The sequence below is a fragment of the Streptomyces sp. NPDC086549 genome, assembly GCF_044746205.1.
Taxonomy (GTDB): Bacteria; Actinomycetota; Actinomycetes; order Streptomycetales; family Streptomycetaceae; genus Streptomyces.
Genome location: NZ_JBIVBS010000013.1, coordinates 283,858 through 341,528, shown reverse-complemented (window position 1 = coordinate 341,528; position 57,671 = coordinate 283,858). Strand labels below are relative to the sequence as shown.

Annotated in this window: 51 protein-coding genes and 1 riboswitch (2 of these 52 only partly in view); of the genes, 38 read left to right on the top strand and 13 right to left on the bottom strand. The window is 71.0% G+C overall.

Features of this window, described 5'->3' with window-relative positions; genetic code table 11:
• On the bottom strand, positions 1-358 hold the beginning of the coding sequence (locus ACIPSA_RS34920; protein ID WP_402642014.1) for an ABC transporter ATP-binding protein. Its footprint begins 1,430 nt before the window's first position; 358 of the gene's 1,788 nt are visible here — the first part of the coding sequence; its start codon is at positions 356-358; its stop codon lies off the left edge, out of view.
• 126 nt (positions 359-484) lie between these two features.
• Complete coding sequence (gene glgX, locus ACIPSA_RS34915; protein ID WP_402642011.1) at positions 485-2,731, bottom strand: glycogen debranching protein GlgX; 2,247 nt, start codon at positions 2,729-2,731, stop codon at positions 485-487.
• A 227-nt stretch (positions 2,732-2,958) separates the two neighbouring features.
• Here glgX and ACIPSA_RS34910 point away from each other — a divergent pair, with 227 nt between their 5' ends.
• The 6 genes from ACIPSA_RS34910 (at position 2,959) to ACIPSA_RS34885 (ending at position 9,353) form a co-directional block, all read left to right on the top strand.
• Complete coding sequence (locus tag ACIPSA_RS34910) at positions 2,959-4,191, top strand: Ig-like domain-containing protein (protein ID WP_402642010.1); 1,233 nt, start codon at positions 2,959-2,961, stop codon at positions 4,189-4,191.
• A 164-nt stretch (positions 4,192-4,355) separates the two neighbouring features.
• The gene (locus ACIPSA_RS34905) at positions 4,356-5,600 is read left to right on the top strand and encodes an Ig-like domain-containing protein (protein ID WP_402642008.1); all 1,245 of its coding nucleotides are present in this window, start codon (positions 4,356-4,358) and stop codon (positions 5,598-5,600) included.
• 117 nt (positions 5,601-5,717) lie between these two features.
• Entirely contained in the window at positions 5,718-6,485 is a 768-nt protein-coding gene (locus ACIPSA_RS34900; protein WP_402642005.1) for an enoyl-CoA hydratase/isomerase family protein, read from the top strand.
• 305 nt (positions 6,486-6,790) lie between these two features.
• Positions 6,791-7,294, top strand: coding sequence for an ATP-binding protein (locus ACIPSA_RS34895; RefSeq protein ID WP_402642003.1), 504 nt, complete (start codon positions 6,791-6,793; stop codon positions 7,292-7,294).
• Positions 7,295-7,374: 80 nt separating this feature from the next.
• Positions 7,375-8,172 (top strand): polysaccharide deacetylase family protein, encoded by a 798-nt coding sequence (locus ACIPSA_RS34890; RefSeq protein ID WP_402642002.1) that lies wholly within the window; start codon positions 7,375-7,377, stop codon positions 8,170-8,172.
• Entirely contained in the window at positions 8,172-9,353 is a 1,182-nt protein-coding gene (locus ACIPSA_RS34885; RefSeq protein ID WP_402642000.1) for a YncE family protein, read from the top strand. The genes ACIPSA_RS34890 and ACIPSA_RS34885 overlap by 1 nt, the downstream gene beginning before the upstream one ends.
• Positions 9,354-9,388: 35 nt before the next feature.
• On the opposite strand, the gene ACIPSA_RS34880 is transcribed toward ACIPSA_RS34885, so the two are convergent.
• Positions 9,389-10,030 carry a GNAT family N-acetyltransferase gene (locus ACIPSA_RS34880; RefSeq protein ID WP_402641997.1) on the bottom strand — a complete coding sequence of 214 codons (642 nt, stop codon included), beginning with the start codon at positions 10,028-10,030 and terminating at the stop codon, positions 9,389-9,391.
• A 48-nt stretch (positions 10,031-10,078) separates the two neighbouring features.
• Between ACIPSA_RS34880 and ACIPSA_RS34875 the strand changes: the two genes are divergently transcribed.
• Positions 10,079-10,990: a MerR family transcriptional regulator gene (locus ACIPSA_RS34875; protein WP_402641995.1), complete on the top strand. Its 912-nt coding sequence runs from the start codon at positions 10,079-10,081 to the stop codon at positions 10,988-10,990.
• A 59-nt stretch (positions 10,991-11,049) separates the two neighbouring features.
• Entirely contained in the window at positions 11,050-11,262 is a 213-nt protein-coding gene (locus tag ACIPSA_RS34870) for an EF-hand domain-containing protein (protein ID WP_402641992.1), read from the top strand.
• Between the two features lie 40 nt (positions 11,263-11,302).
• On the opposite strand, the gene ACIPSA_RS34865 is transcribed toward ACIPSA_RS34870, so the two are convergent.
• Entirely contained in the window at positions 11,303-12,280 is a 978-nt protein-coding gene (locus ACIPSA_RS34865) for an AraC family transcriptional regulator (RefSeq protein WP_402641990.1), read from the bottom strand.
• A 102-nt stretch (positions 12,281-12,382) separates the two neighbouring features.
• On the opposite strand from ACIPSA_RS34865, the gene ACIPSA_RS34860 reads away from it, so the two are divergent.
• On the top strand, positions 12,383-13,375 hold the full coding sequence (locus ACIPSA_RS34860; RefSeq protein ID WP_402641987.1) for a zinc-dependent alcohol dehydrogenase family protein: 993 nt from the start codon (positions 12,383-12,385) through the stop codon (positions 13,373-13,375).
• Between the two features lie 6 nt (positions 13,376-13,381).
• On the opposite strand, the gene ACIPSA_RS34855 is transcribed toward ACIPSA_RS34860, so the two are convergent.
• Together ACIPSA_RS34855 and ACIPSA_RS34850 are read right to left on the bottom strand one after the other, a co-directional pair.
• A complete protein-coding gene (locus tag ACIPSA_RS34855) occupies positions 13,382-13,978 on the bottom strand; it encodes a GH25 family lysozyme (protein WP_402641985.1) in 597 nt (198 codons plus the stop codon).
• Positions 13,979-14,068: 90 nt separating this feature from the next.
• Positions 14,069-15,109, bottom strand: coding sequence for a phosphatidylinositol-specific phospholipase C domain-containing protein (locus tag ACIPSA_RS34850; RefSeq protein ID WP_402641983.1), 1,041 nt, complete (start codon positions 15,107-15,109; stop codon positions 14,069-14,071).
• 179 nt (positions 15,110-15,288) lie between these two features.
• Between ACIPSA_RS34850 and ACIPSA_RS34845 the strand changes: the two genes are divergently transcribed.
• Genes ACIPSA_RS34845 through ACIPSA_RS34795 form a run of 11 tightly spaced genes read left to right on the top strand, consistent with a single transcriptional unit; the run spans position 15,289 to position 30,001 of the window.
• A complete protein-coding gene (locus ACIPSA_RS34845) occupies positions 15,289-15,579 on the top strand; it encodes a hypothetical protein (RefSeq protein ID WP_402641980.1) in 291 nt (96 codons plus the stop codon).
• Positions 15,576-16,346 carry a hypothetical protein gene (locus ACIPSA_RS34840; protein WP_402641977.1) on the top strand — a complete coding sequence of 257 codons (771 nt, stop codon included), beginning with the start codon at positions 15,576-15,578 and terminating at the stop codon, positions 16,344-16,346. The genes ACIPSA_RS34845 and ACIPSA_RS34840 overlap by 4 nt, the downstream gene beginning before the upstream one ends.
• Positions 16,343-17,161: a protein phosphatase 2C domain-containing protein gene (locus tag ACIPSA_RS34835; protein ID WP_402641975.1), complete on the top strand. Its 819-nt coding sequence runs from the start codon at positions 16,343-16,345 to the stop codon at positions 17,159-17,161. The genes ACIPSA_RS34840 and ACIPSA_RS34835 overlap by 4 nt, the downstream gene beginning before the upstream one ends.
• 2 nt (positions 17,162-17,163) lie before the next feature.
• Positions 17,164-18,495, top strand: coding sequence for a hypothetical protein (locus tag ACIPSA_RS34830; protein ID WP_402641973.1), 1,332 nt, complete (start codon positions 17,164-17,166; stop codon positions 18,493-18,495).
• Positions 18,492-19,136, top strand: a complete 645-nt coding sequence (locus ACIPSA_RS34825; RefSeq protein WP_402641971.1) for a 4Fe-4S single cluster domain-containing protein — start codon at positions 18,492-18,494, stop codon at positions 19,134-19,136. Before ACIPSA_RS34830 ends, ACIPSA_RS34825 begins: the two co-directional genes overlap by 4 nt.
• Positions 19,133-20,587: a hypothetical protein gene (locus tag ACIPSA_RS34820; protein ID WP_402641968.1), complete on the top strand. Its 1,455-nt coding sequence runs from the start codon at positions 19,133-19,135 to the stop codon at positions 20,585-20,587. Before ACIPSA_RS34825 ends, ACIPSA_RS34820 begins: the two co-directional genes overlap by 4 nt.
• On the top strand, positions 20,584-22,758 hold the full coding sequence (locus ACIPSA_RS34815) for an AAA family ATPase (RefSeq protein WP_402641966.1): 2,175 nt from the start codon (positions 20,584-20,586) through the stop codon (positions 22,756-22,758). The genes ACIPSA_RS34820 and ACIPSA_RS34815 overlap by 4 nt, the downstream gene beginning before the upstream one ends.
• Before the next feature lie 2 nt (positions 22,759-22,760).
• Entirely contained in the window at positions 22,761-24,779 is a 2,019-nt protein-coding gene (locus ACIPSA_RS34810; RefSeq protein WP_402642071.1) for an Hsp70 family protein, read from the top strand.
• Positions 24,780-25,970 (top strand): hypothetical protein, encoded by a 1,191-nt coding sequence (locus tag ACIPSA_RS34805; protein ID WP_402641963.1) that lies wholly within the window; start codon positions 24,780-24,782, stop codon positions 25,968-25,970.
• On the top strand, positions 25,967-28,444 hold the full coding sequence (locus ACIPSA_RS34800; protein ID WP_402641960.1) for a GTPase-associated protein 1-related protein: 2,478 nt from the start codon (positions 25,967-25,969) through the stop codon (positions 28,442-28,444). Before ACIPSA_RS34805 ends, ACIPSA_RS34800 begins: the two co-directional genes overlap by 4 nt.
• Before the next feature lie 6 nt (positions 28,445-28,450).
• Positions 28,451-30,001: a hypothetical protein gene (locus tag ACIPSA_RS34795; protein WP_402641958.1), complete on the top strand. Its 1,551-nt coding sequence runs from the start codon at positions 28,451-28,453 to the stop codon at positions 29,999-30,001.
• A 343-nt stretch (positions 30,002-30,344) separates the two neighbouring features.
• On the opposite strand, the gene ACIPSA_RS34790 is transcribed toward ACIPSA_RS34795, so the two are convergent.
• Positions 30,345-31,244 (bottom strand): dihydrodipicolinate synthase family protein, encoded by a 900-nt coding sequence (locus ACIPSA_RS34790; protein ID WP_402641955.1) that lies wholly within the window; start codon positions 31,242-31,244, stop codon positions 30,345-30,347.
• Between the two features lie 71 nt (positions 31,245-31,315).
• On the opposite strand from ACIPSA_RS34790, the gene ACIPSA_RS34785 reads away from it, so the two are divergent.
• The 7 genes from ACIPSA_RS34785 to ACIPSA_RS34755 all read left to right on the top strand — a co-directional run bounded on the left by ACIPSA_RS34785 (position 31,316) and on the right by ACIPSA_RS34755 (position 38,833).
• A complete protein-coding gene (locus ACIPSA_RS34785) occupies positions 31,316-32,239 on the top strand; it encodes a LysR family transcriptional regulator (RefSeq protein WP_402641952.1) in 924 nt (307 codons plus the stop codon).
• 448 nt (positions 32,240-32,687) lie between these two features.
• Complete coding sequence (locus ACIPSA_RS34780; protein WP_402641950.1) at positions 32,688-33,161, top strand: VOC family protein; 474 nt, start codon at positions 32,688-32,690, stop codon at positions 33,159-33,161.
• On the top strand, positions 33,158-34,042 hold the full coding sequence (locus ACIPSA_RS34775; RefSeq protein ID WP_402641947.1) for an NAD(P)-dependent oxidoreductase: 885 nt from the start codon (positions 33,158-33,160) through the stop codon (positions 34,040-34,042). The genes ACIPSA_RS34780 and ACIPSA_RS34775 overlap by 4 nt, the downstream gene beginning before the upstream one ends.
• A complete protein-coding gene (locus ACIPSA_RS34770) occupies positions 34,039-34,932 on the top strand; it encodes a hypothetical protein (protein WP_402641945.1) in 894 nt (297 codons plus the stop codon). Before ACIPSA_RS34775 ends, ACIPSA_RS34770 begins: the two co-directional genes overlap by 4 nt.
• A gap of 30 nt (positions 34,933-34,962) precedes the next feature.
• Positions 34,963-36,249, top strand: a complete 1,287-nt coding sequence (locus ACIPSA_RS34765) for an ATP-grasp domain-containing protein (RefSeq protein ID WP_402641943.1) — start codon at positions 34,963-34,965, stop codon at positions 36,247-36,249.
• A 3-nt stretch (positions 36,250-36,252) separates the two neighbouring features.
• Positions 36,253-37,506 carry a hypothetical protein gene (locus ACIPSA_RS34760; RefSeq protein ID WP_402641940.1) on the top strand — a complete coding sequence of 418 codons (1,254 nt, stop codon included), beginning with the start codon at positions 36,253-36,255 and terminating at the stop codon, positions 37,504-37,506.
• A 7-nt stretch (positions 37,507-37,513) separates the two neighbouring features.
• Positions 37,514-38,833, top strand: coding sequence for an MFS transporter (locus ACIPSA_RS34755; protein WP_402641938.1), 1,320 nt, complete (start codon positions 37,514-37,516; stop codon positions 38,831-38,833).
• An 84-nt stretch (positions 38,834-38,917) separates the two neighbouring features.
• On the opposite strand, the gene ACIPSA_RS34750 is transcribed toward ACIPSA_RS34755, so the two are convergent.
• The 4 genes from ACIPSA_RS34750 to gcvT all read right to left on the bottom strand — a co-directional run bounded on the left by ACIPSA_RS34750 (position 38,918) and on the right by gcvT (position 43,285).
• Positions 38,918-40,285, bottom strand: a complete 1,368-nt coding sequence (locus ACIPSA_RS34750; RefSeq protein ID WP_402641935.1) for an L-serine ammonia-lyase — start codon at positions 40,283-40,285, stop codon at positions 38,918-38,920.
• A 102-nt stretch (positions 40,286-40,387) separates the two neighbouring features.
• Complete coding sequence (glyA, locus tag ACIPSA_RS34745) at positions 40,388-41,650, bottom strand: serine hydroxymethyltransferase (RefSeq protein ID WP_402641933.1); 1,263 nt, start codon at positions 41,648-41,650, stop codon at positions 40,388-40,390.
• Between the two features lie 14 nt (positions 41,651-41,664).
• Entirely contained in the window at positions 41,665-42,042 is a 378-nt protein-coding gene (gene gcvH / locus ACIPSA_RS34740) for a glycine cleavage system protein GcvH (RefSeq protein WP_402641931.1), read from the bottom strand.
• 124 nt (positions 42,043-42,166) lie between these two features.
• The gene (gcvT, locus tag ACIPSA_RS34735; RefSeq protein ID WP_402641929.1) at positions 42,167-43,285 is read right to left on the bottom strand and encodes a glycine cleavage system aminomethyltransferase GcvT; all 1,119 of its coding nucleotides are present in this window, start codon (positions 43,283-43,285) and stop codon (positions 42,167-42,169) included.
• Between the two features lie 155 nt (positions 43,286-43,440).
• Positions 43,441-43,534, bottom strand: a riboswitch (glycine riboswitch).
• Positions 43,535-43,712: 178 nt separating this feature from the next.
• Between gcvT and ACIPSA_RS34730 the strand changes: the two genes are divergently transcribed.
• From ACIPSA_RS34730 to ACIPSA_RS34685, 10 genes are all read left to right on the top strand, one after another.
• A complete protein-coding gene (locus ACIPSA_RS34730) occupies positions 43,713-44,381 on the top strand; it encodes an AAA family ATPase (RefSeq protein WP_402642069.1) in 669 nt (222 codons plus the stop codon).
• 65 nt (positions 44,382-44,446) lie between these two features.
• A complete protein-coding gene (locus ACIPSA_RS34725) occupies positions 44,447-45,238 on the top strand; it encodes an enhanced serine sensitivity protein SseB (RefSeq protein WP_402641928.1) in 792 nt (263 codons plus the stop codon).
• 211 nt (positions 45,239-45,449) lie between these two features.
• The gene (locus ACIPSA_RS34720) at positions 45,450-46,202 is read left to right on the top strand and encodes an enhanced serine sensitivity protein SseB C-terminal domain-containing protein (protein ID WP_402642066.1); all 753 of its coding nucleotides are present in this window, start codon (positions 45,450-45,452) and stop codon (positions 46,200-46,202) included.
• 704 nt (positions 46,203-46,906) lie between these two features.
• A complete protein-coding gene (locus ACIPSA_RS34715) occupies positions 46,907-47,905 on the top strand; it encodes an ABC transporter permease (RefSeq protein ID WP_402642063.1) in 999 nt (332 codons plus the stop codon).
• Between the two features lie 27 nt (positions 47,906-47,932).
• On the top strand, positions 47,933-49,681 hold the full coding sequence (locus ACIPSA_RS34710; protein WP_402641926.1) for an ABC transporter substrate-binding protein: 1,749 nt from the start codon (positions 47,933-47,935) through the stop codon (positions 49,679-49,681).
• A 90-nt stretch (positions 49,682-49,771) separates the two neighbouring features.
• The gene (locus ACIPSA_RS34705; RefSeq protein WP_402641923.1) at positions 49,772-50,782 is read left to right on the top strand and encodes an ABC transporter permease; all 1,011 of its coding nucleotides are present in this window, start codon (positions 49,772-49,774) and stop codon (positions 50,780-50,782) included.
• Entirely contained in the window at positions 50,779-51,867 is a 1,089-nt protein-coding gene (locus ACIPSA_RS34700) for an ABC transporter ATP-binding protein (protein WP_402641920.1), read from the top strand. Before ACIPSA_RS34705 ends, ACIPSA_RS34700 begins: the two co-directional genes overlap by 4 nt.
• Positions 51,864-53,237, top strand: a complete 1,374-nt coding sequence (locus ACIPSA_RS34695; RefSeq protein WP_402641918.1) for an ABC transporter ATP-binding protein — start codon at positions 51,864-51,866, stop codon at positions 53,235-53,237. Before ACIPSA_RS34700 ends, ACIPSA_RS34695 begins: the two co-directional genes overlap by 4 nt.
• A gap of 100 nt (positions 53,238-53,337) precedes the next feature.
• Positions 53,338-54,738 (top strand): M1 family metallopeptidase, encoded by a 1,401-nt coding sequence (locus tag ACIPSA_RS34690; protein ID WP_402641916.1) that lies wholly within the window; start codon positions 53,338-53,340, stop codon positions 54,736-54,738.
• A gap of 47 nt (positions 54,739-54,785) precedes the next feature.
• Positions 54,786-55,442 carry a trimeric intracellular cation channel family protein gene (locus ACIPSA_RS34685; RefSeq protein ID WP_402641913.1) on the top strand — a complete coding sequence of 219 codons (657 nt, stop codon included), beginning with the start codon at positions 54,786-54,788 and terminating at the stop codon, positions 55,440-55,442.
• Here ACIPSA_RS34685 and ACIPSA_RS34680 read toward each other — a convergent pair.
• Positions 55,351-56,583 (bottom strand): alpha/beta hydrolase, encoded by a 1,233-nt coding sequence (locus tag ACIPSA_RS34680; protein WP_402641912.1) that lies wholly within the window; start codon positions 56,581-56,583, stop codon positions 55,351-55,353. The two genes, ACIPSA_RS34685 and ACIPSA_RS34680, sit on opposite strands and share 92 nt — an antisense overlap.
• Before the next feature lie 188 nt (positions 56,584-56,771).
• Here ACIPSA_RS34680 and ACIPSA_RS34675 point away from each other — a divergent pair, with 188 nt between their 5' ends.
• Positions 56,772-57,668, top strand: coding sequence for a thioesterase family protein (locus ACIPSA_RS34675; RefSeq protein WP_402641909.1), 897 nt, complete (start codon positions 56,772-56,774; stop codon positions 57,666-57,668).
• On the opposite strand, the gene ACIPSA_RS34670 is transcribed toward ACIPSA_RS34675, so the two are convergent.
• Positions 57,655-57,671: the 3' portion of a TIGR03086 family metal-binding protein gene (locus ACIPSA_RS34670; RefSeq protein WP_402641907.1), read on the bottom strand. 586 nt of this gene lie beyond the right edge of the window; 17 of the gene's 603 nt are visible here — the last part of the coding sequence; its start codon lies beyond the right edge, outside the window — the gene reads right to left on this strand; its stop codon occupies positions 57,655-57,657. The two genes, ACIPSA_RS34675 and ACIPSA_RS34670, sit on opposite strands and share 14 nt — an antisense overlap.

Sequence of the window (57,671 nt, the reverse complement as noted above, 5' to 3'; positions counted from 1 at the left end):
GGAAGGCGACCGGCAGCCGTTGCAGATGCCGGTACAGCTTCGCCCGCATCTCCGCCTCGACGTGCGAGAGCGGCCGAGCGACCAGCCACCGCCGCAGCCCGAACAGCAGCGCCTCGGCGATCCCGAGCAGCAGCAGATACAACGCGCCGAGCCACACCCCGCCCGGATCCCGGTCCGCCACCGGCCCGTCCACCATCCACTTCAGGACGAGCGGGATCACCAGCCCCAGACAGGAGGCGACGACCGCGACGAACGCGGCGGTGAACAGCCGCGCCCGCGCCGGCCGGACGTACGGCCACAGGCGCAGGAGGATGCGTACGGTGGAACGGTCGCTGGCGGTTGCACGTGTCGTGGGCATCACCAGCGAGCCTACGGACCGGCACTGACAACGCCCACCGAGTTTTGGCCGGACCCGGATCCGACGGCGGTCCTACGACCTGCGCGTTCGAGGTGGCGTACAGAGGGGCCGGCAGGCGGGCCGGTGTCACCCCACCTTCAGCAGGAGCACCGACCGCCCCTCCACCACCAGCGCCGCCCCCGCCTGATGTACCACCCCAGGTGTGTCCCCCTGTTCCTCCTGCGCCGTGTCGACCACGACCTCGTACCGCTCCGCCCACGGCGGTCCGGGCAGGACGAAGCTCGCCGGGCGGTCCCCGGCGTGCAGGACCGCGAGGAAGCTGTCGTCGGCGATCGGCGCGCCCTGCTCGTCGCGGCCCGGTATGTCCCGGCCGGAGAGGTACATGCCGAGCGTGGCGGCGGGGGCGTACCAGTCGCCCTCGGTCATCTCCTCGCCGCGTGCCGTGAACCAGGCCAGGTCCCGCAGGCCGTCCGCCGAGTGGGCGCGGCCGGAGAAGAAGGCGCGGCGGCGCAGGACCGGATGGCGGTGGCGCAGGGCGATGAGACGGGAGGTCAGGTCGAACAGGGGGCTCCAGTCCGGGTCGTCCAGCAGGGTCCAGTCCAGCCAGCTGATCTCGTTGTCCTGGCAGTACGCGTTGTTGTTGCCGCGTTGCGTACGGCCCAGTTCGTCGCCCGCCACCAGCATCGGCACGCCGGTCGAGAGCAGCAGCGTGGTCAGCAGGTTGCGCAACTGGCGGCGGCGCAGCGCACGTACCCGCTCCTCACCCGTCTCCCCTTCCGCCCCGCAGTTCCAGGAGCGGTTGTCGCCCGAGCCGTCCCGGTTGTTCTCGCCGTTCGCCTCGTTGTGCTTGCCCTCGTAGGAGACCAGGTCGCGCAGGGTGAAACCGTCGTGGGCCGTGATGAAGTTGACCGAGGCATAGGGGCGGCGGCCGCCCCAGGCGTACAGGTCGCTGGAGCCGGAGAGGCGGTAGCCGAGGTCCCGCACGTCCGGGAGCGCGCCGCGCCAGAAGTCGCGGATCGCGTTGCGGTAGCGGTCGTTCCACTCCGTCCAGAGCGGGGGGAACGCCCCCACCTGGTAGCCGCCCGAGCCGATGTCCCAGGGCTCGGCGATCAGCTTCACCCGGCGCAGCACCGGGTCCTGGGCGATCGCCGCGAGGAACGGGGAGAGCATGTCGACGTCGTGCATGGAGCGGGCCAGTGCCGCCGCGAGGTCGAAGCGGAAGCCGTCCACGCCCATCTCCGTCACCCAGTAGCGGAGCGAGTCGGTGATCAGACGGAGGACCTGCGGCTGGACGACGTGCAGGGTGTTGCCGCAGCCGGTGTAGTCGGCGTAGCGGCGGGCGTCGTCCTGGAGGCGGTAGTAGCCGCGGTTGTCTATGCCCTTGAGGGAGAGGGCCGGGCCCAGCTCGCCCGCCTCCGCCGTGTGGTTGTAGACCACGTCGAGGATGACCTCGATGCCCGCCGCGTGCAGGGCGCGGACCATGCGCTTGAACTCGCCGACCTGCTGGCCCGTCGTACCGGAGGCCGCGTAGGCCGCGTGCGGGGCGAAGTACCCGATGGAGTTGTAGCCCCAGTAGTTCTTCAGGCCGCGGCGCAGCAGGTGGTCCTCGTGGGCGAACTGGTGCACGGGGAGCAGCTCGACCGCCGTCACGCCCAGCTTCACCAGGTGCTCGACCGCCGCCGGGTGCGCCAGGCCCGCGTAGGTGCCGCGCAGCTCCGGCGGGATGTCCGGGTGCAGCTTCGTGAAGCCGCGTACATGGAGCTCGTAGATGACCGAGTCGGCCCACGGGGTCTTGGGGCGGCGGTCGTCGGCCCAGTCGTCGTCATCGTGGACCACGACGCCCTTGGGGACGTACGGCGCCGAGTCCCGGTCGTCGCGCACGGTGTCCGCGACGTGCTGCTCCGGCCAGTCGCGGACGTGGCCGTAGACCTCCGGCGGCAGGCTGAACTCACCGTCCACCGCACGCGCGTACGGGTCGAGGAGCAGCTTCGCCGGGTTCCAGCGGGCGCCGATCCACGGGTCCCAGCGGCCGTCCACCCGGTAGCCGTAGCGCTGCCCCGGCATCACGCCCGGCACGAAGCCGTGCCAGATCTCGTGCGTCAGTTCGGTCAGCCGCACCCGGGTCTCCCGGCCCCGCTCGTCGAACAGGCACAGCTGGACCGCCTCCGCCCCGGCCGCCCACAACGCGAAGTTGGTTCCCGCCACCCCGTCCGGGCCCGTCCGGAAGCGCGCGCCGAGCGGTGTGGGCGCACCCGGCCAGACGGGTGGGGCGGGCGGAGCCGGGCGCTGGGCGCCGTTCACCGCGGAGGCCGGGCGGCCGCCCTCGACGGCCCGCTCCTGAGCCACTGTCTGCTGCTCCGCTGTGCTCGTCACCTTGCGGCCCCTTTGTGTCGGCTCGGTCGCCTTCGGAGCGCTCTCAGCCCGTGCCGGGGCGGCCGTCCGCGCCCGGCCCCGCGGGCCCGCTGCGCGCACGACCTCCCGGCGCCGGCGTCCCCGCGGCTCACGGGCGCGGCTCCCCATCACGTCGTCCTCCCACTGTTCTGCCCAGTGCTTGCGTCGCACTCACGTTTCCCCAGGGCGGGCCCGTCGTTGAGCCGCTCGTGAGGTATGCACAAGGGCGCGCACGGCGCGCGGGGGCCGTGCTGGCCGCCGTACTGACATGGGCAGGACTGCTGGCGGGCGCCGCCGGCTGCACCACGGACGGGGCGGCCGGGAGCGCCCTCGACCGGGTCTTCGGCAAACCCCCGGCGCCCGACGACGTCATCCGCATCTCCCCGGACGACGGAAGCAAGGCGGTGCCCTCCGGTGGGCGGCTGCGGGTGCGGGTGTCCGACGGGCACCTGGAGTCGGTCAGCGTGGTCAGGTCCCAGGACGCCCAGGACACCCCGGTGGCCGGGCACATGGCCGACGGCGGCAGGACCTGGGAGCCCGACGAGGGGAGGCTGGCGCTCGCCGCCAAGTACACCGTCGACGCGGTGGCGCTGGACGGGCACGGGCGCCGCTCGGCCCGGCACGCCACCTTCACGACGTACGTCCCCGAGAAGCGGTTCATCGGGTACGTCACCCCCGAGAACCGCTCGACCGTCGGCACCGGAATGATCGTCTCCCTGGCCTTCAGCCGGGAGATCGAGAACCGCGCCGCCGTCGAACGCGCCGTCCACGTCACCGCGAAGCCCCCCGTCGAGATCCGCCCGCACTGGTTCGGCAACACCCGCCTCGACTTCCGCCCCCAGCAGTACTGGAAGCCCGGCACCCAGGTCACCGTCGACCTGGGGCTGCGCGACGTCGAGGGGGCGCACGGCGTCTACGGGCTGCAGTACAAGACGTTCACCTTCACCGTCGGCCGCAGCCAGGTCTCGCTGGTGGACGCGGCCGCGCACACCATGGAGGTCAGGCGCGACGGCGCGCTGCTCGCCACGGTGCCGATCACCGCCGGCGCCCCCAAGACCACCACCTACAACGGGAAGATGGTGGTGATGGAGATGCTCGAGGTGACCCGCATGAACAGCCGCACGGTCGGCTTCGGCGGCGAGTACGACATCCCCGACGTCCCGCACGCCATGAAGCTCACCGAGTCCGGCACCTTCCTGCACGGCAACTACTGGGCGCCGGACGCCTTCGGGAACGTCAACGTCAGCCATGGCTGCGTGGGCCTCAGGGACGTCAAGGGCGGCAGCGCGGACACGCCGGCGGGCTGGTTCTTCGACCGCAGCCTGGTCGGGGACGTCGTCGAGGTCGTCAACAGCAATGACAAAAAGGTCGCTCCCGACAATGGGCTCGGAGGGTGGAACATGGGGTGGAACGAGTGGAAGGCGGGCAGCGCGGTCAAGTAACCAGGTGGGGACCGGGTTCGGGGTGGGAACCGACGGTCGAAGTTGCTACGGAACGGTGACCTTTGCCTGACACGAAGCTCAAAACCCTGCGGTTAATATGCGCCAGTGTGCGTGCGGGACGCGCCGGGGTGCAGGCCTGACCAGGCCCTGCGAGGGGAGAGAACTTGAACGTGCGGCCGATATCGGGGGCGTCGGTTGACGCGTGGGGGCGAGGCCGGAAGGGGCTGCCGGTGCTGATAGCCGGCGCCCTGCTCATGGCCGTCACCGCGTGCGGCGGCGGAGGGTCGGACTCGGGGGCCGGCTCGGACGACGGGAAGGGCAAGGACGCCTCGGCACAGCAGAGCAAGCAGTCCGAGGCCGTCGTCAGCATCGCGCCCAAGTCCGGGGCGAAGGGCGTCGACACCAGCGGGGCCCTCAAGGTCAGCGCCAGCAAGGGCAAGCTGACACAGGTCCAGGTCGAGGACGCCAAGGGCGCGAAGATAACCGGCTCGATAACCGACGGGGGCGCCACCTGGACGCCCTCGTCCCACCTGGCCGCGGCCACCAAGTACACGGTGCACGCGGTCGCCAAGGACTCCGCGGGCCGCGAGGCGGCCGAGGACTCCAGCTTCACCACCCTGACGCCGAAGAACACCTTCGTCGGCTACTTCACCCCCGAGGACGGCTCCACGGTCGGCGTCGGGATGCCGTTCTCCGTCCGCTTCACCCGGGGTATCACGCACCCCGAGGACGTGAAGAAGGCCATCAGCATCAAGACCGAGCCCGCCGTCGACGTCGAGGGCCACTGGTTCGGCAACGACCGCCTGGACTTCCGTCCTGAGCAGTACTGGAAGGAAGGCACGAAGGTCACCGTCTCCCTCAACCTCGACGGCGTCGAGGGCCGCTCCGGGGTCTACGGCAAGCAGACCAAGACGGTGAAGTTCACCATCGGCCGCAACCAGGTCTCCGTCGTGGACGCCAAGAAGCACACGATGAAGGTCACCCAGGACGGCAAGGTCATCAAGACCATCCCGGTCACCACCGGCAAGCCCGGCTACGACACCTGGAACGGCCAGATGGTCATGAGCGAGAAGCTCACGGTGACCCGGATGAACGGCGACACCGTCGGCTACGGCGGCGAGTACGACATCAAGGACGTCCCGCACGCCATCCGCCTGACCAACTCCGGCACCTTCGTCCACGGCAACTACTGGGGCGGCGGCGCCTTCGGCAACTACAACGCCAGCCACGGCTGCGTGGGCCTGCGGGACGTGCGCGGCGGATACAGCAAGACCGTCCCGGCGGCCTGGTTCTTCAACCACTCGATCATCGGTGACGTGGTGGTCGTCAAGAACTCCGACGACGACACCGTGGCCCCGGACAACGGCCTCAACGGCTGGAACATGTCCTGGGAGAAGTGGAAGGCGTAGAGCCTGTCCGACGTACGGGCCCGGTGCTGTCACGGACGGCACCGGGCCCGCTGTCGTCCACCGCGTGTGATCGACCGCACCGCACCCGCAGTCGTTAATCCCCGTTAACCTGCTGGCATGACCGTCACTCTGGAAGTCGCCGAAGGCGTCGGTACGCTGCGCCTGGACCGGCCGCCCATGAACGCGCTGGACGTCGCCACGCAGGACCGGCTCAAGGAACTCGCCGAGGAGGCCACGCGCCGCGACGACGTGCGCGCCGTGGTGATCTACGGCGGCGAGAAGGTGTTCGCGGCGGGCGCGGACATCAAGGAGATGCAGGCCATGGACCACACCGCGATGGTCCTGCGCGCCCGCTCCCTGCAGGACTCCTTCACCGCCGTGGCCCGCATCCCCAAGCCGGTCGTCGCCGCCGTCACCGGATACGCGCTGGGCGGCGGCTGCGAACTGGCCCTGTGTGCCGACTACCGCATCGCCGCCGACAACGCCAAACTGGGGCAGCCCGAGATCCTGCTCGGCCTCATCCCGGGCGCGGGCGGCACCCAGCGGCTGCCCCGTCTCGTCGGCCCCTCCAAGGCCAAGGACCTGATCTTCACGGGCCGCATGGTGAAGGCCGACGAGGCCCTGGCGATCGGCCTGGTGGACCGGGTCGTGCCGGCCGCCGAGGTGTACACCGAGGCGCACGCCTGGGCCGCGAAGCTGGCGCAGGGTCCGGCGATCGCGCTGCGTGCGGCGAAGGAGTCGATCGACACGGGAGTGGAGACGGACCTCGAAACCGGGCTCGCCGTGGAGCGGAACTGGTTCGCGGGACTGTTCGCGACGGAGGACCGCGAGCGGGGCATGAAGAGCTTCGTGGAGGAGGGACCCGGCAAGGCGAAGTTCCTCTGAGCTCACAGGAGTTCCGTCGACTTGGTGAGCGTTTTCCGCGAAATCACTTGCAATTGACGTGACGTCTGATCCGGGTCCCTCGATGGGGCGGTTTATGGAAACCTTAAGGCAACCTTAAGCCTGCCTTGTCGAGGAGGCTTGGCGCTTGCCCGGAAGCGGGTCGTCCTCGCAGGTCGGCCCGGCCACCGGAGGCGTCGGCATGCCTTAGGCATATGCCGAACGGATGTCCCGGAACGAGGGCTTCCGGGGGGTGTATTCCACAGGAACGGCCACAGAGGGCGCTCCGGGCGGCCATGATGGGGGGCATGGCGGGGCTGGAGGGCATCGAACAGCCGCGGGGACACAGCCGTGCGGCCGCGGCGCGCTGGTCGCCCGCGGTCGAGGACGAACGAGCACTCAAGGCGCTTGAGCTGTACGGCAATCCGACCGAGGCCGAGGTCCCGCTGCCGTCCCGCCCCGAGTCCGCGGCCACCGCGCGCCGGCTCGCCCAGGTCGTCGTGCTGCGCCAGTGGGGGCTCACCCCGAAGATGACGGAGGACGCGGTCCTGCTCGTCTCCGAACTGGTCGGCAACGCCGTACGGCACACCGGTGCCCGTGTCTTCGGGCTCCGTATGCGCCGCCGCCGCGGCTGGATCCGCATCGAGGTCCGCGACCCCTCCCGCGGGCTGCCCTGTCTGATGCCGGTTCAGGACATGGACATCAGCGGCCGGGGGCTGTTCCTGGTGGACAAGCTGGCCGACCGGTGGGGGGTCGACCTGTTGCCCCGAGGTAAGACGACATGGTTCGAGATGCGGGTGGCCGACCGCTGAGCGGACGTTCGCAAAGGTCGCGACCCGTACAGATCCCTCGATCGGGTCAATCGGGCGTTTTCTTACCCAACGCCCCTTAAATGGTGCGGGTGACCACGACCGACCGCCGCGGGGCGTTGCGGGCTGGTGCCGGGCTCGTCGCCGGGGGCGCCCTCGTCGCAGGGTGCTCGACCGCCACCGGCTCCGTCGCGCAGCCCACGCCCGCGAAAGCCACCCCCGCGCGCACCCCCGCGCGATCCACGCCCCTTGCCGCCCCCGCCCCCCGCGCCTTCCCCCGGCAGCCCACGCAGATCACCCACGGCCCCCGCGACCGCTCCCGGGTCGCGCTCACCTTCCACGGCCAGGGTGACCCCGCCCTCGCCCGAGCCCTGCTCACCGAGGCCGAGAAGCACGGCTCCCGGGTCACCGTGCTCGCCGTCGGCACCTGGCTCGACGAGCACCCTCAGATCGCGCGCCGGATCCTCGACGGCGGCCACGACCTGGGCAACCACACCCAGCGGCACGTGTCCGTCAACGCGATGTCCGAGGCCGACGCCCGCGCCGAGATCACCGAGTGCGCGGACCGGCTCAGACGGCTCACCGGCTCGATCGGCACCTGGTTCCGGCCCTCCCGCGCCCCCACCGCCTCCCCGCTCGTCGCCCGGCTGGCCCGCACCACGGGCTACCCGCACGTGCTGTCGTACGACGTCGACTCCCTCGACTACACCCGGCCGGGTGCCCCCGCCGTCACCCGCAAGGTCCTGGCCGAGGTCCGGGGCGGATCCGTGGTGAGCCTGCACTTCGGATACCCGGACACGGTCGCCGCCCTTCCCGCCGTACTCCAAGAACTCGACCGCCGCGGACTGCGCGCGGTCACCACCACGGAGCTGCTGAGCTGATGCACGTCACCCGAACCACCCGCGCCCTGGCCGCCGGTGCCGCCCTCGCCGCTCTGACGCTGCTGTCCGCATGCGGCGGCACGGAGCACCGTGCGGACGAGGCCCTCGGCAGCAAGGCACCCGTCCGGCCCGACAAGCAGCAGCTGGTCGAAGGCCTGCCCGGCATGCCACCCGTGCTCGATCCGGCCGACATCTACGCCGCCGACCGCCCGGGCGCGCTGTCCCCCGTCGTGAAGGACTTCCCGTCCCGGGTCTACGTCCCCAACACCAACTCCGACACCGTCTCCGTGATCGACCCGGCGACGTACCGGGTCGTCGAGACGATCCCGGTGGGCCGGCAGCCCCAGCACGTCGTGCCCTCCTGGGACCTGAAGACCCTGTGGGTCAACAACGACAGGGGCAACACCCTCACCCCCATCGACCCCCGGACCGGCAAGGCGGGCAAGACGGTCTCCGTCCACGACCCGTACAACCTCTACTTCACGCCCGACGGCAAGTACGCCGTCGTCATGGCCTCCCTCGACCGCGAACTCGTCTTCCGTGACGCGCACACCATGAAGCGCAGGAAGACCGTCCCCGTCAGCTGTTACGGCGTCAACCACGCCGACTTCTCCCTCGACGGGCGCTACTTCATCGTCTCCTGCGAGTTCAGCGGCGAGCTGCTCAAGGTCGACACCGCGCGGATGGAGGTCGTCCGCCAGGAGAAGCTGCCGTTCCCCGGCGCGATGCCGCAGGACGTCAAGGTGTCACCCGACGGCAAGAGGTTCTACGTCGCCGACATGATGGCCGACGGAGTGTGGGTCCTGGACGGCGACAGGTTCACCAAGCCCACGCTCCTCCCCACCGGCAAGGGCGCGCACGGCCTGTACGTCAGCCGCGACTCCCGCGAGATGTACATCTCCAACCGGGGCGAGGGCACCATCTCCATCTTCGACTTCACCCAGAACAAGCTCACCAAGAAGTGGCGCCTGCCGAACGGCGGCAGCCCCGACATGGGCGGTGTCTCGGCCGACGGCAAGGTCCTGTGGCTGTCCGGCCGTTACAACTCCGAGGTGTACGCCATCGACACCGGCACCGGCACCCAGCTGGCCCGCATCAAGGTCGGCAGCGGCCCGCACGGCCTCGCCGTGTACCCGCAGCCGGGCCGCTACTCGCTCGGCCACACCGGCATCTTCCGCTAGGGCCCGTCCGGACAACGCCGGTCGTCAGGGGGGCGTCAGGGGACGAGGAGCAGGGCCTCCGCCCCCACCGGCAGATACCCGGCGGCCTGGAACGCCCGCAGACTGCGGGCGTTCCCCGGGGAGACCTGGGCCCACACGGGCTCCTCGGCGAGATGCCGGGCGGCCGTCACCAGCAGGCGTCCCAGCCCCCGGTGCCGTACCCCTTCGTCCACCTCGACCGCGACCTCCAGCCGCCCCGCGACCCCACGCCCCAGGATCACCACGCCGCCTTCCGCCGCCCACAGCCGCACGTCGTCGCGGTGCGTGCGGGCCCGGACGGCGCGCGGGTGGCCGGGGTCGGTCAGCTCCGTGAGCGCGAGCGGCGGGCGGCCCGGCAGGGGCGCGCCCACCACGAGGGCGTCGATGGTGTCGGTCGTACGGCCCGTGCGCTCCAGAAGCGCCGCCAGGAACCGGGCGTTCATGGTCGCGGCGAGCACGTCGCAGCCGTCCGCCACCGCCCGCAGCGTCTCGCGCACCCACTGCGGATCCTCGTCCGTGAAGACGACCGAGTGCGCGGTGAAGGCGATGACCCCCGCGTCCCGGTGCGCGTGCTGGGGCACGACGGTCGTGCGGCCGTCGTCGGGCGGGAAGACACCGCGCGCCGCGGCGTCGAGAATGTCCCGCAGGGTCTCCGCCACGACCCACCCCTTGAGTCTCCACCGACTGGAAGCCCCAGACTCGCAGACATGATCGACGACGGCACCGGACTTTTCACCATCGGCGAGCTCGCCAGGAGCACCGGCCTCACGGTCCGCACCATCCGGTACTGGTCCGACGAGGGCGTGCTGTCCCCCGTGACCCGTTCCACGGGCGGCTACCGGCTGTACGACGCCGAGGCCGTGGCCCGCCTGGAACTGATCCGCACCCTGCGCGAGCTGGGGCTCGGCCTCGACCATGTGCGCCAGGTGCTGGCGGGCGAGACCACGGTCGCGCAGGTGGCCGCCGCGCACGTGACGGCGCTGGACGCGCAGATCAGGTCGCTGAGGGTGACCCGTGCGGTGCTGTCGACCGTGGCGCGACGCGGTTCGACCGCGCAGGAGGTGACCCTGATGAACAAGCTGGCGCGGCTGTCGGCGGCCGAGCGGAGGCGGATCCTGGAAGAGTTCGTGGACGAGATGTTCCACGGCCTGGACCCGGCGGACCCGGACATCCGCGAACGGTTGCGGAACACCGCCGGCTCGCTGCCGGACGACCCGACGCCCGAGCAGGTCGACGCCTGGGTGGAACTGGCCGAGCTGATCCAGGACCCCGAGTTCCGGGCGGAGATGCGCCGGGCGGCCGAGTTCAACGCCGCCGACCGGGGGCACGACTCACGTCGCGGGGCGTCGATGTGGTTCTTCAAGAGGCTCGTCGAGCTGGTGGGGCGGGCCCGCGAGCGCGGGATCGCCCCGGAGTCGCCGGAGGCCGGGAGGGTTCTGCGGGACCTGCTCGGCACAGCGGACCGCGCCGACGTCCTCGCCCGCATGAACGCGACTCACAACGCCGGGACCGCCCGCTACCGGGAACTGCTCGGCATCCTCAAGGGGACTCCCGCGCCCGCCCACGAGGAGGACTTCGCCTGGGTGGTCGCCGCACTGGAGTCCCGCGCGGGCAGCTAGTCTGACCTGCGGCAGTACGCCTGTATGACCCAGAAAACGCGACAAAAAGGGGCGGATCGGTGGCGGACATCGAGGAAGCACGCAAGCAGTTCCAGCGGATCGATGCGGACGGTGACGGTTTCATCACCGCCGCCGAGTTCAAGTCCGCCCTGGCCCAGGAGGGTGACTGGAACGTCACCGAGGCGGTGGCCGAGGCCATCATCAGGACCCGCGACCTCAACGGCGACAAGGTCCTGTCGTTCGACGAGTTCTGGGCCTATATGAACAAGTGACGTGAGTGAAGGGGGGCGTCCGGCAGGGCGCCCCCCTCTCTCATGCCCGGTGCCCGGCGGACCTGCGGTACCGGCCCGGTGCCTCTCCGTACTCCCGCTTGAACGCCTTGGCGAAGGCGAACTCCGAGGTGTAGCCCGTGCGCTCGGCGACCTGGCGGAGCGAGAGGTCGTCGTGGCGCAGCAGTCGGCCGGCCGTGGTCATGCGCCACCACGTCAGGTACGTCAGTGGCGGCTCGCCCACCAGTGCGGCGAACCGGCGGGCGAAGGCCGCGCGGGAGAGGCCACCGGTGGTGCCGAGTTCCCCGACCGTCCACGGGTGCGCCGGATCGCGGTGGATCGCGCGCAGCGCCGCCGCGACCGCCGGGTCGGCCAGCGCGGCCGCCCAGCCCCGCAGCCGCCCGGCCTCGCGCTCGCTCTGCCACCAGGCGCGCAGGATGTAGAGCAGCAGGGTGTCGAGGAGCGAGGTGACGATCGCGTCCGTACCCGGCTGGTTCTCCTCCAGTTCCATGCCCAGCAGCTCCACCGCCGCCCGCAGCGAGCGGTGCGTGCCGACCCGTGCGGGCAGATGCACGACCTCGGGCAGCTCGGCCAGCAGGCGGTGGGCGCGGGAGCGGTCGAGCAGGTAGGTGCCGCACAGGGTGACGGTGTCGGGGCAGCCCGAGGGCGGTCCGTCGGAAGGCCCGTCGGAAGGCCCGGCGGAAGGTCCGTCGGTCGGTCCGGCCGGCGGCGGCTTGCTCCAGGTGCCGTCCGGCAGGAACCGCACCTCCGGCAGCGGTGCGTCGAGACCGCTGGCCAGCGCGTGTTCCTGACCGTGCGGCAGGAACACCACGTCCCCGGGCGCCAGGGCCAGCGGCTCGCCCGTCGCCGGGATCAGCCAGGCCGACCCGCGCAGCACCACATGGAACCCGGCCTTGTCCGACTGCGCGAACCGCACACCCCAGGGCGCGTACTTGTCCCGGCGCGCGGAGTGCGGCCGGCCGATCCGCATCGCGGCGACGGCGTCGCTGAGTACGTCCATGTCCACACCGTAGCCCGAGAGCTCGCCGCCGAAGACGTACAGACATGAAAGCGAGCTCGGCGGACATGGATCGTCCTCTGCCCCCGGCATAGCGTCGACGGCATGTCTATTTCCGCACGCGCAGTGCTCTTTCACGAGATCGGCGGCCCCGACGTCCTGACCGTCGAGGAGGTCGAACTGGCCGCGCCCGGCCCCGGCGAGGTGCTCGTCAGGGTCGAGGCGCTGGGACTCAACCGCGCCGAGGCGATGTTCCGCTCGGGCGACTACTACTACCAGCCGACCCTGCCGGGCTCCCGCAACGGCTACGAGGCCGCGGGCGTGGTCGAGGCGGTGGGGGAGGGGGTGACGGCGTTCGCGCCGGGGGATCCCGTCATGTCCGCGGCCAACTTCGGACTCGACACCCACGGGGTGTACGGCGACCGGGTCGTCCTGCCCGTGAGCGCGCTCGTCCCCCGCCCGGCCGGGGTGGACGTGGTCACCGCGGCCGCCGTCTGGCTCACCTACACGACGGCGTACGGCGCGCTGGTGGAACGGGCGGGCCTGGTCCCCGGCCAGCGGGTGCTGATCACCGGCGGGTCCAGCGGTGTGGGCACCGCCGCGATCCAGGTCGTCCGCCGGGCCGGGGCCGTGCCGATCGTCACCACCCGCACCGGGGTCAAGCGGCAGCGGCTGCTCGACCTGGGCGCGGAGCACGTCATCGTCAGCGGGGAGGAGGACGTGCTCAAGGAGACGAAGCGGCTGACCGGCGGGGACGGCGTGGACATCGTCCTCGACGCGATCGGCGGCCCAGGTTTCGCCGCACTCGGCGAGGCGACCGTCTGGGACGGCACCCTGATCTGCTACGGCTGGCTGGACCCGCGGCCCATCCAGCTGCCCAGGCAGTGGCCCCTCACCGTGCACGGGTACGCGAACACCGTCGTCACCAGGGATCGCCGCGGTCGCCACCGGGCCGCCCACTACGTCGGCTCGGGACTCGCCGACGGCACCCTCGCCCCGGTCGTGGCCGAGGTCTTCGACGGCCTCGACCACATCCGGGAAGCGCACCGCCTGATGGAGTCCAACCGGCACACGGGCAAGATCGTCGTACGGGTCTGACGGAGCTCACCCGGTTGCCGCGGCCGCTGGACCCTGCGGTCGGTCCAGCGGCTCGGCGGCCCACTCCCGCAGTGCGGCCAGGCTCTCGAAGTCGGCCACGTCCTTGTCGTGCGGGTCGCTGGTGTACTGGTGGAAGAGCCAATCGGCCTGGATGCGGGGCTTGCCCGCGGTGACGTAGTCGGCGATCCAGAGGCCGTCGCCGGCGTACGAGGTGACGTCGATGTCCAGCCAGTAGGTGCGGTTCGCGTACAGCACCACCCGGTTGTCCGGCCGCAGTTCCTTCACCTTCCGGATGAACAGGTCCTTCTCCGCGTTGCCGGCGTGCGTCCCCTCGCTCGTCGTCTCCCAGTCGACGGCGAGGATGTCGCCCGGCCGCTCGGGGGCGTGCTGGACGAAGTACTCGGCCTGGGCGGTGAGATGGCCGGGCCACAGGAAGTGGTAGAAGCCGACGACCAGTCCGGCGTCACGGGCGGTCTTGGTCTGGGCGGCGAGTCTCGGGTTGACGTACGAACGCCCCTCCGTCGCCTTGATGAAGACGAAGGAGAGGCCGTCCGTGTCGTACGACGAGGGCTGGTACGCGCTGACGTCGATGCCGTGCAGCATGGGGGGACTCCTTGAAATGTCAGTGGGGTGACAGGAGCTGAGGTACAAGTCCCACCTTTGCACGCGCGATTCGTCGGCGCGCCGGGTTTGTCAGCTTCTTGTGGTGACCGAACTCAGTACCGACGCCGACTTCGTCGACCAGTCGGAGGTGATGAGACTCGCGTGGTCGGCCGCCAGCAGGGCCAGCCGGGCGGCGACTTCCGCGTCCGTGGGGGCGGTCGACGAGATCGCCGGGGACACGGCGTCCGCGCCCGTCGTGATCAGGAAGTAGTGGTTCGCGGAGTAGAAGGACGTGTCGTAGCCGTTGTTCACGTACGTGGCCGCGTCGCCGTCGAAGAACACGAACCAGGGGCGGATCGAGGCGTCGTAACGACTGGTGCGCGGGTCGCCGTTCTCCGCGCCGAGCACCGCCGGGAAGGCCTGGGCCGCGGAGATGTTCCCGGCCGCGTACAGGTCCCGCAGGTGGTCGCCGTACTCCTCGTCCGTCCAATAGTGGTCGAAGGGGTTCGCCTGCTCCACGGTGCCCGGGATCAGCTCGAAGAGGAACTTGCCCTTCAGGGCGTCACGGCTGGGCCAGGCGTTCGCCTTCGCCGCCGCGTCGAGCGTGGAGTACGTCGAGCCCAGCAGGTCGGACGGCTTGAAGACGCTGCTGCCCAGCTTCTGCGACACCAGCGTGTCGAACTCGTCCGGGCCGAGTCCGACGTTGTTGTTGAAGCCGACCTTCATCTCGACCTTGATGACGATCGGGGCGTGGTCCGGGTGGAGCTGGTTCCAGGCCGCCATGTTGTCCAGGCAGCTGCCCAGATCCTGGTTGCGCTGCTTGCTGTACAGGTCGCTGGGCTTGCTGGCGTACTCGCAGTTGTTGTCGTTGCCCAGCGGGTTGCTGTGACTGACCCGCCACCGCTTGAACAGGCTGTCCGCGTAGACGTCCAGTTCGAGCAGCGAGGCCCCCGAGTCCAACGCCTGTGCGAAGTACGTGTACTTGGACTTCTCGTACGCGTTGTGCGTACCGATCGCCGTCGTCTCCGAGAGCTTCGGCGACGCCGCGTGGGCGTTCGCCGGTACCGCCATCAGCAGGGCGGCGGCACCCAGCAGCGCCGCCGCCCGTCTCACCACACGAACCGCACCCATTCTGCCAACTCCACTTCGTTGTAACCGAGTTGGCGGCAGCGTAGGGGGAAGCGATTACTCCCCGGTAGCCCCTGGGGTGACGGGAGTCGGCGCTCGGTGATGTCGCACCCCCGGATTCGTGGGTGCCAATTCGGGCAAGGAACAGGCAGGTTGGTGTCGATGTCACATACCGTTGCCGTATGACCACGGGGATGGACGAGTGGGCAGACGGCCGAACGGGGCGCACGGTGACCTGGCCCGATCCGGACGCCTATGTACTCGTCGAGGGTGTACTGCTGCGCGTGCTTCCGCAGCCGCGCGCGCTCATGCCGGGCACGGATGTGACGGTGCGCCGCGATCCTTCGCGGGGCCGGCTGGTCGGGTACGCGAACACCGGCACGGTCACGCTCACGGCCACGCTCACGGCCACCGAGACGGCCACGGCCACGGAAATGACCGCGGACGGCGACGGCGAGGCGGCGCCCGTATGAGCGTGCACGGCATGGGTTTCGCGGCCGGTTACGACGAGCGGCAGCCCGTCGTCCTGCTCCTCGACACCTCGGCCTCCATGGGCAGGCCCGCCGGGAGCCCGCGGATCGACGAGCTCAACGACGCGCTGACCCGCTGGTTCGACGGCGTGCGGGCGGAACCGAGGCTGCGGGCGAGGGTGGAGGTCTGCCTGATCACCTTCGACTCCCGGGTGCGGGTCTTCGACCCCGGCGCGGGACGCCTGGTGCCGGTCGAGGAGGCCACGGCAGGCCGGCTCTTCGTACCGGTGGACGAGATGCGCCCGCCGCGGCTCGACGCGTCCGGGCTGACCCGGATGACGGAGGCCGTCGAGGCGGCGCTCGAACTGGCGCGGCAGCGTTATCGCGCCCTGCAGGACCAACGCGTCCAGGTCCGGCGGCCCTTCCTGTGGGTCCTCACGGACGGAGCCCCGAGCGACGGGGACGGCCGGCCCCTGGACGCGCAGGCCCTGGCCGGTACGGCGGGCCGGGTGCGCCGGGGCGAGGAACGCGGGGAGTGCGTCTTCCAGGCGATCGGCGTGCGCGGCGCGGATCTGAAGATGCTCCAGGTCCTCGCGCCCAAGGCGGCGTTGATGCTGGAGAACCTGGACTTCGGGCAGATCCTCGACCTGCTGTTCCAGAGCTCGGACCGGATCGGCGCGGTGCAGGACCCCGACGACGTCCACCGGCAGCTGGCCGACCTCGCGGCCCGGCGGGAGCGCATGGACCGCCTGGAGAGGGACCACCGGTGATCGTCGCGGGGGCCGGCGTCCAGGGCACCGCTCATCTCGCGGCGGGGCTGGGCTGCCAGGACGCCTTCAAGGCGGTGGACCTCGGGGACACGGCGGTGCTCGCCGTCGCGGACGGGGCGGGCAGCCGGGAGCGCAGCGCACTCGGCGCGCACATCGCGGTGGACGCCGCCTGCCGACTGCTCACCGAGGACATACCGCGGGCCGAGGACACGCCGGAGACGTGGACGCGGTGGATCGCCGGGCGCGGAGCCCGGGTGGTGGAGGCGTACCGGCGGGCCGCGGAAGGGGTGCTGGGAGCTGAGGCACGGGAAGCGGGACCGCGCACGGCAGCGGCGGACATCGGCGCGCTGGCGGCCGTCCTGGCCGCCGCGGTCGTACGGCCGCCCTGGGTGGCCCTCGTCTCGGTGGGCGACTGCTTCGGCACGCTGCTCACCCGCGAGGACGCGCCGGGCACCGGCGAGCGCTGCCACCTCGTCCTGCCGCCTCCGCCGCCCGGCGCCCTCCCGCCGCCGTTTCTCAGCTCCCCCGGGGCAGCGCTGCGGGTCCGGACGTTCGTCGTGTGGGAACCCGCGCTGAGCGGGGTCGTCCTCGCCACCGACGGGTGTGCGGCGCTGACCCTCGACCACCCCTCCGTACGCGAACTCCCGCCAGAAGCGGGCCCATTGCCGGCGGAGCGCTTCTTCGGCGGGCTCGCCGCGACACTGCGCGGCAACGGCGGTGACGCCGAACCCCTGCGGGCCCTGCTCTCCGGCCCCGAGGCCGCACGCACCGGCGACGACCTGACCGTCCTGTGCGCGCTCGTGGAAGGCGGGTGACCATGGGGCTGACGGTGGTGTCCGACGGCGGTCGCGAGTGGCGGCTCACGGAGCGGATCGGCGGCGGTTCCGAGGGGATCGTGTACGCGGTGGCGGACGCACGGCCGCTGGTGGCCAAACTGGTGCCCGACCCGCCCGACCCGGACGCGTACCGCCGGCGCGTCGCCCGCCTGGTGCGGCAGCGGCGCGAACCGCGCACGGTCGGGCTGCTGTCCGGGACTCCCGTCAGACTCGCCTGGCCGATGGTGCCGGTACGGACCGCGGGCGGCGGCGCCGACGGGGTCGACGGCTATGTGATGACCGACATGCGGCACGCCTACCAGCCGCTCGCGCATCTGCTGACCCCGGCCGCCCGTGGTGCCTTACTGCCCGGCGCGACCTGGGCGACCGCGCTGGCCGCCGCCCACGCGCTCGCGCTGCTGCTCGCCGAACTGCACGCCGAGGGCTATGTAGTGGGCGACCTCAAGCCCGACAACCTCTGGGTCGACCACGCGGGCCGGGTCGGCATGACGGACGTCGACTCCTGGCAGTTCACGGACGGCCGCGAGGTGTTCCCGGGACGGATGCGCACCCCGGGCTACACGGCTCCGGAACGGATCGGCGCGCCGGCCGGCACACCCCCGGACACCGCGTCGGACGACTTCCTGCTCGCCGTCCTCGTCCACCAGTTACTCATGGCCGGGCTGCACCCCTTCGCCGGGCACCCCGCGGACGGGAGCGACTACCTCTCGTACGACGACAACGTGCTGCACGGCCGGTGCCGGATCACCGACCGTACGTCGGTGCTGCTGCCCCGCTCCGCGCCGCCCGCCGACCTGCTGCCGAGGCGGCTGGTGGATCTGTTCCGGGCCGCGTTCGAGGGCGCGCGGCCCCGGGCGGAGGTCTGGGCGCGGGAGCTGGCGGCGGAGCTGGCCCCGGGGCGGCTGAAGACGTGCGCGGTCAACGCCCGCCACGTCCACACCGTGGAGCGGCCCTGGTGCCCGTGGTGCGACCAGGCCGAACGCGGCACGGACAGCTATCCCCAGCTGGGGGATGAGCGGAGCGCGGACGGCTTTGCGCGGCTGGGGGATGAGCGGAGCGCGGACGGCTTTGCGCGGCTGGGGGATGAGCGGACCACGGACGGCTTTGCGCGGTTCCGGCAGGAGGCGGACGCCGGCGGCCTTTCGCGACCGAGGCAGGAGCGGGGCGCGGACGGCTATCCGCAGCCGGGGGATGAGCGGAGGGCGGACGGCTTTCCGGTGCCGGGGGACGAGCGGACCGCGGACGGCTTTGCGCGGCTCCGGCGGGAGCCGGACGTCGGCGGCCTTCCGCGACCCCGGGAGGAGCACGCATGACGACTCACCTCTCCGTCGCCAGGACGCTGGACCACTGCGCCGTCCTCGGCCCGGGCACGCGCGCCGTCATCTGGGTGCAGGGCTGCCCGCTGCGCTGTCACGGCTGCGTGGCGGCCGAGACCCTGCCGTTCGAGGGCGGCACCGCCCGGCCCGTGGCCGAGCTCGCCGACTGGCTCTGCGGGCTGAGCGGGGTGGAAGGGGTCACCCTGTCCGGCGGCGAGCCCTTCAGCCAGGCCGGGGCGCTCGCCGCACTGCTGGACGCGGTGCGTGAACGGCGCCCGGACTTCGGCGCGATGGCGTACTCCGGCTTCCGGTACGAGGCGCTGCGACGCGGCGACCCGGACCGGCGAGAGCTGCTGCGGCGCCTTGACCTGCTCGTCGACGGCCCGTACGTCGCGGCTCGGCACGGCAGTCTGCGCTGGCGCGGTTCGGACAACCAGCGCCTGATCGTGCTCGGTGACCGCTATGCACACGTCGCGGCCGAGCCCGACACCAGCGCGGGCATCGAGCTGTCGGTGGCGGCCGACGGATCACTCTCCTGGGCCGGAGTACCCCCGACTCCAGGCTTCCGGGAGGGACTTGAGGAACAACTGGCGGCGCGGGGGTTCGTGCTGCACACCCAGGCACGGAGGAACGGATGAGCGGGTCACCGAAGTACAGCAGCGTCAGCGTGAGCCCTGCCTACGCCCAGCGCGAGGCGGAACGCCGCCGCCGTCAGGCCGCCGCACGCCGGGCCAGGGAGCAGGAGCGCGCCCGGGAGCGCGCGGCGCTGGCCGCCCGGCGCGCCCAGGAGGCGGCCGCCCGCCGGGAGCGGGCCCGTGCCGAAGGGGAGCGCAGGAGGGCCGAGCTGGAGGCGCGGCGCCAGGCCGAGCGGGACGCTCAGGTGGCCCGGACGCGCCAGGAGCAGGCCGGCGCCGAGGCGCGGCGACTCGACGAGGTGGCGGAACTCATCGCCCGGACCTCGGCGCCGGGAGCGGAACTCGGCTCGCTGGAGCGCCGGTTGGCGCAGCTGCGTGAGCGGGCCGCTCGCGGTGAACAGCTCGGGGACGCCGTCGAGGAACTGCGCGGCCAGGTCGTCGTCCTGCGAGCGGCCGGGGAGCGGCCCGCGCCTCGCACGGACCGCGCCGGGGTCCTGGCCGGCCTGGAGCGGCGGCTCGCGGAGACGGGCGAGGACGGCGCGGCCCACGACGCGGAGGGCCGGCAGCGCTGCCTCGAACTGCTCGACCGGCTGCGCGCCGCGACCGGCCCGGGACAGGAGGTGCGCTTCGAGGCGCTGCTCGGCACGGTGGAACACGCCCTCGTCCGGCATACGACGGCGGTGGCGCACGCGGCCGAGACCGTACGGCGGCAGGCCGAGGCCGACCGCGAGCGTGCCGAGCAGGAGCGGCGGCGGGCCGAGGCCCGGGCCGCGGAACAGGCGGCCGCCGAGGAGGCGGAGCGCGAGCGCGCCCAGGCCCTGGAGGCGGCGCTCGCGGAGGCCGCGGACCGGCTCGGTGTCGTACGCAAGGGCGCCGAGGACGCGGCGGCCGACGCCGTCGAACTCGGCGCTCCCGGGCTCGCCGACCGCGTCGAGGGCGCCCTGCGTGCCGTGACCGACGCGCTGTCCGCGCGCCGGGCGCCCGAGGCACTGGCCGCGGTCGAGGCCCTGGAGGAGCTGCTGCCCGGGGCCGAGGCCCAGCTGGACGAACTGCAGCTCGCCTACACCAGGCGCAGCGATCTCGCACAGGCGCTGAAGGACGCCATGAGCGGCGAAGGATTCGCCTTCGGAGGCGGCGAGGACCAGGGCCGGAGCTTCCTGCTGCGGTTCGAGCGGCCCAGCGGGGCGGTCTACGACACCACGGTCGCCACCGAGGCCGACGGGACGCCCGTGCTCGTCTACCGCGTGGAGGGCGAGCCCGACGTGACGCTGCGCCCGGCGGCGGAGGGCGCGGTCTGCGACCGCACGGAGGACCTGCTGGAGCGGGTGCACGAGGCGATGAGCGAGGACGACGGCTTCGTGCCCGGTGAACTCACCTGGCAGGGCAAGCCGCCGGGGCGGAGGGCCAAGCGGCTGCCCGGCGACGGGGCCGCCCGGAGGTGGACGACCCCGTGAACACGGTCGACCGGACCAAGCACGAGGAGGGGCCCGTCGCCGCCGACGGCATGATGCCGTTGTGGGCGGTCTCCCTCGGCTGGGAGCTGCGGCGCGGCCGCCAGGTGATCCTCAACGGGCAGATCCGGGACCGCTGGTGGTTCGAGGACCGGCCCGCCTCCTTCCAGGAGCTGGTCGCCGGGGTGCTCGAAGCACGCGGCGCCGATGTCGTGGGCTGGTGGGATCCGGTCGCCGGACTCACCTTCCCGCTGCCGGGACACGCGGAACGCTTCGACAGCCTGCTGTCCCGGCTGCCCCGGTCCGGTGAGTCGGCCGGGTCGGCCGGGTCGGCCGGGTCCGCCGGGTCCGCCGAGTCCGCCGAGTCCGGCGAGCCGGACACCGACGGCCGGAGCGGGACGGCGGCGCGCGGCGAGGGCGACGGGACGCGGCCCTGGCAGGAGCGGGGAGCCGGCGTCGGCCGGCCCGGCGACGACGGGAACGAGGGCGAGGCACGGACCCGGCGCGGGAGCGAACGGCAGCGCAGCCGTGACCGCCTGCTCGCGCCGCGCCGGCCCGGACGACCGCGCTCCTTCGACGACGTCGTGGCCACCGTGCACCGGCTCGTCGCCTCGCCCGACGCGGCCGTGGCGTTCGTCTTCCAGGACGTCGACCACCACCTCCCGCCCGGGCAGCCGGAGTCCCACACCGGTTATCTGCGGCTGCGCGCCGCGATGACCGACGCCGTGACGCCCCGCTCGGCCACCGAGGGCCGGTCCCCGCACGCCCGCAACGCCGTGCTGTGCGCGGTGGGCGACGTCGGCCGGCTGCCCGGCTGGTTCCACCTGGAGGATCCCAGGATCGCCACCCTGCACATCGGCCCGCCCGACCCGAGCGAGCGCCGTCTCTGGCTGACCTGGCTGCGCCGGGACTTCAACGGGGCCGAGGACGCCACGCGCGCCGACGTCGAGGCCCTCGTCGGCGCCACCGACGGCATGTCCGGCTGGGACATCGACGCCCTCGCCCGTACGTCCTGGCTGCGCAAGGCACCCCTGCAGAAGCCGGACAAGCTCCTCGAACTGCACCGGCTCAATGTGAGCGTCGACCCGTGGACGCAGCTCGACCGGGACACCGTCGCCCGCGCGGCCCAGGTCCTCGGGGACCGGGTGGTCGGCCAGTCCACGGCCGTACGGGCCGTCGCCTCGGCCCTGCAAGCCGCCTTCGTGGGCGTCGACTTCGGCGACTCCGGCAGCGCGCGGCCCCGAGGCGCGTTCTTCTTCGTCGGCCCCACGGGCGTCGGCAAGACCGAACTCGCCAAGGCCGTCGCCGAGTTGATGTTCGGCGACCAGAGCGCGTACGCCCGTTTCGACATGAGCGAGTACCAGCAGGAGCACGCCGCGGAACGCCTCGCGGGCGCGCCGCCCGGCTACGTCGGGTACGAGCAGGGCGGCGAGCTGACCCGGCGGGTGCAGGAACGGCCGTTCAGCGTGCTCCTCTTCGACGAGATCGAGAAGGCGCACCCCCGGGTGCTGGACAAGTTCCTGCAGATCCTGGAGGACGGCCGGCTCACCGACGGGCGCGGCCAGACCGCGTACTTCTCCCAGTGCCTGATCATCTTCACCTCCAACACAGGCGCGGACGCGGTGCAGGACCTGCTGTCCGAGAGCGGGGACGAGGTCACGTACGCCGCTCTGGAGGCGCACTTCACGCGGGCCGTGGAGGAGAAGTTCCGCACCCTCGGCAGACCGGAGATCTACGGACGCCTCAAACCGGGCGTGGTCGTCTTCGACATGCTGCGCCGCGAGCACATCGTGAAGATCGCCGACCGCCTGCTGGGCCAGCTCGCCGAGTCCGTCCGCGAGCGCCACCAGATCGAACTGGTCCCCGACACCGCCACCGTGCACCCGTGGATCACCGACCGGATGAGCGGCCCGGAGCACCAGGCGTACGGCGGACGGCAGATCCGCAACGAACTGGAGCGACTGCGGGCGGCCGTGGTCGGCCACCTCCTGGCGCACCGGCCGGCCCCGGGCAGCCGCATCCGGACCGGGATCGGGGCCGACGGCACGCCGTGGGTCAGGAATGACGGCACGCCCTGGGTCAAGGACGAGGGCCTGCCCCGGGTCAAGGACGAGGGCATGTCCCGGGCCAGGGACGACGGCACGGGGCCGCTCGCGGCAGAGGGGATCGGGTGAGCATGCTCGGCATCGACATCGGCCACCGCTTCGGGCGGATCGGACGGATCGGCTCCGACGGCAGACCGGCGGTGGCCATGGCGGCCCTCGGCGGGACGGACGGGGTCGCCGACCCCGCCGGCGCGCTGGCCGTCCTGCTCGCCGCGGCCCCGGACGGTCCGGCGGACCGGGAGGCGGTCCTCGGACTGCCCGCGTCCGACGGGCGGGAGGACGAACTGCGGCGCGCCGCGGAGGACGCCGGTCTCGTCGTCGACCGCATCGTTCCGGAGCCGGTGGCCGTGGCGCTGCACTACGGCGCGATCGACGAGGGCGTGCACCGCACCGTCCTCGTCGTCGACCAGGGGGCGACGACACTCGACCTGACCGTCCTCGCCATCACCCCCGATCTGACCGTACGGATCGTCCGTACCCGCAGCGAACGGCTGGGCGGCGACGACTGGGACGCGGCCGTCGCCGCCGAGCTGCACTGGCAGTTGCCGGAAGGCACCGATCCGCGCCCGGTGGCCGAACGGCTCCGGCGCGGCCTCGCGATGTCGGACGTCGCCACCGAGCAGGTGTCCGACGCGCACGGCGAGCAGCACCGGGTGATGCTGGAACGTTCGTCCCTGGAGCGGGCGGTGGCGCCGTTGCGGGCGCGGGCCCTGGCGGCGGTGGCGGAGGAGCTGGCCGACGCGGCACCTGACGCCGTTCTGCTGGCCGGCGGTCTGTGCGCGGAGCCCGGCCGGCGCGCGGAGATCGAGGATCTGCCCCAGGCCGGCAGCCTGACGGTGCGCTGCACCTCACCCGAACTCGCCGTCGTACGGGGGCTGCTGGCCCTGGAGGACTTCGGCGCCCTGCGCATCGGCTCGGGCCCCGCGCCGCACCCGACCACGGCCCGCTTCCCCGTCCCGGACCCGACCCCCGTGTTCCTGGAGGACCCGGAACCGCGGTCCTGGCGCACGACCTCGGAGGACCCGCGACCGTCCGCTCACCGACCGTCCGCTCACCACGAGGACCCGGAACCGCAGGCCTGGCGGCACCCGCCCGAGGACGAACCGCGACCGTCCGCCGACCGCGCCGACCGCGCCGACCGCGCCGACCGCGCCGACCGCGCCGACCGCGCCGACCGCACGTCCGAGGCAGGTCCGCCCCGCAGCGAGCCGGATCCCCAACCCCCCTCGTTCCGGCCCGGGTTCCCGTCCGATGACCGGCCCACCGCCGCGCCCGGCAAGGAGGAAGCCCCCGCCCCGACGCCGGACGCCGGACCGGGACCGGGGCCGGAGCCGGAACCGCGGCAGCCCCCTCCCGCCACCCCGTCCCCCACCGGCGACCCCGCCGCCGACCCCCGCCTCCGCTCGGTGCCCGTGGACCAGCTCCAGGCCGTCCGCCGGGGCGACCACCTCCTCGTGCTGTGGGCCTGGCCCGAATCCGCGCTCAGCGCCCGCGTCCGGTGGCGGCGCGAGGGAAGCACCGCGGACGGCGGACCGAACGACGGCGACCTGCGCTGCCGGCGCCGGGTGTACGAGCACGACGGCGGGCTCGACCTGCCCGTGGGCCGGGGCGCGGTGACCCTCACCGTGGAGGCGCTGGTCCCCGACCCGGACGTGGACTGCGAGGGCGCGTCGTCGCTGCGGGTCGCCGCCGAGCCGCCCATCGTGGAGTACGAGCCCGCCGTACGCCGTCGGCTCAAGGGCCGCGTGGCGACGGTCACCTTCACCTCCCTGACGGGCTGCGAGCTGCCCGCCCTCCGCATCGTCCACGGCGTCGGCCGCTACCGCCCCACGAGCACCGCCGAGGGCACCGTCCTGCACGAGGTGCCCCCTCAGCGGCTGCCCGCCGGGACGCCGCTGACCGTGGAGTTCCCGCTGCCCAGCACGCGGGGACCCTCCTGGCTGGTCTGCTTCCCGGCGGACGCGGACGCCGGGACCGGCACCACCTCCGGCACCACCTCCGGCACCACCCCCGGCACCACCCCCGGCACCTCTTCCGACAGCGAAATCGACATCCGCCCCACGGCGCTGCACCGGCTGCGAGTGACCTGAATGGCCAGACGAATCACCTGCCCCTACTGCTACGAGAGCTTCACCCCGCGCGAGATCCGGTTCCGCTGCAACAGCCGGCTCAGCCGTACCCGGAAACAGTGCCCCCGGCGCCGCGACCCGGTGCTCGACGAGCGGTTCGGCCGGCGTCCGAGCCACGACGTCGGGCCTGACTTCGCCGCCGACGGCCGCAAGCCCACCGCCGTCTGCCCGGACTGCGACGGCGAGACGACCTACCGGATCTGCCCGGTGTGCCACTGCGAACTGCCCGTGCAGTTCGGCAGGGTGGAGAACCGCCTGATCGCCATGGTGGGCGCGAAGGCCTCCGGCAAGACCATCTACATGACCGTGCTGCTGCACGAGATGCGCAACCAGGTCGGCGAGGCGTACGGCGCCTCGATGATGGGCCTGGACGACACCACCATGCGCCGGTACAGCTCCGAGTACGAGGACCGGCTCTACCGCGACCGGCAGATGTTCCCCGGCACGCAGACCGCGTCCACCAACGCCAACCGCGTGGAGCCGCTGGTCTTCCGGTTCGGTCTGCGCCGCAGGTCGCTGTTCGGCGAGCGCCCGCAGCACACCGTCCTGTCCTTCTTCGACACCGCGGGAGAGGACTTCAGCACCCGGGAGAGCGTGGAGCTCAACACCCGCTATCTGACCGGTGCCGACGGCATCATCCTGCTGCTCGACCCGCTGCAGATGCCGGGCGCCCGGGAGAGCGCGGCGCCCGGCACCGCACTGCCCGGCACCGAGGGGCTCGACGCGCCGATCAACGTCCTCGGCCGGGTGACCAACATGCTGCTGGCGGCGCGCGGCGGCAAGGCGACGGCGAAGATAGAGACGCCGGTCGCGGTGGTCTTCTCGAAACTGGACGCCTTCTGGCACCTGCTGGAGAACGGCAGCCCGCTGCGCGCGCACGCTCCCGCGCGCGGCCGGTTCGAGGTGGGCGACAGCCTCAGCGTCCACGAGGAGGTGCGCCAGCTGCTGAGGGAGTGGGACGGCGTGCCCATCGACCAGTCCCTGGAGAACACCTACGCCCGCTACCGCTACTTCGGTGTCTCCTCGCTCGGCCGCAGCCCCACGCCCGAGGCCCGGGTCGCGCCGACCGGCATCCAGCCCTACCGGGTCGCGGACCCGCTGCTGTGGCTGCTGAGCGAGTTCGGTTCGGTGCCGAGGGCGGGGCGCGGATGAGCACCGAGACCTCCCCGCTGTCCTCCCCGGTGTTCCAGCAGCTCTACTACACCTCCTGCGAGCGCGGCCTCAGCGGCTTCTCCGGATTCCAGTTCAACGCGGTGAGCGCGGGCGTGTCGGCCGAGACCCGGCACGGCGTCGAGGCCCTGGCCGGTTATGAACCGCCGCGCCCGATGGTGGAGTCGGACACTCCGGAGCTGCTCGCCCGCTGCCCCGTCAACCTCTGCTTCACCCCGGAGGGCCGGGGCGGATCCGGCGCCACGACGCTCTGTGTGCGCTATGTGGGCCGGGACTCGGCCCGCCGCTTCGGCAACTACTTCGCCCATGCCCTGCACAGCGACGGGGACTTCACGGAGGCGAGCGGCGGGCTGCTCGCCATCGAGCTGTGGGACTCGCCCGTGTGGACGTCCGAGGTGGCCGCCGACACCGAGATCCCGGAGCTGCCAGGGCCACCGCCGCGCGGTCCGCTCACCCCTCGCGCGGTGCGCGCCTTCCTGCGCGGGCATCCGCACGCGGAGCAGCTGCCGAGCCTGCTGGCCGCCGTGTTCGCCGCGCTCACCGAAGACGGCTCGGTGGTCGTGATCGACGACTCGACGGAGCGGATCGCGCACTGGTTCGCGGCGGCCTCCTACCTGCTGCCGCCCCCGCTCGCCCGCCGCCTGTCCTTCGCCACCTATCTGTTCCGCCCCACCCGCAGCCGGCTGCACCTGATCGGTACGGTGCCCGAGGCGAACGCCGACTTCGGGCCCGACGACGAGGAGTCGTACACCGTCTTCGACTTCTCCGCGGGCCGCTTCCCGGAGATCGTCCCCACTCACCACCTGGTACGGCTGCTGACCCGGATCGGCGTCGGGTCGATCCGGTCGGTCTGGTCCTGGACGGCGGAGTACACGCACGGCGGGGAGCGCGACACGGGCGACTGGCACGCGCCGGTGGCGGCCGCGGCGGCCGCGGGCGGCATCGCGCTCACCGACGCCGACGTACGGGCGGTGATCGGCTGGCTGGCCGGCGCCGACCACCTCGGGCCGCGCCGGGCGGCGGTCGCCGCGGACCTCCACCGCAAACACCGGGACCTGGACGACGGCCGGCTGGCGGCGCTCAGCGCGGCCGCGGCGGCGGGCGGCGACACCGCCCTGCACCAGGAGCTGGAGGGCAAGCTGCACCAGTCCCGGATCCGCGCCTATGTGACCGGCGCGGAGAACGCGGCAGGACCGGTGCCGATCACGCACCCCGCGGAGCGCGAGCGGGCCACCGCACTGTGGCAGCGGCTGCTCGGCGAGGCGACGAACACGCGCCAGCGGGTGCGGCTGCTGCTGTGGGCGCTGGGCGCGCGGCTCACCCCGCCCCGGGAGGTGGTCGAGGCCGAGTCACTGGAACTCGCCCGCGCCCTGCTCGGCTCGGGCGCCGCGGGCCCCGGCCTGCGCCAGGAAGTGGGGCAACTCGTGCACTCGCTGCCGGAGTTCAGGGCCGCGCTGGCGACGGCGGTGCACGAGGTGCTGGGCGAGCGGTCCGGCCAGGAGCAGCTCTTCGCGCAGTTCCCCGCCCACCTGCTCGACGAGCGGGACCTGCGGGAGCGCCCCCGGCTCCTGGAGCACTACTGGCAGGCGCAGGCCGAGCGGGAGCCGGGGCGCACGGTCGAGCTGATGTTCCGCATCCTGGAGGTGCGGGGCCAGGACTCCCCGGACGTCGAGCTGTTGCGCGCCCTGTGGCGGCAGCCCTCCCCGGCCTGGACCCACCAGGAGGCCACCGAGATCGCCCGCGGGCTGCCCCAGGGACGGCCGGTGGACGACGCGGTCGCCGAGTGGCTCGACCGGGCGCTGAAGCAGGAGATCCACGACGAACAGGACCTCACGGCCTGCCTGCGGCTGTGCGACACGCTCTCCGCTCCGGCCCGCCACGCCTGGCTGCGTCCGGTCACCCAGGAGTGCCTGGAGACCACCCTGCGCCTGGACTCCGCACTGCGCGAGGCCACCGAGGTCACGGCCCTCGCTCGCGAGTTCGGGATCCCGGCCACCGAGATGTGGGCGGCTCCACGCGCGCTCAAGCGGTACCGGCTGCTGCCCGCCCTGCTGCGGCTGCCCGCCGACCCGGCCCGGCTGCGCACGGACATCGGGACGTTCGGGTTCTCCCTGGCCGACGCCTATCTGCGGGCGGTGCGATCGGCGGCGGTCGGCGCGGACAGGATCGACGAGGTGCTGCTCAGCCATGTCACCGGTGTCGTCGCGGTGAGCCCGAAGGCGGGACTGCCCCAGGCGCATCTGGACATCGTCACCGCGCTGCGCACCCACACCGCCAACCGCTGGCGGCTCGCGGACCTGAACCTGCTGGAGAGGGCGGTCCGCCCCTTGAACGCCGAGCTCGCCGAGGCCTACCACCAGTGCGCCGAGAGCCGGCTCAGCCCTTCGAAGAAGTTCGTCCGCAGAATGACCCGCCGCCGGTCGCCGGACGGCTCCCGCACGGAAGACGAAGGGTGAGCCCGGGTGGAAGAGATCGTCATGTTCGTCCTTCTCCCCGCGCTCTACATCGGCGTGCTCGTCCTGTACCTGGCCCTCGTCCCGGCCATCGCGGGGCTGCGGGCACTCGCCCTGGTCAGCGAGCTGGCGTGGCGCTACGGCCGGGTGACGGTCGGCGTGCTGCACCGGCGCACCCCCGAGTTCGTGACCATCCCGCCGTACCGCCCGGCCGACGACGAGGTCCAGGCGCACCGCAACTACTTCTTCGGTCCCGCCACCCGGGACCTGCGCCAGCTCGTCACGCTGGGGCGCCGGTCGTACGTCCGCACGAACGGCGACGCGTTCCGCCACGTGACCGCGCGGTACTTCGCCGCGCGCGGCTGGAGCCGGCTGGCGTCGGTGCCGTACGGCCTGACGCTGTACGCGGGTCTCGGCCTCGGGGCGGCGCTGGCCGTCCCGGTGCTCGGCGTGCTCCTCGGGCTGCACGCGCTCGTCGTCGTCCTGCTGATGGCCGGTGCCCGGCTGCTCGCGGGCTCGCTGCGAGCCGTCGACCAGGTCGTGCTGCGGCTGCGCCGGCTGGGCCGGGGCATGATCTGCCCGCACTGCTTCGAGCGCGTTCCCTATCCGGCGTACGACTGCCCGCGCACGACCTGCCGGCGCCGGCACGCCGACATCCGCCCGGGCCGATACGGCATATTCCGGCGTCGCTGCGCGTGCGGTCAGCGCATGCCGACCCTGCTGATGCTGATGAGCCGGGACGCCCGGCTGACCGGGTACTGCACCCACGACCACTGCGGAAAGCCGATGAACACCGACGCCGGGCACATGCCCGAACTGGTGCTGCCGCTGATCGGCGGCCGGGCCGCGGGCAAGACCCAGCTGATGGCGGCGATGCTGATGTCGCTGGAGAACGCGGCGGAGAACGGGGGCCCGGCGATCCGGCTCGCGGACGACGAGTCGGACACCAACTACCGGGTCCTGCGGGAGGTGCTGGAGATCCAGGGCAACACCCGCGGCACCCAGAAGGCACTGCCCCGGGCCCATTCGTTCGTCCTGGGCACCGGCCGTACGGAGCGTCTGGTGCACGTCTTCGACACGGCCGGCGAGCGGTTCGTCAACCGGGACGAGACCGACGAGCTGCGCTATGTCCGCGCGGCCCGGACCTTCGTCTTCGTCCTCGACCCGATGGCGGTGGACGCCTTCTGGACCCGACTCGAACCGTCACCGGAGTCCGTGGTGGACCGCACGCTCGCCTCGACGGTCGATCCCGAGGACGTCTTCGCACGGTCGGTTCAGACGGTGCGCACGATGGGCACCCCGCTCGACCGGGCGCGCCTCGCGGTGGCCATCAGCAAGACGGACCTGCTCGCCGGGCACGGTCTGGTGCCCGAGCGCCTCGACGACAGCGACACGGCCCGCGACTGGCTCTGCGAGCGCCTGGGGCTGCGGAACCTGGTGAAGACGATGGACCTGGAGTTCCGCGAGGTCCGCTTCTTCTGCACGGCCGCGGTGGCGGACACGGACGCCCGGGTCGACGACAGCATCGCGCGGTTCGTGGAGTGGTGCCTGCGAACCTGAGCGACACGTCAGCGGCGACATCTCAGCAGTGACACGTCAGCACGCGATCGGCGGCCTCGCACAGGAGCGGCAGATCGGCGTGGGTCTCGTATGTGGGCCACGTGGTAAGGGCCCGGCGAGTAGCCTGAACCGACAAGGAATACGCAACGCTTTATTTCGATGTTTGAAATCAAGCGAACGGCGGAATCGGGCAAAAATCTATGAATTCCAGAAGGTTTTAGAGCGCACAGATTCAGTTCAGTCGCCGCCATTCGACGAATGGCGGCTCATGGCGAGCCGCCATTACGTGGGCCAGTCGGTGCTGACCGTCACCATCGTGTGGGGTTCTGTCTCTGCCCCGCGGTCACCGGTCGAGCGCCTCCAGCGCGTTCAGCGCCCCGGCCAACGACTCGGGCCCCGCGGGCAGCAGCGGGAGTCGGACGTTGGGGGTGGGGATGCGGCCCTGGGCGTGCAACACGGCCTTGATGACTGTGGGGTTGGGCTCGGCGAAGAGGGCGGCGGAGAGGACGGAGAGCCGGTGCCCCAGTGCGGCGGCGCGGACGCCGTCGCCCGCGTGCCAGGCGTCGGCCAGCGTGACGAAGGCGCCGGTGGCCACATGGGCGGAGGCGAGGATGCCGCCCTCGGCGCCCATGGCGAGCAGCGGGGAGAGGACAACATCGTCGCCTGCCAGCACCGCGAAGTCTGCCGGCCGGGTGGCCATCAGCTTGACGGTGGCGGCGGTGATGCCCCCGACCGCGTACTTCACTCCGGCGATGTTCGGCAGGGCACCGAGTTCGCACAGCGCCCGGGTGCTGAGCTCCTGACCAGTGCGGTAGGGGATGTGGTAGATGACCAGCGGCACGGGGCTGGCGGTTGCGAGCGCGGTGAAGTGTGCGATCACGCCGGCCTCGGAGGGGCGGGTGAAGTACGGCACGAGCGACAGCGCCGTCACGGCCTCGGGTACCGTCTTCAGGGCCGTCAGTGCCCGGATGCTCGCTGCGGTGTCGTTGCTGCCGGCGCCCACCATCAGGGCGGCGCCGCGTTCGCGGCACACCCGCGCGACGACGTCGAGGACGGCGGCCTTCTCGTTCTCGGTGAGCGTCGCCGCCTCTGCGGTGGTGCCCAGGGCTGCCAGGCCCGCGGCGCCGTCGTCCAGGCCCTCGTGGGCGAGCTGTTCGAGGGAGTCCAGGGCGATCTCGCCGGTACTGGTGAACGGCGTGATCAGCGGGACGTGAATCCCGGTCTTCAGTGCGCTGCTTCCCATGGGTGGATCCTGCACTCAGCGGCCCGCCGCGGTCCATCCGGAAGTTCTGACGCTCAGCTTAAGCTGAGCCGATGCTCAACCCTCATCAGTTGCGCCTGCTCCGCGAACTCGCCCGCCGGGGCACCATCGCGGCCGTGGCGGAGGCCTTGTCCTACAGTCCCTCGGCGGTCTCGCAGCAGTTGTCGCTGCTGGAGCGCAGGACGGCAACGGCGCTGCTCGAGCGCAGCGGCCGACGCGTCACACTGACCCCGGCGGGAGTGAACCTTGTCCGCCATGCCGAGGTGATCCTGGCGCACTTAGAGGCGGCGGAGGCGGAGCTGGCGCAGAGCAACGGGATAGCCGGGCCACTGCGGCTGGGCGTCTACCCGTCGGCGGCGCGAGTGCTGGGGGCCGACATCGTCACCGCGCTGCGTGCCGCACATCCGCGGCTCACGCTGTGGGTGCAGGAGATCGACCCGTACGACGCCGTCGACGCGCTGGGCGCGGACCGGCTGGACGTGGCGCTCGTCCACACTTACGAAGGGCTGCTCGCGCCCACGCGGCCAGGCATCCAGAGCGAACCCGTCTTCGTTGAGCGGATGCTGTTGGCCGCCCCGGCGGACCCGGCGGCGCTGGGCTGGCGACTGTGCGAGAGCGGCGATCCGGTGCGCCGATGGCGGCACGCGCCGTGGATCCTGCCCACCACGGGGACGCTCTGCCACACCGTGGTGACGCGGCTGTGCGAGGCGAGCGGCTTCCACGTCGACTCCTGGCACCGGGTCGACGACTACGCCACCACGCTGCGGCTGGTCGCGGCCGGCGCAGGGGTCGCCGTGGTGCCCGAACTCGGCGCGCTCGCGCTGCCGTCCGGCGTGGCGGTCACACCGCTCGCGCTGACCCGGCAGAGCGCGGTGGCCTTCCGTGGCGGCGCGGTGAACCATCCCGCCGTCTGCGCCATGATCGACACTCTGAAGAGCATTCTGCCGCGACTCACGGCGGTGCAGCCGCTGAGCTGAACCCGGATCGACCGGCGGAGGCCAGACGACCTGGTCGCCGCCCGGCGGCGGGTTGTGCAGTGCCCGGCAGCGCGGGAAGCTGCCCAGGGCGGACGGCGCCCGCACCCCGGCGAACGTCACTGCACAGCTATGGCTGGATTTCAATTACGAGATGCCTTGCCGGTCGGGCCGGACAGAAGCGCAGGGACTCCCGTCTTTCCTGCTCAGCGGGCACCTCTCTGCGTGAGTCCCATCCCGTTCCATCACCGATCGGTGCATCCAGGCTGAAGCCTCAACCTGGCTCATTCCATTGGCACTTGCCAAATTTCCCGTTGACGGCGCAGCGATCACACTTCATGATCGCTGAGGTCGCGACCACTTTCCGCGTATTCCCGTGAGCATGCAGGCCCCATCTTTCCGTGTGGCGAAGCGCCAACTTGGCTTCGCATGTGGCCTCTTACTGGGAGAAATGGACATCACCGTGATCGATATTGCGCTCCATCATGTCGGCATTCAGACCGCCGACCTGAAGAACTCCATCGACTGGTACACCGAGTTCTTCGACGCAGACTGTGCCTGGACTCTGGACAGGTTCTCCGAGCTGACTCTGGAGCGGCTCCCCGGCATCACCGAACTCGCCGAGATCAAGCTCGGCTCCGCCCGCTTCCACCTCTTCGAGCGCTCCGCCATCGACCCGGCGCCCGCCGACTCCCGGGCGAATTCCGACTACCAGCACGTCTGCCTGGTCGTCGACAGCCCGGAGACGCTGAAGGAGCTGCGCGAGCGGTGGTTCACCCTGCACCGCTCCGGGCGCTTCGCCTTCGCGGGCGACGAACTGCCCACCGAGATCGTGGTGGACGACGACGGCGTGGAAAGCTTCTACGCCCTTGACCCCAACGGTCTGGAATTCGAGATCACCTACAGCCCGGTGGCACATCGATGACCCGCCGCTTCCGCGCGGTCGCCGTAGCCCCCGGGCTCGGCCTGACATCGCGGGCCATGTCCGCGCTGCGACGCTTATCGGACTCCGCACCCGTCCTGCTCGAACACTGGCCCCCGCCCGTACCGTCGCACGGCGTGGACGCGCTGATCGCCGGCTGGCAGCACGTACTGGACGCGGACGCACTGTCGGCGCTGCCTGACCTGACTTACGTAGCCCTGCGGGCAACCTCGACGGACCGGGTGGACCAGCACGCGCTGAAGCAGCGCGGGATCGCCCTGAACGGGATCACCCACTACGGGGACAACGCCACCGCGGAGTGGGTACTCGGCGCACTGCTGCAGACCCTGCGCACGCCGCTGCGGGGCCGCTTCGCGCGGGAGGCGCGAGGAAGGCGGCTGGGGCTCGTCGGCTTCGGCGCGGTCGCCCAGACCGTTGCGGCCGGGGCCGCCGCGCTGGGCATGGACGTGGCGTACTACGCGCCGTCCGGACCCCGGCCGCACGCCACTGCGGCCCGCTACCTGCCGCTCGATGAGCTGCTCACCAGCAGCGACGTCGTCTCCGTCCACACACCCGCGCGCACGCCCGTACTCGACGCCCAGCAGCTGGCGCTGCTGCCGGCCGAATCGGTCCTGGTCGTCACCACCCTCGGACTGCCCTTCGCGATCGCGGACTTCAGCGCCGCATGGCCCGGCCAGGACCGGCGCGCGGTGTTCGACCTGGTGGCCGCGCACGACAACGCCGAGAGCCTCGCCGCGATCCCCGGCTGTCGCGTGGAAGCCGTGTACGCCGCCCGCAGCGAGGAGTCCGCCCGCGAGGCCGAGGACCAAATCATCCAGGCCATCTTCGATCACCTCCACGCAAGTGAAGGAGAGTTCGTATGACGACCGCCCCTCTCGCCGATGAACGCCCCGCCGCCGGGTGGGACTTCGGTGCCTACCCGTACGCCCTGGAGACCCTGGTGCTGCCGGATCCGGCGGCCCGGCTGCGCGGCGGCGGCCCCGCCCCTGATGCCCTGGACCTCGCGGACGGTCCCGCCGTTGCGCCGGCCGACTCCCCGGAGGAACTGTTCTGGTTTCGCTGGATCACCGGACATCAGGCGGTCTTCGCTCTCTGGCACCTGCTCGACGACGAACTGGAGCTGGTCCTCGCCGACACCGTGGAGAACGCGGCAGTCCGCGCCACCGCGCTGATGGACGCCTACTCGGCGCTGCTCGTCTACACAGGCTCCCCGCCCCGGAAGCTGTACGACAGCCTCATACGCCCGGCGATGATGCTGCAGCACCGCATGTTCAGTGGCCGCTGGGCCCCGGACTACGTCGCCATCCCGCCGAAGCTGCGCGCCCTGCGGGCCCGCTTCCGCCGCAGCACGCCGATGCCCGCCGCGATCGCGGCCCTCAACCAGGCCGGTAAGCTCAACCACCGGGTCCACATGGCGATCGCGGCGAAACTGGTGCCGGACGGGGACTCGCTGTTGCGCGCCGGAGACGCGGTGGCCTACGGGGCCCCGACGGAGGAGACCGCGCGGCTGTACGACTCCTTCTTCGCTACGCACCGGGCGCTGACACCCCGCTCGGAAGTGATCGCCCAGCTGGTGCGCAGACTGCACGTCATCATGCTCGACCTCCGGAGCAACGGGCTGTACCCGGAGGCCTGGTGCTCGGCCGCCGAGTGCCCCGAGGAACTGGCCGACGGGGAGCTCGCCAGGTTCAGCGACCGTATCGAGCCGCTGCTCGCCGAGGCCGGGCGGACCGCCTCATCGCTGTGCCGCTGACCTTTTCCGTCCCACGACCAAGGAACCCCCATGCCCCATATCGCCATCGTCGAGAGCAATCTGTGCGGTCTCGGCGCACTGAACGCCGCCCTGCAGCTCGGCTGTGAGGTCACTTTCGTGCGCTCTCCCCGCTACGAGTACCACTATGCGGGCGACCCGCAGTGGCCCGGGCTGCGAGAGCGGCTGCACCGCGTCGTGGAGCTGGACGACACCTCCGACGCCGCCCAGCTGACCGACGCCCTCGCGGCCCTGCACGCCGCGACCCCGGTCGACGCCGTGCTCAGCGTGATGGAGTACACCGTCCACGCGCTGGCCCTCGCCGCCCGCGCCGTCGGCATCGGCTATCTCGCGCCCGAGGCGGTGGCCCGTACCCGCCACAAGGGCCAGGAGCGGGCCCGCCTGTGGGAGGCCGGCATACCCGCCCCCGGCTACACGGTCGTCACCTCGCGCCAGGAGGTGGAGGAAGCCGCCCGCTCGCTCGGCGGGCGGCTCGTGCTCAAGCCGGCCGCCGGGCTGGCCAGCATGTTCGCCGCCGCAGATCTTCGGTCGCCGGAAGAGGTGCTGGCGGCGTACGACCGGTTCACCGAGGGAGTGGCCGGTTTCTCCAAGGAGATGCGGGCCGTGCTCGGCCAGGAGGTGATCATCGAGGAGTATCTCGACGGCCGTATGGTCTCGTTGGAGCTCGCCGGGACGGGCGACGGGCGCTATGTGCCGTTCGCCGTCATCGAGCGCAAGCGCTACCCCAAGGACGAGACGATCGAACTCGGCTCGTACGCGCCCGCACCGCTCACCGACGAACAGTGGGACGCCGTCTGGGCCTACGGCTGCGAGGTACTGCGTGCGCTCGAACTCGACCGGGGCGTCTTCCATCTTGAGATGATCATTACGGCGGAGGGGCCCCGGCTGATCGAGGCCAACCCCCGGATCCTCGGTGGCTGCGGGCCGGTGCTCATCAGCCAGACCTGGGGACAGGACATGTACGAGGCGCTGGTGCGGGTCCACCTCGGCGAGGAGATCGCCGGATTCCAGAGGAAGCCCGCGCGCTACGGGGTCTCCCAGCTGCTGGCGCCCGAGGCGGACGCCGTTTGCGCGTCGACCGACTTCAGCGGCTGGCTGCCCACGCACGGCGAGCAGGTCCCCGCTTTCCAGTTCAAGCCAAAGGCCGGGGACAAGATCCGCCGGGTCCAGCACGGCTTCGACTACGTGGGCTACTTCATCGCGCTGGGGCCCACGCCCGAGCGGGCGCGGGAGCTGTGCGGCGACGTGCTGGACCGGCTGGTCGCCACCACCCGGGTGCCACTGATGCGGGCGGACTGAGCCGTGCGCACCCCGTCGTCCCTCGGCGATCTGTGGACCGCTCTGCCCCGGTCCGTAACGGACACCATGCTCAGCACCGGACGCTCCCGGGCGTCGGAGATCTTCGCGGGCGTGGCCGGTGCGCTTCCGGGGCCGTGGGCGCCCGTGCGACCCCTGCTGCTGCGGCGGCACGCCGTCGAGGAGCTCGCGCAGGCGCTGCGACGGATCGCGTGGCTGGCGCTCGATGCGTGCCGTCGGCGAGCTGCTACCGCCGGCGAGTTGCTGGAAGTGCTCGGGCATTCCCGGTCCGAGTACCTCTTCTTCGACCCGGCGGAGCCCGTCGGGACCTCGTGGCTCGCCTCGTCGCGCATCGACGTGGTGCTTGCGGGCGGGACGTTCCGCGTCATCGGACTCAATATCGACAGCGCGCTTGCCGGCGCGCTGCAGACCGACCAGCTCACCGGGCGCTTTTTCCACCGCTACGGGGAGGCGGGGCTGCAGCGGGCGCTCGGACTCCGGCCCGGCGGCTCGGCGCTGACCGCGCGGGCCGAGAGCATTCGACGCGCGCTCGGGGGCGCCGCGGGCGTGGCCTTTCCCTTCTTCACCGGGGACGACCTGCCCGCGCACAAACAGCCGGACGCCTTCCGGGCGTTTCTCGAGCGCTTTGCGGCCGGCGCGCGGGAGGTCGGGCTGGACGCGCGGACCTGTGCGCTGGACGAACTGCGCGAGGGGAGCGACGGGCGGCTGCGGATGCCGGACGGGTGGGTCGCCGACGGGGTCTTCCGGTTGTTCGCCGCGGAGGAGGTGCGGCACCACAGATCGGCCGACGACCTGGCGAGGGCCGCCGCTGCCGGAAAGACACACGTCTACACCGGTGAGGCTGCGCGCATGCTGCGCGATCCGAGGGTGCTCGGGTGGCTGTGCAGTGATGTGGGGCTGTTGTCGGATCGGGATGCGAGCCTGATCCGGCGGCATGTGGCGGATCCGGCGGGCAGCGGTGGCGGGGCTCCGGAGCTGGTGCCCATGGAGTTCGTGCACACCGTGAGCGGGGCGCGGGTCGCGGCCGACGTGTCGGTGGTGGTCGGGGCGTTCCTGTTCGATCTGGGTGGCCTCGACCTGACCGGTTCCGACTCGCACACCTCCGACCTGCGCAGTGACGCGGTGCGTCCGCCCGCCGTCATGGTGCGGCACGGCGGGCCTGACGGGGAGTCGGTGCTCAACTGCGCACTGCTGTGCGACCCCCGGAACGAGCCTTCGGACCAACAGCGAGCGGAGTGAGAGAACAGTGAAGGGGACGACCGCGGGGAAGACAGCGGCGGCGGGCACGGCCCGGCCCGCGCTGGGGCGCCGGTTCACAGTGTTCCAGAGCGGTGTGCTGTTCTCGGACGCCGGGGACGGACTGTACCGCTTCGGTGTTCCGCTGCTGGCACTCGCGGTGACCCGGTCGCCGTCAGAGGTGGCGCTGGTCGCCACTGCCACCCGACTGCCCTGGCTGCTGTTCGGCCTGTTCGGCGGAGTCCTGGTCGACCGGTTCGGCCCGCCGGCGGTGATGCTCTGGGCCGGGGTCGCGCGGACCGTGCTGGTGCTGGCGCTGATGGCGGTGGCCTGGCAGGACATGCTGTCCATTCCGCTGCTGATCGCGGCCGCGCTGCTGGTCGGCACTGCCGGGGTGATGTCGGACCTCGCGGCGCAGACCTGGACACTGCGACTGGTGCCGAGCGAGCTGCTGCCCAGGGCGAATGCGCGGATCCAGTCGATCCAGATCACGGTGGGGCAGCTGTTCGGGCCCGCGTTCGGGGGGGTTTTGGTCCCGCTCGGCATGTTCGTGCCGATGCTGCTGGCCGCGGTCGCGTACGGCGTGACGAGCGCGGTGGCCGGGGCGGTGGCGCGGATGCGGGCGCCGGGGGCGACGTTGGCATCCGGAGGAGGGGGTGCCGAATCGCCGTCGGGTGCCGGAGGCACCATCTCGGCGTCCGGGTCCGGTCGGCGTAGAGACGCGGCGTCGCTCGTCTCCGAACTGCGCGACGGTCTCGCCTACTTCCTGCGCCGACGCGACGTCGGGAGGCTGGCCGCACTGGGGGCGTGCACCAACTTCGGCTTCGCCGCCATGATCACGCTGCTCCCGCTCTGGGTGATCGCTCCCGGGCCGCTGGGGATGAGCACGCTCGCCCTGGGGCTCATGGTCACCGCGATCGCCTTCGGCGGGCTGGTCGCTGGAACGTGCGGGCCACGGGTGATCGCCCGGGTGGGCGCGGGTCGGGTACTGCGCACCGCCGCACCCTTGACCGGGCTCGGACTTACTCTCGTCGCCGTCGGACACGCGGCGGCCGCGGTCGTCGGACTGCTGATGTACGGGGCGGCGGTGACGTTCGGGAACCTGGTGGTGGTGTCCTATCGCCAGCGGACAGTTCCCGCGGAGCTGTACGCGCGAGTCAATGCCGCCTATCGGTGGGCCTGCTGGGGGGCGATGCCCCTCGGCGCGAGCGCCGCCGGAGCGCTCAGCACGATACTCGGGCTGTCCGCGTCCTTCGCGCTGACGGGGGCCTTCACGCTGGTCGCGGCGCTGTTGCTGCCGCCGAGGGGCAGGCTGGAGGGGGAGAGCTGACGCCGTCGGGCTGCGGGAGCCCGTCGCGAGTTCCTCCGCCCGGCCGGTTCCTGGACGCGAACGCGCTGGTCAGGGCCCGTTTCCCTAGCACTCGATGATGTTCACCGCGAGCCCGCCCCGGGCCGTCTCCTTGTACTTCACGCTCATGTCCGCGCCGGTGTCCTTCATGGTCTTGATGACCTTGTCGAGGGACACCTTGTGCGAGCCGTCGCCGCGCATCGCCATGCGGGCGGCCGTGACGGCCTTCACCGCGGCCATGCCGTTGCGCTCGATGCACGGGATCTGGACCAGGCCGCCGACCGGGTCGCAGGTGAGGCCGAGGTTGTGCTCCATGCCGATCTCGGCGGCGTTCTCGACCTGCTCGGGGCTGCCGCCGAGGACCTCGGCGAGGGCGCCCGCGGCCATCGAGCAGGCGGAGCCGACCTCGCCCTGGCAGCCGACCTCGGCGCCGGAGATGGACGCGTTCTCCTTGAAGAGCATGCCGATGGCGCCGGCGGCCAGGAGGAAGCGGACCACGCCGTCCTCGTCGGCGCCGGGGATGAAGTTGATGTAGTAGTGCAGGACCGCGGGGATGATGCCCGCCGCGCCGTTCGTGGGGGCCGTGACCACCCGGCCGCCGGCCGCGTTCTCCTCGTTCACCGCCATCGCGTAGAGCGTGATCCACTCCATCGCGTGGGCCAGCGGGTCGCCCTCGGCGCGCAGCTGCCGGGCCGTGACGGCCGCCCTGCGCTTCACCTTGAGGCCGCCCGGCAGGATGCCCTCGCGGGACATGCCGCGGGACACGCACGCCCGCATCACGTGCCAGATGTCCAGGAGGCCCTCGCGGATCTCCTCCTCGGTGCGCCAGGCCCGCTCGTTCTCCAGCATGAGGGAGGAGATGGACAGGCCCGTCTCCTTCGTCAGACGCAGCAGCTCGTCGCCCGTGCGGAAGGGGTACTTCAGGACCGTGTCGTCCAGCTTGATCCGGTCCGCGCCGACGGCCTCCTCGTCCACGACGAAGCCGCCGCCGACCGAGTAGTACGTCTTGGAGAGCAGCTCCGTTCCCTGCGCGTCGTACGCCCACAGGGTCATGCCGTTCGCGTGGTACGGGAGCGTCTTGCGGCGGTGCAGCTTCAGGTCGTCGTCGAAGGAGAAAGCGATCTCGTGCTCGCCGAGGAGACGGATCCGGCCGCCGGATTTGATCTCCTCCACCCGCTCGTCGGCCGTCTCCACGTTCACCGTCCGCGGAGACTCCCCCTCCAGACCGAGCAGCACCGCCTTCGGGGTGCCGTGGCCGTGGCCGGTGGCGCCGAGGGAGCCGTACAGCTCGGAACGTATCGACGCGACGGAGCCCAGGAGGTCCTCGTTGCGCAGCCGGCGGGCGAACATGCGCGCCGCGCGCATCGGGCCCACCGTGTGGGAGCTGGACGGGCCGATGCCGATCGAGAACAGGTCGAAGACCGAGATGGCCACGGTGACTCCTCAATACAGGGGGTGGTGCGAAGGGGGTGGGGCACCGCGCCCACGGAAGCTGTGTGCGCCTCCAGTGTGCGCGGTGCCCGCGCCGGGGCGGAACTACTTGGTGAGCCCGGGATACAGCGGGTGCTTGTCGGCCAGGGCCTTGACCCGGGCCTTCAGGGCCTCCACGTCGTAGGACGGCTTCAGCGCCTCGGCGATCACGTCCGCGACCACGGCGAAGTCCTCGGCCGTGAAGCCGCGGGTGGCGAGGGCGGGCGTGCCGATCCGCAGGCCCGACGTCACCATCGGCGGGCGCGGGTCGTTCGGGACCGCGTTGCGGTTGACCGTGATGCCGACCTCGTGGAGGCGGTCCTCGGCCTGCTGCCCGTCCAGCGCGGACTCGCGCAGGTCGACCAGGATCAGGTGCACGTCCGTGCCGCCGGTCAGGACGTTCACGCCCGCCTCGCGGGCGTCGGCCGCGGTGAGCCGCTCGGCGAGGATCTGCGCGCCCTCGACCGTACGGCGCTGGCGCTCCTTGAAGTCCTCCGATGCGGCGACCTTGAAGGAGACCGCCTTGGCCGCGATCACGTGCTCCAGGGGACCGCCCTGGAAGCCCGGGAAGACGGACGAGTTCAGCTTCTTCGCGAAGTCCTTCTTGGCGAGGATGATGCCGCCGCGCGGGCCGCCCAGCGTCTTGTGGGTGGTGGAGGTGACGACATCCGCGAACGGCACCGGGTTCGGGTGGAGACCCGCCGCGACCAGGCCCGCGAAGTGCGCCATGTCGACCCACAGGTACGCCTCGACCTCGTCGGCGATCCGGCGGAACTCGGCGAAGTCCAGCTGCCGCGGGTACGCCGACCAGCCCGCGATGATCACCTTGGGGCGGTGCTCCTTGGCGAGCCGCTCGACCTCGGCCATGTCGACCAGGCCGGAGTCGTCCACGTGGTAGGCGACCACGTTGAACTGCTTGCCGGAGAAGTTCAGCCGCATCCCGTGGGTCAGGTGGCCGCCGTGGGCCAGGTCCAGACCGAGGATGGTGTCGCCGGGCTGGGCCAGCGCGAAGAGCGCGGCCTGGTTGGCGGAGGCGCCGGAGTGCGGCTGCACGTTGGCGTACTCGGCGCCGAACAGCTCCTTGACCCGGTCGATGGCGATCTGCTCGGCGACGTCGACGTGCTCACAGCCGCCGTAGTAGCGGCGGCCCGGGTAGCCCTCGGCGTACTTGTTGGTGAGGACCGAGCCCTGCGCCTCCATGACCGCGACCGGGGCGAAGTTCTCCGAGGCGATCATTTCGAGGGTGGACTGCTGGCGGAGCAGCTCGGCGTCGACCGCGGCGGCCACGTCCGGGTCGAGCTCGTGCAGGGGCGTGTTCAGGACGGACATACGTCTACGACTCCTCAGCCGGCGGTGAAGGCGGTGTACTCGTCGGCGGAGAGCAGGTCGGCCGGCTCGTCCGTGACGCGCACCTTGAACAGCCAGCCGCCCTCGAAGGGCGCCGAGTTCACCAGCGACGGGTCGTCGACGACGTCCTGGTTGATCTCGGTGACCTCACCGGTCACGGGGGAGTACAGGTCGGACACCGACTTGGTCGACTCCAGCTCGCCGCAGGACTCGCCCGCGGTCACCGTGTCACCGACCTCCGGGAGCTGGACGAAGACGACATCGCCGAGCGCGTTGGCCGCGTGCTCCGTGATGCCGACCGTCGAGACGCCGTCCTCGGCGGCCGACAGCCACTCGTGCTCCTTGCTGTAGCGCAGCTGCTGGGGGTTGCTCATGGCCTGAATTCTCCTGTACGCGGTGGTGTGCTGATGACTGCGGGACTGATGAAACCGCTGGTGAGCAGGGGTGATGTGCCCGGCGTCACAGTGTGTGCGCCGGGCGGCTCCGGTTGCTCAGTGTCTACTTCTGGCGCTTGTAGAACGGCAGCGCCACGACTTCGTACGGCTCGTGGCTGCCGCGGATGTCCACACCGACGCCCGCCGCGCCCGGCGCGGAGTGCGCCGCGTCGACGTACGCCATGGCGATGGGCTTGCCCAGCGTGGGGGAGGGGGCACCCGAGGTGACCTCGCCGATCGCCTCGCCGCCCGCGACGACCGCGTACCCCGCGCGCGGGACACGACGCCCCTCGGCGACCAGACCGACCAGGACCCGCGGCGGGTTCTGCTCGGCGCGGGCAGCGGCCTCGGCGAGCGCCTCGCGGCCCACGAAGTCGCCCTCCTTCTCGAACTTCACCACTCGGCCGAGCCCGGCGTCGAAGGGCGTCAGCGAGGTCGTCAGCTCGTTCCCGTACAGCGGCATGCCCGCCTCCAGGCGGAGCGTGTCCCGGCAGGAGAGGCCGCAGGGGACCAGGCCGACGCCCTCGCCGGCCTTGGTCAGCGCCTGCCACAGCTCGACGGCGTGCTCCGGCTTCACGAACAGCTCGAAGCCGTCCTCGCCGGTGTAGCCGGTGCGCGCGATCAGCGCCGGGACGCCGGCGACGGTGCCGGGCAGGCCCGCGTAGTACTTCAGGCCGTCCAGGTCGGCATCGGTGAGGGACTTCAGGATGCCGGGGGACTCGGGGCCCTGGACGGCGATCAGGGCGTAGGCGTCGCGGTCGTCGCGGACCTCGGCGTCGAAGCCGGACGAACGTTCCGCCAGCGCGTCGAGGACCACCTGGGCGTTGGAGGCGTTGGCCACGACCATGTATTCGGTCTCGGCCAGCCGGTAGACGATCAGGTCGTCCAGGATGCCGCCGTCGGCCTGGCAGATCATGGTGTAGCGGGCGCGGCCCACACCGACGGAGGCGATGTTGCCCACGAGGGCGAAGTTCAGGAACTTCGCGGCCTCCGGGCCGGTCACGGTGATCTCGCCCATGTGGGAGAGGTCGAAGAGCCCGGCCCTCGTGCGCACGGCGACGTGCTCGTCGCGCTCGGAGCCGTAGCGCAGCGGCATGTCCCAGCCGGCGAAGTCGGTCATGGTCGCACCGAGCGAGCGATGCAGGGCATCGAGCGCGGTGAGACGGAGTTCGGTACTGCTCATCGGTCGGTCGTCTCCCAGAGGCATGACAGGCGAGGTCGTTCCTCCCCATCTGTCATCGGAACCTGAGAGGTTCGCCATGACCACCCATGGGGGGATGACCACGACTTGCACCTTGGGTGGGGCCACTGACACAGCGGCCCGCTTTTCAGATGTGCCTCGCCCGCGCGGTAACGGGGCCTGAGAGATTCAAGGGAGGGACTTGCTCCTTCGGCGCCTCGGCAGTGCCGAGGACTCTCCCGCGCGGATTCAAACGGCCGGTATGCAGTTGGCGCCGACATCATTGCACGCCTGGGCCCGCCTCCGGCAGGGCGGCATCTGTAACCGGGCTGTGGCCGTACGCACACGAAAACGCGAGACACCGGGCATTACCTTCTCTTTACGCTCGACGGGCAGGGGATCTCAGAGCTCAAGGGGAGGACGATTCATGGTGAACAGGACCACGGCCTACGCCACGACCACGGGCATGGCACTGCCGAAGCAGCCCGCCGCCCCGGCCCGCGAGCGCTGCGACGAGCGCCCGGCACCCATCGTCCGCGACCTGCGCGACCGGGCCGGTCACAGCCCGCACGGCCTGCTCTTCGGTCCCCGCGATCTCGTCGTGATCACCGGCCTGCCGGGCAGCGGCAAGTCCACCCTGATGCACCGCGCGGTCCGGGGCCTGCGCATCGACTCCCAGGACACCCGGGACCGCTGGGACGCCCGCATGCCCCGCTTCCTGCCGTACGCGGTCTACCGTCCCCTGGTCCGCCTCGCCCACTACGCCGGACTGCGCCGCGCCCTGCGCTCCGGCGAGGGGGTCGTCGTGCACGACTGCGGCACGCAGTCCTGGGTGCGCGACTGGCTGGCGCGCGAGGCCCGCCGCCGTGGCAGAGCCCTGCACCTGCTGCTGCTCGACGTCACCCCGGACACCGCGCTGGACGGCCAGCGCAGCCGCGGCCGGGGCGTCTCCTGGTACGCCTTCCTGCGCCACCGTGGGGCCGCCGCCCGCCTCCTGCGCGCCGTGGAGCGGGGTGACCTGCCCCAGGGCTGCGACTCCGCGGTGCTGCTGGACCGGGACGCGGCGGACGCACTGCGCGGGATCGGCTTCTCGCGGTGAAGGCGTGTCACCCGCACCCGCTAGCCTTGCCAGCCACACCAGTGGTTCCCAGCAGGCGGTAGCAGATGGACTTCCCGGCGGACTTTCCAGCGGACTTCCCGGCACAGGCACACCCCCATCCGCACGGCGGATGGCCCGGCAACGAACTGGAGGAGGTGCTGTCGGCATCCCTCGGCGTGCCCTCGGCCGGCGGCCGGATCGTCGAGGTCCTGGGCCGCAGCTTCCTGTGGATCCCGCTGCCCAGCGGCGGCGGCCCGGACAGCGGCCCCCTCGACCTGCCCACGATGGAGATCCAGGGCCAGGTGTACGTCCCGGTGTTCAGCTCGGAGGAGCAGTTCCGCCAGGTCGTCGGCTCCCACCTGTCGTACACCATCGCCCCCGCCGTGGAGTTCGCCCGCGGTCTGCCCCCGCAGGTCGGCCTCGCCCTCAACCCGGACGGTGTGGTCGGCGTCCCGCTTCCGCCGGAGGCGGTGGCCGAGCTGTGCCGGGTGGGCCGCAGCGAGCTCGACGGCCCGACGACGGGGGGCCGTGTCCGCCTGTTCGAGCCCGACTGGCAGGTCGACCCGGTCGACTTCCTCGCCGCGGCCTCCGCGGAGTTCGCGGCGACGGGCGTGGTCGTCACGGCCCGCCGCTGCCTGGCCGCGGTCGAGACGGCCGAGCCGGTGATGTTCGTCGGCGTCGAACTGTCCCGGTGGGAGGGCGACCTGCGGGCACTTCCCCTGGAGGCACTGGGCAAGGCCTTGGGGAAGGTCCCGGTGCAGTGGCCGGTCAACCTCGTACTGCTCGACGTGGCCGAGGACCCGGTGGGCCACTGGATGAGGGAAAACGTCCGGCCCTTCTATCAATTCGGCCACTAGAAGCGCCCCGTCGGGGACGCGGGGCCGTATCGATGTGCGGCTCCGCCGCGTGGGCGCGACAAGCCACCACGAACCGGTACTCGCCGAGGGACAACGAGCCCCGGGCTCCTGGGCGCTTAAGCTGTTTCCATACGCGGGGCAACTTCTCGAAGGGGCGGTAAACCAGGTGAGCGCGAGCGGCAGCGGCACCGCGACCGGACAGGTCGAGCACATGCTGCGGCAAGTCACGCCCGGGCGTTACGACGCCTACGAGGCGCTTCTCCGCGCCCTCGCCACCCCGTCCTCCGGCCAGGTGTGGATGCTCCTCTGGCACGGCCAGGCCGGCTCCCCCGACGCCCAGTACGGGAACATGGAGGTGGGCGGGTACGGCTACGCCCCCTGTGTCACCTCCGCCCAGGAGCTGTCGGCCAGCGGCTGGAACAGGTCGTACGAGGTGGTCGACGGCCTCGACGTGGCCCGCACGCTCTATCCGGACCACTTCGGCCTCTGGCTCAACCCGCACGCCCCGGGCGGCGGCATGGGCATCCCCTGGCTGGACCTGCGCCGCATCGCCACCGGCCTGGACCGCCAGCCCGCGGGCCCGCTGCGACTGTCGGAACCCGGCATCGAGATCCCGCAGTTCTACGCCCTGCTCACGCAGAACGCCCACCGCACCCCGGCGGTCCGCTCGCTGCGCCGAGCCTGGGTGCAACCGGCCCTCGGGGCACCGTACCTGGCCATCGGCCTGGACGTGTACGACACCTCGCCGCCCGCGGTCGACTCCGTGCGCGCGATGATGCAGCAGTCCATCGGGGCGGTCCCGGACGGGCTCCCGGTGTCGACGGTGGCGATGACCGACGAGTACGACCCGGTCGTCATGTGGATGCGGGCCGGCGCCCGGCCGTTCTACGACCGCGAGGCGCACGGCGCCCCGGTCCAGTCCCCGGCGGCCGGGTTGGGATACCCGGGCACCAGCCCGTACTGAGCACCGTACGGCGAGTCGCCGAGCCGGACGATTGCTCATGCGAATCTCTTGCTCTCCCCCGTTCATCTTCATTTGTTCTTCGGTTTCCCTTCTGCGGGATCCCGATTTTCGTGCAAGGAAGAGGTGGTCACGGTGACGCCCTTGGCCACGGTTTTGTCTCATCGCGAAACCGCCCGGAAGCTTGCGCCGCATTCCTCAAGTAGCCCTCGAATTTGCAATGATGTATAAAATTGAAACATTCGCAAAGTGGCAATTGTCCGAACTGTGGATGCGTAGAAGCCATGAAAAAGCTGGGTGAATCGGACCCCTGTCGAGTGAATGTGATGCCCATCACATGTGTCGGGATGCCTCAACCTGGGCGTGCGTGGGGCGACTTGGGGGCGACGTGCGAGCCGTCGCCGACTGTGACAGGTGCGTCCGCGAGCCGGTTCTGTGCGTTCGGATAACGGAACACCCAGATTGGCATCACGGTTGCGCATACTTTCCCCGTCACATCTGGCGTGTGATCACGAAGGCATTGAAGACTCGCTTCTCAGACGCGAGGCCATCGATCCTGTGTGCGAGTGCCCATCGGCGCCAATCTGAGGATCAGTTGGACAGTTGGGTCGAATCACGACACAGGCCGCGTAGCAGGAATAGCGAACCAAGCCGCCCACAGCGGCGGACAAAGGCCGGTCACCGCCGGCGAGAGGGGTCAGGTCACTGTGACCGCACCGATCGAGACCACCGGGGCGGAGGCTGAAGTGCAGCCCGAGGCCGTGCTCGCCGGGGTCAAGAAGAGCCAGATCGAAGGGCGTTCACTCTCACAGATCGCCTGGACCCGTTTCAAACGGGACAAGCTGGCCGTTGCGGGCGGCGTCATCGTCATCCTGCTCGTGCTGATGGCGGTGCTCGCGAAGCCGATCGAATGGGCTTTCGGGCTGGACCCCAACCAGTTCCACCAGGACCTCATCGACCCGGCTCTGCTGGCCCCCAAGGGCAGCTGGGGCGGTATGAGTTGGGCCCACCCGCTGGGCGTGGAGCCGCAGTACGGCCGTGACATGCTCGCCCGCATCATCGAGGGCTCCTGGGTCTCGCTGCTGGTCGCCGGCGGAGCCACCCTGCTGTCCGTGATCATCGGTACCGTGCTCGGCGTCGTCGCCGGCTACTACGGCGGCTGGGTCGACAGCGTCATCAGCCGGCTGATGGACACCTTCCTGGCGTTCCCGCTGCTGCTGTTCGCCATCGCCATCTCGGCATCTGTGCAGGACGGTTTCTTCGGGTTCGACGGTCTGTCGCTGCGCATCGGCGTACTGATCTTCGTGATCGGCTTCTTCAGCTGGCCGTACATCGGCCGTATCGTGCGCGCCCAGACGATGAGCCTTGCGCGGCGCGAGTTCGTGGAGGCCGCCACCAGCCTGGGCGCCCGCGGCCCGTACATCCTGTTCCGCGAGCTGCTCCCCAACCTCGTCGCGCCGATCCTCGTCTACTCGACGCTGATCATCCCGACGAACATCCTTTTCGAGGCCGCGCTGAGCTTCCTCGGAGTCGGTATCGCACCGCCGCAGGCTTCTTGGGGCGGAATGCTCAGCAATGCTGTGGATCTCTACACCGCAGATCCGCAGTTCATGTTCGTGCCCGGACTGGCGATCTTCATCACCGTCCTGGCATTCAACCTGCTGGGTGACGGGCTGCGTGATGCGCTCGACCCTCGCAGCAAGTGATCCAACGATCGAGGGGGCATTCCTCACGTGAAGACGAGAAGGCTTACCGCCGCCGTGGCGACGGTCCTGGCGGTCTCGCTCGGCGCTGCCGCGTGCAGCGGCGGTAAAGACAGCAACAACAACAGCGGTGGCAGCACCGGCAAGAAGGACGCGGCGCTGGACTCCATCGTCAACGCGTCGAGCAAGAAGGGGGGGACGGTCAACCTCGAGGACTCTGACGTTCCGGACTCCCTGGACCCGGGCAACACGTACTACGGCTTCGTGCAGAACTTCTCGCGTCTGTACGCCCGTACGCTCGTCACGTTCAAGCCGGCAGCCGGCAAGGACGGCCTGACCGTCGTCCCCGACCTCGCCGACTCCCTCGGCAAGGCCAGCGCCGACGCCAAGACCTGGACGTACCACCTGCGTTCGGGCCTGAAGTTCGACGACGGCACGCCGATCACGTCCAAGGACGTCAAGTACGCGGTCGAGCGCTCCAACTTCGCGCCCGAGGCCCTGTCCAACGGTCCCACGTACTTCAAGGCGTACCTCAAGGGCGGCGACAAGTACAAGGGCCCCTACAAGGACAAGAAGGGCCTCGACTCGATCGAGACCCCGGACGACCAGACGATCGTCTTCCACCTGGCCAAGCCGTTCGCCGACTTCGACTACCTGGCGACCTTCTCCCAGACGGCCCCCGTGCCGCAGGCGAAGGACGACGGCGCGAAGTACGTGCAGCACATCGTGTCCTCCGGCCCCTACAAGTTCGCCTCGTACGAGGAGGGCGCCAGCGCCTCCCTCGTCCGTAACCCGAACTGGGACGCCAAGACGGACCCGATCCGCAAGGCGCTGCCGGACAAGATCAACATCAAGTTCAAGGTCAACCCGGTCACGGTCGACAACGACCTGCTCGCCGACAAGATCACGGCCGACATCACCGGCGCCGGTGTGCAGCCGCAGACCCAGCCGAAGATCCTGAACGGCAAGTACGCCAAGCAGACGGACAACTCGTACGCGGGTGCCACGGGCTACATGGCCCTGAACCTGCACGTCGCCCCGTTCGACAACGTCCACTGCCGCAAGGCCGTCCAGTGGGCCCTCGACAAGCAGTCGGTCATCGACGCCATGGGTGGATCGCCCAAGGGTGACGTGGCCACCACGCTGCTGCCGCCGTCGGTCAACGGCTACACCAAGTTCGACACCTACGCCACGGCGGGCCACAAGGGTGACCTGGCCAAGGCCAAGGACGAGCTGAAGCAGTGCGGCAAGCCGAGCGGCTTCTCCACCACGCTGACGGCCCGCGCCGACCGCCCCGCCGAGATTGCGGCCGCCACCGCCATCCAGAACTCGCTCAAGGGCGCCGGCATCAAGGTCGACATCAAGCAGTTCCCCTCCGGCAAGTACTTCTCCAACTTCGCCGGTGTCCCGAGCTACGTCCACCAGCACAAGCTCGGCATGATGATGATGGCGTGGGGTGCCGACTGGCCGACCGGCTACGGCTTCCTGGACCAGATCATCGACGGTTCGGCCATCAAGCCCTCGGGCGGCAACAACCTGATGGAGCTGAACGACCCGAAGATCAACAAGGCTCTGTCCGACGCCATCTCCAACACCGACGCCGCGGCCCGCACCAAGGCCTGGGGCGACATCGACAAGATGGTCCTGGACAACGCCTCGGTCGTCCCGCTGATCTACCGCAAGAACCTGCTGATCAGGCCTACGTCCGCGACCAACGTCACGGTCACGCAGGCGTACCTCGGCATGTACGACTACACGCTGCTGGGCTCCTCGAAGTAACAGCAGGCCGGATACCCCTGAAAGGCAGGTGAAGGCTCCGGGCGGCCGGGACGGACACACTCCGTCCCGGCCCCCCGGAGCCGGACAGCTGTGGCTGCGTATATCATCCGACGCGTCTTTGGCGCCTTGGTACTGCTGCTGGTGGTCAGCGCAGTCACCTTCGCGATCTTCTTCCTGGTCCCCCGCCTGGGCGGCCAGACGGCCACCCAGCTGGCCACCCAGTACGTCGGCAAGGACGCCAACCCCGAGTCCATCGCCGCGATCAAGAAGAACCTGGGCTTCGACCAGCCCATCTACATGCAGTACTGGGACTACATCAGGGGCCTGTTCGTAGGCGCCGACTACAAGTTCGGTCCCGACGCCACGCACTGCAGCGCCCCCTGCTTCGGGTACTCCTTCAAGAGTCACGTCGAGGTGTGGCCGCAGCTCACGCAGCGCATCCCGGTCTCCTTCTCGCTGGCCGTCGGCGCGGCCGTGATCTGGCTGATCTTCGGTGTGACCACCGGCGTCATCTCCGCGCTGCGCAAGGGCAAGCCCGTCGACCGCATCTCGATGTTCATCGCGCTCGCCGGCGTCTCGCTCCCGATCTTCTTCACCGGCCAGGTCATCAACGTCCTGTTCATCTACCAGTGGCCCATCTGGGACAGCACCGACTACGTGCCCTTCACCCAGAACCCGGGTGAGTGGGCCTGGCACCTGTTCCTGCCCTGGGTCAGCCTCGCGTTCCTCTTCTCCGCCACCTACGCCCGGCTCACCCGGGCGGGCATGCTGGAGACGATGAGCGAGGACTACATCCGCACGGCCCGGGCCAAGGGTCTGCGGGAGAGCACGGTCGTCACCAAGCACGGCCTGCGCGCGACCCTCACCCCGATCGTCACCATCTTCGGTATCGACTTCGGCACCCTCATCGGTACCGCGGTGCTCACCGAGACGGTCTTCTCCCTGCAGGGGATCGGCGCGTACTCGATCCAGGCCATCAAGGACAACGACCTGCCCATCGTGATGGCCGTGACCCTGGTCGCCGCCTTCTTCATCGTCTTCTCCAATCTGGTCGTCGACCTGGTGTACGCAGCCATCGACCCCCGCGTGAGGTACTCGTGAGCAAGCTCGAAAAGGCGGCACTGGGCGAACCGGCCACGGACGTCGCCGCCCCTTCCGATGCCCAAGACGCGTTCCTCTCCGTTCGCGATCTGCGCATCCACTTCAGCACCGACGACGGTCTGGTCAAGTCGGTGGACGGCGTCAGCTTCGACGTGCGGCGCGGCCAGACCCTGGGCATCGTGGGCGAGTCGGGCTCCGGCAAGTCCGTGACGTCCCTCGGCCTCATGGGTCTGCACCGCGCGGCGAACGCCACGGTCTCCGGCGAGGTGTGGCTGGACGGCCAGGAGCTGATCGGCGCCGACCCGGACGAGGTGCGCCGGCTGCGTGGCCGCAAGATGGCCATGATCTTCCAGGACCCGCTGTCCGCGATGCACCCGTACTACAAGGTCGGGACCCAGATCGTCGAGGCCTACCGGGTCCACCACAAGGTCAGCAAGAAGGTGGCCCGCACGCGCGCCATCGAGATGCTCGACCGGGTCGGCATCCCAGAGCCCGCCAAGCGCATCGACGGCTACCCGCACGAGTTCTCCGGCGGTATGCGCCAGCGCGCCATGATCGCGATGGCGCTGGTCAACAACCCCGAACTGCTCATCGCGGACGAGCCGACCACCGCCCTCGACGTGACCGTCCAGGCGCAGATCCTCGACCTGATCCGGGATCTGCAGAAGGAGTTCGGCTCCGCGGTCATCATGATCACGCACGATCTCGGCGTGGTCGCCGAGATCGCCGACGACGTCCTGGTGATGTACGGCGGCCGGTGCGTGGAGCGCGGACCGGTCGGGGAGATCTTCGACAAGCCGCAGCACCCGTACACCTGGGGCCTGCTCGGCTCGATGCCGCGCATCGACCGCGACACCGCCGACCGGCTCACCCCGGTCAAGGGCCAGCCGCCGAGCCTCATCAACGTCCCCTCGGGCTGTGCCTTCCACCCGCGCTGCCCGTACGCGGACCTTCCCAAGGGGAACGTCACCCGCACGGTGCGTCCCGAGCTGGAGCTGGCGGAGGGCGGCCACTGGTCCGCCTGCCACCTCTCGGCGGAGGACCGTACGCGGATCTGGACCGAAGAGATTGCGCCGAAGCTGTGAGTGAGACGAACAAGAAGGACACCGCCGAGGACGCCGCCGGGAAGGCCGCGGTCCCGCAGCAGGCGTCGGCTCCCGGGGACGGCTCCGCCGAGCGTGAGGTGCTGCTCCGGGTCAAGGGCCTGACGAAGCACTTCCCGATCAAGAAGGGCCTCATGCAGCGCCAGGTCGGCGCCGTGAAGGCGGTCGACGGCATCGACTTCGAGGTACGCAAGGGCGAAACCCTGGGCGTCGTCGGCGAGTCGGGCTGCGGCAAGTCGACCATGGGCCGGGTCATCACCCGGCTCCAGGACCCGACCAGCGGCACGATCGAGTTCGAGGGCCGGGACATCACGCGGCTGAGCACCGGGAAGATGCGCCCGATGCGCCGCGACGTCCAGATGATCTTCCAGGACCCGTACGGCTCCCTGAACCCCCGGCACACCATCGGCTCGATCGTCTCGGCGCCCTTCCGGCTCCAGGGCGTGGAGCCCGAGGGCGGGGTGAAGAAGGAGGTCCAGCGGCTCCTGGAGCTGGTCGGTCTCAACCCCGAGCACTACAACCGCTATCCGCACGAGTTCTCCGGCGGTCAGCGCCAGCGCATCGGCATCGCCCGCGCGCTCGCCCTGAAGCCGAAGCTGGTCGTCGCCGACGAGCCGGTGTCCGCGCTGGACGTGTCGATCCAGGCCCAGGTCGTCAACCTCATGGACGACCTCCAGGAGGAGCTGGGCCTGACGTACGTGATCATCGCGCACGACCTGTCCGTCGTCCGGCACGTCTCGGACCGGATCGCGGTGATGTACCTCGGCAAGATCGTCGAGCTGGCGGACCGCGCCTCGCTGTACGAGGCGCCGATGCACCCGTACACCAAGGCGCTGATGTCGGCCGTGCCGATTCCCGACCCGAAGCGGCGGGGCACCAAGAGCGAGCGCATCCTGCTGCGCGGTGACGTCCCGTCGCCGATCGCGCCGCCCTCCGGCTGCCGTTTCCACACCCGGTGCTGGAAGGCGACGCAGATCTGCAAGACGACCGAGCCGCTGCTGCTGGAGCTGAAGCCCGGTCAGCGGGTCGCCTGCCACCACCCGGAGAACTTCGCCGACCAGGCCCCGCAGGACACCGTCCTGCTCACGGCGGCGAAGGAGGCCTCCGAGCTGGTCGGTGAAGCGGTCCTGGAGGAGTCGGCGGAGACGTCGGCGGCGGTGGCCGCCGAGGTCGCGGCGGCCGAGGAGGCTGCGGCTGAGGAGGCGTCGGCCGAGGCTGAGGAGGCGTCGGCCGAGGCCGAGGAATCCGAGACGGAGCCCGAGGCTGCCGCGGAACCCGACTCGGAGGAGTCGGAGTCCGCTGACGAATCCGAGGCTCCGGCCACCAAGTCCCAGGAGTCAACCGACAAGTAGGACATGACAACTGGGCAAAGTCATGTGCATGCCTGAACGGGAGAGTGCAGAGTCGACCGTGTCCGTCTACTGACCGGCACACGCTCGAAAGGGACGACTCATGGCACTCTCCCGTTCGGCACGCTTAGGGGCCGTCGCGACCGCGGCGGCCTCCTTCCTTGTCGTCGCCGCCTCCTCCGCCCCCACCCCGGGCGCCGCGGGCATCGGTGACCCGTACTTCCCGCAGCTCGGCAACGGCGGCTTCGACGCCCGCCATTACGACCTGGACATCGCCTACGCCCCGGACACCGGCCGCCTGGACGGCCGTACCACCCTCACCGCCCGGGCCACCCAGAACCTCTCCTCCTTCGACCTCGACCTGCAGCAGCTGGAGATCACGAAGGTCGAAGTCGACGGCAGACGCGCACAGTTCACGCGCGACGGCGACGAGGTCACCGTCACCCCGCGCGGCACCCTCGCCAAGGGCCGCGAGTTCACCGTGTCCGTCACCTACGGCGGCATACCCGAGCCCCTCGGCGGCCCCATCGTCTTCGGCTCCAAGTACGGCTGGATGAAGACCGCAGACGGTGTCTTCGTCGCCTGCGAGCCCAACGCCGCCTCCACCTGGTTCCCGTCCAGCGACCACCCCGCCGACAAGGCCACCTACGACATCCGGATCAAGGCGCCCAAGGGCCTGACCGGCGTCTCCAACGGCCGGCTCGTGTCGACGCACGACCGGGGCGACTCGACGTACACGCACTGGCGCGAGAGCCGGCCGATGGCCACCTACCTCGCCACCGCCACCATCGGGAAGTTCGACGTGCGCACCGGCCGCACCCCGGGCGGCATCCCGATCTACGTCGCCATCGACCCCGTGCTGCAGAACAGCAACAACGTCGACGTGTACGCCGTCACGGCCGCCGCCACCGACTACTGGTCGCAGGTCTTCGGTCCGTACCCGTTCGAGGAGACCGGCGCGATCGTCGACGACATGCCCGAGGCCGGGTTCTCGCTGGAGGTGCAGAGCAAGCCCGTCTACTCGGCCGTGCGCAACGAGTCGACGATCGTGCACGAACTGGCCCACCAGTGGTTCGGCGACTCGGTCAGCGTGGACCGGTGGAAGGACATCTGGCTCAACGAGGGCTTCGCCACCTACGCCCAGTGGCTGTGGGCGGAGCACCAGGGCACCCGCTCGGCGCACGACTCCTTCCTCGCCGCCTACAACGCCCGCCCGGCCGACTCCGCCTTCTGGCAGATCAACGTCGGCGACCCGCAGCGCGACACCATGTTCGCCTCCGCCGTCTACCAGCGCGGCGCGATGACGCTCCAGGCGCTGCGGGAGCGGATCGGTGACACCGCGTTCTTCGAGCTGCTGCCCGCCTGGACCAGGCTGCACCGGTACGGGAACGCGGACACCGCCGACTTCGTTCGGCTCGCGGAGCGGATCAGCGGGCAGCAGCTGGACGATCTGTTCCAGACATGGCTGTTCACGGCAGGGAAACCGACTGTTCCGGGGGTGTGACCCTTGCATTGTAAGGTGCACCCTCGATTCTGAGTAAGAATGGAAGGGTGCTCCAGCAACTCTTCAGTCCCTCCGTCCAGCACACGCTCGATGTGATCGGCATCTTCGTGTTCGCCATCTCCGGCGCGCTGCTGGCTGTCCGCAAGAACTTCGACGTCTTCGGCATCGCCGTTCTCGCCGAGGTCACCGCGCTGGGCGGAGGGCTGTTCCGCGACCTGGTCATCGGGGCGGTGCCGCCGGCCGCGTTCACGGACACGGGGTACTTCCTGACCCCGCTGCTCGCCGCGCTCCTGGTCTTCTTCCTGCATCCGCACGTGGAGCGCATCCAGGTCGCGGTCAACGTCTTCGACGCGGCCGGCCTCGGCCTGTTCTGCGTGGCCGGCACGACGAAGGCGTACGACTACGGACTCAACCTCACCGCGTCCGCGACCCTGGGGCTGGCCACCGCCGTCGGCGGCGGTGTGCTCAGGGACGTGCTGGCCAACGAGGTGCCGTCGCTGCTGCGCTGGGACCGTGACCTGTACGCGGTCCCGGCGATCGTCGGCGCCACCATGGTGGTGCTGTGCATCCACTACGACGTGCTGACCCCCTTCACCAGCGGCCTCGCGGTGGTCACCGCTTTCGTCCTGCGCCTGCTCGCGATGCGGTTCCACTGGCGAGCTCCGCGTGCGTGGAACCGGCGGTCGACGGTGACCGAGGAGTAGTCCCGGTGGTCCTGGCCCAGCTCTTGCCCATCTGTACGGTCAGCCAGCGGAAGACCGTCGTCACCTGCGGCTTCCACAGCGCCATGGTGTGGCCGCCCGCGCTGCGCGGCAGGAACACTACGTGCACGGTCGTCGGCGCCTTGGCGACCGATTCGAGGGCCACGCCCGCCTGGTAGCCGTCGCCGGACTCGCCGGAGATGTAGAGGGCGACCCGGGGCGGCACGGCGGCCTTCTTGAGGATCAGGTAAGGATTGTTCTCGGCGCGTGCCCGCGGGCTCTGGGCGGCCAGCGAGTTGCGCTCGCCGATCGGGTCGTTGTAGCCGGACATGCCGACCGCCGCCCGGAAGCGGTCGGGGTGGGCGACCGCCAGCTTGACCGCGCAGTGCGCGCCCGCCGAGTACCCGGCGACCGCCCAGCCCCCCGCGCCGGGGTCGGCGCGGAAGTTGTCCTTGACCATCTTCGGCACGTCGATGCTGAGCCAGCTGTCGGCGTTCACCTCGCCCGGGGTGTTCGCGCATCCGGTGTCCACGCCGGCCAGCAGAGTGGTGCGCGGCGCCACCATGATGAACGGGGCCACCTGGCCGCTCTTCATCAGCGGCAGCAGCTGCTCGTGCGCCTTCAGCGCCCCGAACCAGGCCTTGGCCGAGCCGGGGTAGCCGGGCAGCACCTCCACCACCGGGAACCTCTTGTGCCGGTAGGCGGGCTCGTTGTACTGCGGCGGCAGCCAGACGTAGACCTCGGCGTTCACGCCCGACACCCGGCCCTTGAGCTGGGTGACGCGCACCCCGCCGGCCGAGTGCATACCCGGTCCGTCGGCCTCCTTGAACGTCTGCTTCACTCTGGGCAGCTTCTTCAGCGCTATCCCGCCGGTGCCGTCCCGGCCGAGGTCCGCGGCCTGCTGCACGTGGTTGCCGGTGCCGAGCAGGTCGGCCCAGTTGTCGTACAGGTTGTTCTCGTTGTTGACCAGGACGAAGACCAGGGTGACGGCCGTGCCCTGGGCGAACAGCAGCATCAGGACCCGGGCCGCGACGCGCAGGACCCTGGGCCCGCGCGTCCTCGACCACAGGACGAGCGGCAGTATGAGGGCGACCACGGACAGCGCGATGGTCGTGTAGAGGAACGGAGTCCCGGTGAGGCTCATGTCCTCATAGAGGGGAACGGACGGCTTCGGGTTGTGGACGTGTCCTGACACTTACCGAGAAATTGCCGGAACCTCACCCAGCAGGCGGATCATCATGTCATCCGCTCACCTTCCGCTCACCATCCGCCCGCCGTCTGCCCGACCCTCCAAAGCTACCGCTTAGTAATTTCTTGTTGTACCGTTCATTCATGCCAGAAGCAGCTACCGCACCCTCCCCCACCCTCGGCTTCGCTCGAGCGGGGGGACCACCGTCGCGGGCCGTGATCGGCGACAGTGAGTTCGACCGCGACACCGCGGTCACCCGGCGCGAGCCCGGCGTCTACGACATCGACCTCTCCGCCGGCTGGACGATCATCGCCGCTGTCAACGGCGGCTATCTGCTGGCCGTCCTGGGCAGGGCCCTCGCGGACACCCTCCCGCACCCGGACCCCTTCACCATCTCCGCGCACTACCTGACGGCGTCCCAGCCGGGTCCCGCGGTCGTCCGCACCGAGACCGTGCGCACCGGCCGCGGCCTCTCCACCGGCCAGGCCTCCCTCTTCCAGTACGACGAGCAGGGCAACGAGGTCGAGCGCATCCGCGTCCTCGCCTCCTACGGCGACCTCGACACCCTCCCCGACGACGTCCGCACGACGGCCGCGCCGCCCGCGTTCCCGCCCATGGACCAGTGCTTCGGCCCCGAGGACGGTCCCGCTCCGGTCGACGGCAGTTCCGCCATCACCGACCGCCTGATGCTCAAGCTCGACCCCGCAACCCTGGGGTGGGCCCTCGGCGCGCCCTCCGGCAAGGGCGAGATGCGTGCCTGGTTCGGCCTCGCGGACGGCCGCGACGCCGACCCCCTCTCCCTGCTCCTCGCGGTGGACGCCCTGCCGCCCACCGCGTTCGAGATCGGCCTCAAGGGCTGGGTGCCCACGGTCGAACTGACCGTGCACGTACGCCACCGCCCGGCACCGGGCCCGCTGCGGGTGTCGATCACCACCCGCAACCTGGCCGGCGGCTTCCTGGAGGAGGACGCCGAGGTCTGGGACAGCGAGGACCGCCTGGTCGCCCAGTCCCGGCAACTGGCCCGGGTCAGGCTCGGCTGAGCG

Excerpts from the sequence above, each read along its gene's own strand:
- ACIPSA_RS34895 (WP_402642003.1), top strand. The coding sequence starts at position 6,791 with ATGGCGGGGCTGGAGGGCATCGAACAGCCGCGGGGACACAGCCGTGCG.
- ACIPSA_RS34845 (WP_402641980.1), top strand. The coding sequence starts at position 15,289 with ATGACCACGGGGATGGACGAGTGGGCAGACGGCCGAACGGGGCGCACG.
- ACIPSA_RS34800 (WP_402641960.1), top strand. The coding sequence starts at position 25,967 with ATGAGCACCGAGACCTCCCCGCTGTCCTCCCCGGTGTTCCAGCAGCTC.
- ACIPSA_RS34840 (WP_402641977.1), top strand. The coding sequence starts at position 15,576 with ATGAGCGTGCACGGCATGGGTTTCGCGGCCGGTTACGACGAGCGGCAG.
- ACIPSA_RS34830 (WP_402641973.1), top strand. The coding sequence starts at position 17,164 with ATGGGGCTGACGGTGGTGTCCGACGGCGGTCGCGAGTGGCGGCTCACG.
- ACIPSA_RS34825 (WP_402641971.1), top strand. The coding sequence starts at position 18,492 with ATGACGACTCACCTCTCCGTCGCCAGGACGCTGGACCACTGCGCCGTC.
- ACIPSA_RS34725 (WP_402641928.1), top strand. The coding sequence starts at position 44,447 with ATGGACTTCCCGGCGGACTTTCCAGCGGACTTCCCGGCACAGGCACAC.
- ACIPSA_RS34855 (WP_402641985.1), bottom strand. The coding sequence starts at position 13,978 with ATGCTGCACGGCATCGACGTCAGCGCGTACCAGCCCTCGTCGTACGAC.
- gcvH (WP_402641931.1), bottom strand. The coding sequence starts at position 42,042 with ATGAGCAACCCCCAGCAGCTGCGCTACAGCAAGGAGCACGAGTGGCTG.
- ACIPSA_RS34810 (WP_402642071.1), top strand. The coding sequence starts at position 22,761 with ATGCTCGGCATCGACATCGGCCACCGCTTCGGGCGGATCGGACGGATC.
- ACIPSA_RS34720 (WP_402642066.1), top strand. The coding sequence starts at position 45,450 with ATGCTGCGGCAAGTCACGCCCGGGCGTTACGACGCCTACGAGGCGCTT.
- ACIPSA_RS34775 (WP_402641947.1), top strand. The coding sequence starts at position 33,158 with ATGACCCGCCGCTTCCGCGCGGTCGCCGTAGCCCCCGGGCTCGGCCTG.
- glyA (WP_402641933.1), bottom strand. The coding sequence starts at position 41,650 with ATGTCCGTCCTGAACACGCCCCTGCACGAGCTCGACCCGGACGTGGCC.
- ACIPSA_RS34765 (WP_402641943.1), top strand. The coding sequence starts at position 34,963 with ATGCCCCATATCGCCATCGTCGAGAGCAATCTGTGCGGTCTCGGCGCA.
- ACIPSA_RS34805 (WP_402641963.1), top strand. The coding sequence starts at position 24,780 with ATGGCCAGACGAATCACCTGCCCCTACTGCTACGAGAGCTTCACCCCG.
- ACIPSA_RS34770 (WP_402641945.1), top strand. The coding sequence starts at position 34,039 with ATGACGACCGCCCCTCTCGCCGATGAACGCCCCGCCGCCGGGTGGGAC.
- ACIPSA_RS34900 (WP_402642005.1), top strand. The coding sequence starts at position 5,718 with ATGACCGTCACTCTGGAAGTCGCCGAAGGCGTCGGTACGCTGCGCCTG.
- ACIPSA_RS34780 (WP_402641950.1), top strand. The coding sequence starts at position 32,688 with ATGGACATCACCGTGATCGATATTGCGCTCCATCATGTCGGCATTCAG.
- ACIPSA_RS34820 (WP_402641968.1), top strand. The coding sequence starts at position 19,133 with ATGAGCGGGTCACCGAAGTACAGCAGCGTCAGCGTGAGCCCTGCCTAC.
- ACIPSA_RS34875 (WP_402641995.1), top strand. The coding sequence starts at position 10,079 with ATGATCGACGACGGCACCGGACTTTTCACCATCGGCGAGCTCGCCAGG.
- ACIPSA_RS34680 (WP_402641912.1), bottom strand. The coding sequence starts at position 56,583 with ATGAGCCTCACCGGGACTCCGTTCCTCTACACGACCATCGCGCTGTCC.
- ACIPSA_RS34690 (WP_402641916.1), top strand. The coding sequence starts at position 53,338 with ATGGCACTCTCCCGTTCGGCACGCTTAGGGGCCGTCGCGACCGCGGCG.
- ACIPSA_RS34790 (WP_402641955.1), bottom strand. The coding sequence starts at position 31,244 with ATGGGAAGCAGCGCACTGAAGACCGGGATTCACGTCCCGCTGATCACG.
- ACIPSA_RS34860 (WP_402641987.1), top strand. The coding sequence starts at position 12,383 with ATGTCTATTTCCGCACGCGCAGTGCTCTTTCACGAGATCGGCGGCCCC.
- ACIPSA_RS34890 (WP_402642002.1), top strand. The coding sequence starts at position 7,375 with ATGGTGCGGGTGACCACGACCGACCGCCGCGGGGCGTTGCGGGCTGGT.
- ACIPSA_RS34675 (WP_402641909.1), top strand. The coding sequence starts at position 56,772 with ATGCCAGAAGCAGCTACCGCACCCTCCCCCACCCTCGGCTTCGCTCGA.
- ACIPSA_RS34850 (WP_402641983.1), bottom strand. The coding sequence starts at position 15,109 with ATGGGTGCGGTTCGTGTGGTGAGACGGGCGGCGGCGCTGCTGGGTGCC.
- ACIPSA_RS34865 (WP_402641990.1), bottom strand. The coding sequence starts at position 12,280 with ATGGACGTACTCAGCGACGCCGTCGCCGCGATGCGGATCGGCCGGCCG.
- ACIPSA_RS34785 (WP_402641952.1), top strand. The coding sequence starts at position 31,316 with ATGCTCAACCCTCATCAGTTGCGCCTGCTCCGCGAACTCGCCCGCCGG.
- ACIPSA_RS34885 (WP_402642000.1), top strand. The coding sequence starts at position 8,172 with ATGCACGTCACCCGAACCACCCGCGCCCTGGCCGCCGGTGCCGCCCTC.
- gcvT (WP_402641929.1), bottom strand. The coding sequence starts at position 43,285 with ATGAGCAGTACCGAACTCCGTCTCACCGCGCTCGATGCCCTGCATCGC.